Source organism: Streptomyces sp. bgisy100, from assembly GCF_057709105.1.
Genome location: NZ_JBYITE010000027.1, coordinates 1 through 56,913 on the forward strand (window position 1 = coordinate 1; position 56,913 = coordinate 56,913).

Sequence of the window (56,913 nt, forward strand, 5' to 3'; positions counted from 1 at the left end):
CCCCCCCCCCCCCCCCCCCCCCCCCCCCCCCCCCCCCCCCCCCCCCCCACCCCATGCGGTGCGACGCGTCGGCGCTTCAGGGTTCGCGGCGAGGCGGTGCCCCTGCCCTGCCGGGCACGGACACCGCGTCCTCGTCCACGTCCCCGCGCCGGCGGCGCCTCGCGGCTCCCGAACCGGGTCGGGCCGGTGGTGGTGCGGTGGGTGACAGCGGTCTGCTGACCTGCTGCGTGACGCTCCGGGGAACGGCCTGCGGAACGTCGGCGCTGCGGATGACTCGTCGGCGGTGCGGGTGCACCGCGCCTGCGCTGCTTCCTTGTGGGGTGTGCGGTCAGTGGGCCGCCACGCGGGCCATGGTTCCGCGCCGGGACTGCACCGGGACGCCGGTGGGTTCACTCGCGGCGGTCCGGGCCGGTGCGCGCCGGGGCTGTGCCGCGACGCCGTTCTGCACGTCCATCACGGCGTGCGCGACGAGCCCGCCCATCGGGTCGTGCCGGATCAGGTCCCGCAGCCGGGAGCGGGACGACCGCCCCTCGTTGCCGGGGTAGAGGTGCTTGCCCAGTCCGACCGCGTGGGCCAGCGCCGCGAGCGCCGCGGTCCGCGGGTCCGGCGGCACACCGGTGCGGATCGCGTTGTCCAGCCGGGTCCTGATCTCCCGGCTGATGGTCGTCTCCGACGCCTGGTAGCGGGTCGTCGGCAGCACTCCGCACATCTGGCCCTCCACGGCGTGCACCATGCCGCAGCGTTCCAGATGCGTGAGGTAGGTCTGGCGCAGCCCCAGCCGGGGCCCGCCGATCCAGTGGACCGCCCGGACCGGGCTGCCGCGACGGCGCAACAGCTCCAGTGCGGAGTCCAGTGTCGGATCTCCTGTCGGCCGTGGCATCACCACGGCGATACGATCCCCGTCCGGGGCTATCCGTCCTGCCAGAGCCAGCTCCACTAGCTGGGCCCCGGCCAGGCCGAGGTCGAGCGACTGCGGCTGCGCCGTGGTACCCGTGGTCGGGTCCAGGGCCAGCAGCAGAAGCTCCTCCGGAATTGTTCTGCGGCTCCTGCCCATCCATGCCTCCCCGCGTGGATGTCTGACAGGGTGACCCCTCTCACACTTGTCTGTCGAGAGTGCCTGGGTGTTTCGTACGGGAACCAGTAGGTATGTCGTTCTCGTCTAGCAGGTGGGCGAGGTCCTTCGGGGGGTGTCGGACCCGGTCGGAACAGCGTGGCTGCGAGGGGCACTCGTATCCGGGCTGGAAACTGGTAAGTGCGGTTCAGCAGCGGGACGTGACGCCGGCGCGGCGTCGGGCGTCCCGCACGTGTGTGGAGGAGGCATCGGTGGCGGGCGAGTCCCCCGAGAAGTCGGAGCAGCAGAAGTCGTCGGGGGAGACGACTCGGGGCGAGGGCGATCCGCGTCTCTCGGTCATCCAGGACTCCCCCGACCGGCCCGCCGAGGCCGCGGACGACACGTCCGAAACCGCGGAACCCCCTGCCGGGAAGGCCGTTGGGAGCACCGACGGTGCCGCGGAGGCGGACGGCGAGCCGGACGCGGGTCCGGCCGCGGACAGCGATGCCGGGGCGGACGCCGATGCCGCCGCCGGGTCGGCCGCGGGCAACCACGCGGATGCGAACGCGGGAACGGGCAAGGACGGCGGCTCGGACGAGGGCGCCGACGCGGACGAGCCGGCGGGAGCGGACGCGCCCACGGGCAACGACAAGGGCGACGCCCGGCTCCGTGCCGCGGTCGCCGCCTGGGTGGCCGGTACCGACGCGGACGCGGAAGCAGCCGTGGGCTCGGACGCCGAGGACGCCGCGGACTCCGCGGGTTCGGAGGGCTCCGGGGGCTCCAACGGCTCCGAGGGCTCGAACGATTCCGAGGGCTCGAACGATTCCGGGGAGAGCGCCCCGTCCGGTGCCGACGCCGCGAAGGCGGAGGACGGCGCCGACAGCGACCTGCCGAAGCGGCCGACGGCCGCGCGCGGTGCGCAGAGCGGGACGGACGGCGACGCGGACGGCGAGGCCGACGCGTCCGGCGCGGCGGCGGCCGGACAGGCCGGCAAGACCGGGACCGGCAAGAGCGGGACCCGGGGCAAGTCCGGCAGGAACAAGGCTGAGACGGGCAAGGGCGGCGTGACGTCGGGCGACGGCGCCGCGTCGGACGCGTCCGGGAAGTCCGGCGGCGCCGACGACTCCGGCGGCGCCGGGAAGCCCGAGGATTCAGGAAAGTCCGAGGACACCGGGAAGTCCGAGGACACCGGGAAGTCGGGTGGCGGCGACGGCGCGGCGGCGGTGGACCAGCCCACGACGATGTTCAAGGCGCCCCGTGCGGTGACCGGCGACCGGGCCTCCGGTGCCGACGGTTCGGCGGCGGACCGGAAGACCACCGGAGGCAAGCCGCGGAAGGCGGCCGGGAAGAAGCGTTCCGTGGCGGGCGACAAGCCCGCCGGCGGCGCGGCAGACACCGGCGCGGCCGGTACCGGTGCGGACGGTTCCTCGGACGAGAAGCCCAAGGGCGGTCCGAAGGCGGCGCAGGACGATGCCACCGAGGACCGGGCGACGGCCACCTTCGGCACCCTGAGCAAGGACCGGAAGAAGCCGGCCCGGGGCGCCTCGGCGTCCGGCGCGGCCGCTTCCGAGGCGGCGGACCGGGCCGAGGGCGGCGACAAGCCGTCCGGCAAGGACGAGGGCGCGGCCGCCGGCAAGGGCGGAACCGCGCCGTCCGGCAAGAGCGAGGCGAAGGCCGGGGGCAAGGGCGGCGACGCCTCCTCCGCCAAGGCCGACGGCCGGGACCGGAAGCCGAGCTGGGCCAAGGGCGACGACGGGGACGACGCGTCCGGCGGCGCGGCCGCGGGCGGTTCCCCGGACGACGCTCCGGCCGGGAAGGGCAAGGCCGGAGACAAGGCTGGAGACAAGGCCGGGGAGAAGACCGGGGAGAAGGCGGACGCGGACGGCACGGCCGTCGACCAGCCCACCGCGGCCTTCACGGTCACGCGTCCCGCGGGCCGCAAGGCCGGCGCCGGGAGCAAGTCCGGTGCCGGGCAGAAGTCCGGTGCCGAGGCGGGGACCGAGGCCGACGCGAAGGGCAAGCCCGGAACCGAGGGCAAGCCCGGCAGCGACGCCGAGCCCGCCGACGGGAAGAAGCCCGGCGACGGAGAGAAGTCCGCCGACGGGAAGAAGCCCGGGGCCGACGGCAAGGCCGCCACGCAGGCCGAGACCGGTGCGAAGCCGGACGGGAAGCCCGGTGCGAAGGCGGACGGCAAGGCCGGTGCGAAGCCGGACGCGGAGCCCGCGGAGAAGAAGGGCGTCGATCAGCCGACGACGGCGTTCAAGGCGCTGAAGCCGGGCGCCAAGCCCGAGTCGGACTCGGAGCGGACCAGCCGCTTCGTCCCCCTCAAGGACTCCGACACGGCCCCGCGCAAGCCGAAGTCGGCGGTGAAGACCGCCGACGAGCCCGCCGTGCCCGCGCAGTCCGCCGCGTCGCCCTCGCTGTCCGAGGCCGAGCGGACCAAGCAGCAGCCGCTGCCGCCCGAGCCGGCGCCGGGCGAGCCCGCGCCGATAGACCTGCTCGCGCAGCTGACGAACACCCCGCCGCCGCCGGAGACCCCGGTGCGCACCATCGTCCGGCGGTTCAAGATCTGGACGCCGCTGGCCATCCTGCTCGCGGTCGTCTTCGCCACCGTGCAGGCGCTGCGGCCGCTGCCGGAGCCGACGCTCGACCTCACCGCGCAGGAGAGCTACGCCTTCGACGGCAAGAAGCCGACGATGCCCTGGCCCGCCAAGGGCCAGGCGGCCGTGGGGATCGACGGGCTGGGCAGCTTCGGCACGTTCGGCGAGCAGAAGCCGGTGCCGATCGCGAGCGTGGCCAAGACGATGACGGCCTACGTCATCCTCAAGGAGCACCCGCTCAAGCCGGGCAAGCAGGGAGCCCGTATCCCGGTCGACCAGAAGGCCGAGGACGACGCGGGGCTCAGCGCCCAGAACGAGTCCGTGGTGGACACCAAGAAGGGCGAGAAGCTCACCGAGTACGAGGCGCTCAACGCCATCATGATCGCGTCCGCGAACAACGTGGCGCGGCTGCTGGCCCGCTGGGACGCCGGTTCCGAGCAGGCGTTCGTCAAGAAGATGAACGCGGCCGCCAAGGACCTCGGCATGAAGAACACCACGTACACCGACCCGAGCGGTCTCCAGGCCACCACCGTCAGCACCGCCGAGGACCAGGTCAAGCTGGGCCGGAAGGCGATGCAGGACCCGGTCTTCCGGGAGGTCGTCGGCAAGCCGTCCTACGTGGACCGCAACGGCAAGAAGCAGGACAACTGGAACCGGCTGGTCCCGTTCAGCGGTGTCGGTATCAAGACGGGCACCAGCACCGCCGCACAGGGCAACCTGCTGTTCGCGGCGCGGAAGCAGGTCGGCGGCACCAACCAGCTGATCATCGGCGCCGTGCTGAACCAGCCCCCGTCCCCGACGGACAACTCCATCCTGACCGGCGCCGTCGACGCGAGTAAGGCCCTGATCACCGCCGCGGGCGACACCCTGACGACCCGCAAGGTGGTCAAGAAGGGCGATGTCGTCGGCCAGGTCGACGACGGTCTCGGGGGCACCACCCCCGTCGTCGCGACCAAGGACGTCACGGCCGTCGGCTGGGCCGGGCTGACCGTGGACATCGAACTCACGGACAACGGCAAGGTCGTTCCGCACACCGCGAAGGCCGGTACCGAGGTCGGCACGATGACCGTGGGCAGCGGGCTCGGCCAGGTGAAGGTGCCGATCGCGCTCCAGGACGACCTGGCGGAGCCGGGCTTCGGGAGCAAGCTGACCCGCATCACCTGAATCCGTACCGGCTGATCCATATCAGCCGATCCGTCCCACCCCGCCGGGGCCGGCGCCGTGCAAGGCGCCGGCCCCGGCGGCCGTTCCGGGCCCCGGTGACCGTTCGGGCCCCGGCGGCCGTTCCCCGCGAGCGGGCGCCGGGGCGTTGTGACGTTTCTGCGACACGGTCCACCGCAACCGGCGGGCGCCCTGCGTTGTCCAACTCAGCAGTCAGGACTTCACCCGGGGAGGGTCGACATGAGATCAGCAGTGGGAGCGGTGCGGCGTCGTGTGGGGGCGGCGCTCGGTGTGGCGGGCATGGTCGTGCCGCTGGCGGTGGGCCTCGGCAGTGCGCCGGCGCAGGCGGCGGCGTGTTCGACGCAGGCCGGTCCGCACCAGAAGCAGGTGGAGAAGTTCCTCGGGCGCCCGGTGGACGGCCGGCAGTCGTCCGCGGACTGCGCCGCGATACGGAGCTTCCAGACGAAGCACGGCATCTACCCGAACATCGGCTACGCCGGGCCCGTGACCTGGGGCGTGATGGACCTGATGAACAAGCAGAAGGCCGCGGGCAGCAACCCGAACGCCGCCGGGAAGTGCCCCACCGACAAGGGCCGCATCGCCTGTGTCGACCTGACCCGGCAGCTCAGCTGGATCCAGGACGGCCGGAAGCTGAAGTACGGCCCGGTGCCGGTGCGCACCGGGCGCAACGGGTACGAGACCCGGACCGGCGCGAAGAAGATCTACCACCGCAACATCAACCACTGGTCGACGCTCTACAACGTGGCCATGCCGTACAGCCAGTTCTTCGACGGCGGCCAGGCGTTCCACTCGATCAGCGGCAGCGTCTGGTCCCCGCCGGGCTCCCACGGCTGCGTGAACATGCGCAAGGGCGAGGCCAAGAAGTACTGGAGCCTGCTGAAGAAGGGCGACGACGTCTTCGTCTACGGCCGGAAGCCCGGGACCTGAGAGCAACCTCCCCGTCCCTGACGGCGTCCCTCGGAGCGTCGGGCGCCCGCTGCCGAGCGCGCGCCTGACGCCGTGCCGTCCCCGGCACGGCGGGTGCCGCGTGTTAGCGTCACGATCGCCGATCCGTGTGTGGTCCCCGCCCGACCAGCCGGGAGCACCGCGCCCGAGCCGGGTGGCGTGATCGCGGGGGCGGGACGCCGGGAAGACGGGGAGAGTCTCAGTGACGACCGCGCAGCCCTCACGGGCCGAGGACGACGGCTCCGTGAAGGGGCGGATAGCCGTGCCCGGCATGCGCCGGGGGGAGGACGCCGCACCGGGCGCCGACCGCACCGAGGGCGCACACCACGACGGGAGCCCGGCCGCCGGGCCGGCCGCGGACGGACCTCGGACCGACAACGGATCCAGAACCGTGGACGGCTCCCCGACCGAGGACGGCCCCCGGACCGAGGACGCACCGGGCGGACGGGAGTTGCCGCGCGGCCACGACGAGCCGTCGGTCCGGGGGAGCCGCCCCGGACCGGACGGCGCACCGGAGCCCGCCGGACGGCCGGCCGGAACACCGCGCCCAGCACCCCGCGGCGCCCTGCTGCGCCGCCTCTTCCCGCGCACCGTCGTCCTCACCCTGCTCGCCGGCACGCTCCTGCACATCGCCTGGCTGCTGCTGTTCGCCAACAGCGGCGGCGACCTCGCCGCCCAGGACGCCTGGGCGGAGTTCGCCGGACGGCACCCCGACTCGGCCTACAACCTGGCCTGGTACGGCGGGATGCACCCGGTCTCGTACAGCGTGATCTCGCCGTACCTGATGCATGTGCTCGGCGTGCGCACCACGATGATGATCGCCGGGACCCTCTCCTGCGGGCTGCTGGCGCTGATCCTCACCCGCTGCGGCGCGGTGAAGCACCCCCTGCCCACCGCCCTCGCCGGCGCGTTCGCCCTGGTGTGCAACGCCATATCGGGCCGGGTGACGTTCGGCCTCGGTCTGATGTTCGCCCTGGGCGCGGTCGCCGTGGTCTTCTCCTGGCCGCGGACCTGGCGCTCCCGTGCGCAGCTGTACACCCGGGCCGGTGCGGCCGCCGTGCTGGCGGCGCTGGCGACCGCGGCCAGTCCGGTGGCGGGGCTCTTCCTCGGGATGGTGGCCGCCGCCCTGTTCCTGGACCGGCGCCGCGCCGCCGCCTACGCGCTCGGCGTGACCCCGACGCTGGTCGTCGGCGTGTCCGCGCTGCTGTTCCCGTTCTCCGGGACCCAGCCGATGACCTTCGGCAGCGTGGTGCTGCCGCTAGCCTTCGCCGTCCTCGGGGTGCTGCTGGTCCCCGCGGGCTGGCGGACGGTGCGGCTCTGTTCGGCCGTGTACGCGCTGGGGATACTGCTCAGCTGGATCGTCGACTCGCAGATCGGCAGCAATGTCACCCGCCTCGCGCTGATCTTCGCGGGGGTGGTGTTCCTGGCGGCGATGCCCCGGACCCCGCACCGCTCCCGCCGCTGGATCGCGCTCTGCGTCGCCGTCGTCGGGGTGACGGTCTGGCAGACCGTCAAGACCGTCAGCGACGTCGTCAACACCAGGCCGGCCGCGTCCTGGGCGCGGGAGGTCGCACCGCTGATCGACCGGCTGGACCGGTCCGACGCCGACCGCGGCCGGGTCGAGGTGGTCCCCGCCCGCAGCCACCGCGAGGCGTCCGCGCTCGCCCCGTACGTCAACCTGGCCCGCGGCTGGAACCGGCAGGCGGACCGGGAGCGCAACCCGCTCTTCTACGAGGAGGGCACGCTCACCCGGGACAGCTACCGGGCCTGGCTGAAGCGCTGGGCCGTGCGGTACGTGGTGCTGTCGCACGACGAGCCGGACTTCGCGGGACAGGACGAGGCGAAGCTCGTCGGGGCCGGCCTGCCCTATCTGACCGAGGTCTGGTCGGACCGCAACTGGAAGCTCTACCGGGTGGCGGACCCGACACCGCTGGCCGACCCGCCCGCCGTGGTCCGGCACTCCGACGCCGGAGAGCTGACCGTCACCGTCCGCTCCGCGGGCCCGGTCCTCATCCGGATCCCGTACTCGCCCTGGCTGGGGCTGGTCGACCGGGAGGGAAACCGGGTCGAGCCGCCGGAACCGGACGCGGACGGCCGGGGCTTCGCGAACCTGCACGGCTGCCTCACCAGCACGGTCCGGCCGGCCCCGGGCGGGGCGCCGGAGGACGAGTGGACCGAGCTCCACGCGCCGCGCGCCGGCACCTACCGGATCGCCTCGCCCTACCAGTTGCCGCGCGGGACGCCCTGCCCGGACGTGGGCTGAAGCCTCCGCCCGCACGCCCGCACGCCCGCACGCCCGCACGCCCGCACGCCCGCACGCCCGCACGCCCGCGCGGCTGAGCGGTCCGTGCTCCGGCCGACCGGTCCGTAGGGAGCGCGGCCCGGCGCCTCGCCCCGTCGTACGCGGGTGCCGCCCGTACACGGCCCCGCGCCGTCCCCGCCCCGGGCGCCTCTCCCCGCCCCCGTACGCCCCGTCGCCCGGCCGCGCACTCCCGGTTCCGTGGCTTCTGCCTGCGGCACTGGCCATCCGGTCCCGGAACCAACAGACTTGGCGGAGCGTCAGGCAGTGGCAACGGACAGTGTGCGTCCGGTGGGGCGCGGGGGAGACGGGGCGGCGGAGTGGACATCCGGATCAGTGTCGAGGGCAGTGCGGACCCGGGCAGAGAGCTGCAGGGCATCGCCGGCTGGCTGAAGGACGACGAGTCCTTCGCCCAGCACTGGAGATTCAAGTCGGAGTCGGCGCCCGGCCGGGCGGGCGCGCTGGAGGACCTGATGGTCGCGCTGGCGGCGCATGCCGCGGTGTCGACCCTGGACGAGCCGGTGCGGGCGATGGTCGGCGCCCTGATGGGCTGGCTGCGCAGCCGGGTGCGGCTGAGCCACGGCAACCGGACCGTGGTGACGGTACGGGTGGCGGGCCGCCCGCCGGTGCGGATCACCGAGGACGACCTCACCGCCGACCGGATCCCCGAGGTCGTGGCGCGGGTCGGCGCGGAGCTGGAGTCCGGTACGACCGGTGGTGCGTGAGCCGTGACCGCGCACGTCCCCGACCGTAAGGGCTCGCGGGCATTCCTCGTCGGGGTGCCCCACGTGGCGGACGGTGGATTCGAGCCGCTGGACTACGTCCACCGCAATCTGCGGGACCTGGCGTCCGCGCTGGCCGAGACGGAGCTGCCGGACGGGACCCGCGGGATCCTGCCGGAGGACGCGATCACGGTCCTCACCTCACCCAGCCAGGGCAAGTGGCTGCGGGAGCTGAAGCGGGTCGCGGAGGACACCACCGATCTGCTCTTCGTCTACTTCGCCGGGCACGGCTACCGCGACCCGTTCGACAACCAGCTCTATCTGATGACGAAGGACGCCGACCTCGACGTCAACCTGGTGGGCACCGCGGTGGCCTGGTCCCACGTGCTCAAGACGCTGGACCGGATGCACTTCCGGCACGCGGTGTTCATCCTCGACTGCTGCAACTCCGGGGTGGCCATCGACGGCCGGGCGGTCGGGCAGAGCGGGCACTACACCCTGGCCTCCTCGCTGCCCACCAGGACTCAGCCCTCGGAGGGGGTGGACGCGGGGGACGGCGATCCGCGCAGCCGCTTCACCGACGCCGTCATCCGGGCGATGGAGGAGACCGGGCGGGACAGCCGCGCACTGACGATGCAGGGGCTGTACGACCGGCTGTACCGCGCGACCAAGGACTGGCCGGTGAACTTCGGCGACGGCTGGGGGCCCAAGGGCGGCAGCAGCGGTGTCGGCCCCGACATCGTCATCTCCCGCTTCGTCCCGCACCTTGCGCCGCCCGGCAGGCTGCCCCCGGAGCTGCCCACGCCACCGCCGTGGCCTCCCGCTCCCGCTACGGAGCCCCACGGCGGGGACGAGCCCGGCCGGCCGCGGCTGCTCCGGTGGCTGGGTGAAGGGCGGCGGGCCGCGGTCGCGGGGGCGCTGGCCCTGCTGCTGACCGTCGGGACCGGGGTGTACCTGGCCTGGCCGGGGTCGGGGCCGGGGCACGGCGCCGCAGGCTGCCTGCCGCCCCTGGAACTGCGGCTGATGGCCGGTCCGGAGACCCGCGCCGCGGTGGGGCACGCCGTCGCCGCCTATCTGCGCAGCCCCGCCAACCGGGTGCCGCTCGGCCCGGACGACGGCGCCCGGGGTGACTGCCGCCGGACGAACATCACCGTCTACGAGGCCGGGACGGGCGAGACCGTCGACGCCTTCGGGGCGACCGGCGCCTGGGCCGGGAAGCGCGGGGACGCGGAAACCGGGGCACCGGCCCCGGCCGTCTCCGGCGGACCCTGCCCGTCCGCCTCCCCGGCACCGCAGAGCGCCGGCGCGGACGAAGCCGAGGGGAACGCGGAGGCCGCCCTGTGCGCCGACCCGTTGCAGGACGTCGGCCCGCAGCCGGACCTCGTCGTCTCCGGGTCGAGCACCGAACTCGCCCGCATCCAGCGGCAGATCGCCCGGAACCACGGCCCCGCGCGGGTGGTGCCGCTGGGCCCGGCCGGGTACTCCCCGCTGGTCCTCGCGGTACCGGCGGCGCTGGAGAAGAAGCTGACGGAAGCGGGTGTGCACCGGACGGGCAGCAGCTGGGACGACCTGCTCGACGCCATGGCCGAGGTCGCCCCCGGTATGCCGCTGCTCCGCCCCGACCCGGACACCTCCGGCACCGCCCTCCAGCACACCGTCGGCCTGTACGAGGCGCGCGACGGGCGGCTCACCGGCGGCGCGGACCGCGACGCCGAGGGCGTGGAGCGGCGGCTGCGGCAGCGGACGGCCCCCGCGTCGGACGCCGACGGCCTGTTGTGCGACCTCGACGATCCGGGGCCCGGCGAACCCCGGCTGGGCAAGGCCGCCGCCCTGGTCTCGGAGAAGGCGGTCGCCGACTTCAACCTCGGCAGCCGCCCGGGTTCGGCGTGCGACAACAGCCGGCCCGCCGACGAGCAGTCCCGGCTGGTCGCCTACTACCCGGCGGGGGTGCCCGCCCTCGACCTGCCGGTGGCCGAGGTCCGCTGGAAGGGCGCCCGGGACGCGGACCGGCGCACGGCCGCCGTCCGGAACTTCCGCACCTGGCTCACGGGCACGGGCAGCGGCCGGTTCCTGCGCGGACTGGTCCGCGGCACCCGCGCCGACGGCCGCCCCGCCCCGCCGCGCGGCGACGCCTGGAAGGACCCGGAGATCAGCGGGGTACTGGCCGACGTGCCGGTGGTCACCGGCACCGCCGACGGGCGCACCGCGGACACCGTCGTCGAGGAGTACACCCAGACCCGCGAACCGGGCCAGGTCCTCTTCCTCGTCGACGTCTCGTGGTCGATGGCCGAGGGCGACAAGCTGGCGATGGCCGACGCCGCACTGCGCGGCTCCCTGCAACGTCTGGGCCCGCGCGACAGTTACGGGATCCGGACCTATCCGGGGTCGGCGCGGCATCCGGACCGGGCCCGTACCGAGGTCCCGCGCGGCACCCCGGGGGACTCCCGGGCAAAGGCCCTGGCCTGGCTCGCGTCGTCGCCGAGGAAACGGCTGGTCACCAAGGGGGCGGCGGTCCACGAAGTGCTGGAGCGGGCGTTGCGGGACACCCGCGGGGACCGGCGGCCGCTGATCGTGCTCATCACCGACGGGGACGACCGGCCGCTGGGCGACAGCGGCGGGGCGGCGGCCCAGGCCCTGGGCCGGGAGCAGGGGCGCGACGGCAGCACGGGCGTGCTGGTGCTGTCGGTCCGGCTGGACGGCTGCACCGCCGGGATCCGCCGGTTCGAGAACCCGGCCTCGGCGGGCTGTTACGCCGGCCGGCCGGAGAAGGCCGCCGAGGCACTGGCCGAGCAGGTGGCCAACCAGGTGCAGGGAGGGGCGAGCGACGATGGGCCGTAGCCGTAGCCGTAGCCGTAGCCGTAGCCGTGGCGCCGCGCTGGCGGGGGCGGTGCTGCTGGCGCTGTGCGCCGGCTGCGACGGCGGGGACCGGGCGGCACCGGACCCGAAACCGTCGCCGGGGGAGGAGCGGGTGCTGCGGGTGGCGACCGCCTCCGACGTCTCGCAGGGCCCCGTGCGGCAGCGGCTGATCGAGGCCTGGGACCGGTCCCAGCCGGACGTCCGGGTGGAGATCGTCCGGCTGCCGGCCGCGGCGGACGACGCCCGCAGCCAGCTGGTGGCCGCCCTCCAGTCCGGCGGCGCGGACTACGACGTGGTCAACCTGGACGTGCCCTGGACCGCCGAGTTCGCCGCGGGCGACCTGATCCGCCCGCTCGACGGCGACCCGCTGCACGGCATGTGGGGGCAGGTGGCGGACACCGCCCGCTTCCGGGACCGGGTCTGGGCGGTGCCGTTCAACACCGACGCCGCGCTGCTCTACTACCGCAAGGACATCTGGAAGGACCCGACCTGGCGGCCGCCCGCCACCTGGGGCGAGCTGGACACCGCCGCGGGCAACGCCAAGGACCCCCGGCAGGTGAAGCAGACCTTCCCGTACGGCTACGCGACCCAGCTCGACTCCTACGAGGGGCTGACCGTGAACGCCCAGGAGGCCGTCTGGGCCACCGACGGCGAACTCGTCGACACCACGGGCAAGGTGGTGGCGGCCAGCCTGGACACCCAGGCGGGGCTGACCGATCTCTTCCAGCGGTTCCACGGCCTGATGCCGCCGGAGACCAGTACCGCCGACGAGCGCGACAGCCTGGAGATGTTCCGCGACGAGAAGGTCCCCTTCATGCGCAACTGGCCGTACGTGTACAACGTGCTGGCGGCGAAGGGGTCGAAGGTCGCGGGGAAGTTCGGCGTCGTGCCGCTGCCGGGCCGGGGAGCCAACGGGGCGTCGGTGCTCGGCGGTCAGAACCTCGCCGTCACCCGGGACAGTGCCCACCCGGAGGACGCCCGCCGGCTGCTGGACTTCCTGGTGCGGCCGGCGCAGCAGCGCTGCCTGCTGGAGGCCGGTTTCGCCCCGGTGCTGAAGGCGACCTACGAGGCGGCCGGCCCGCGCTGTTCGCTGTCCGGGGGCGGCGGGGCGAGCGGCGGCGAGGCGACGTCCGGGGAGGAGGCCACGTCCGGGGAGGAGGCGAGGTCCGGGGAGGAGGGGTCGGCCTCCGGTGCGGACGGGGGTGCCGGGAGCAGTGGGGACCGTACCGGTGGCGCCGACGGGGAGGCGAGCGCGGGCCCGGAGGCCGGCGGTGAGGAGGCCGGGAGCCGGAAACTCCCGCCCTGGACCGAAGCGTTGCGGAAGGCACTCGGCCGCGCCCGGCCGCGGCCGGTGACCCCGTACTACGCGGCCTTCACCGAGCTGGTGCAGACCCTGGTGCACGGCCGGCTGGAGAACGGCGGGGACGAGAAGGACCTGGCCAAAGAACTGGACAAAGACCTGAGGACCGTGATGGAAGGGGGCTGACCGGACGATCGGAATTCGATGCGCCGCACCCCTGTCTCCGGGCACATGCCTCATGCATAGTGGGTCCGCATTAACGACCAGTAGCATCCCGGGGACCTGAAACGATGGCGTGTGAGCAATGCGGCGGACATGAGGACACGTTGTCGGGAAAGCCCTGTGCGTGCCGCTATGTGCGGCCGCGGCGCCATGCGGCGGGCGGGTGGCGGAATCCGGACCCCTGGATCGTCCGCGAGACGCTCCGCGGACGGTGGACAACGCTGTCAGCGGGGCGCCGGGCGGGCCTCGGGGCGGGTGCCGTGCTCACGTTCGCCGGGGTCGTCGGACTGACCGCGCTGGTGGTGTCCTCGACGCTCTTCGCCGGTTCCGCCGAGCCGCGCACCGCCTCGGCCGCCGATCCGGATCTGCGCGAACCGCCGAAGCCGACGCTGATCCTGCCGTCCTCCGGTCCCTCGGACGAGCCGCCGGGCGAACCGGGGGACGGGGCGGGGGACGAGTCGGGGGACGAGGAGCCGTCGGACACGGAGGAGTCCGGGCCCTCGGCGACGGACGCCGGCCATGAGTCACCGGGGGAGCCGGGGGAGAAGGACCCGGTCACCTACTCCGCCTGGGCCGGCCACGGCTGCACCGCGCCCGAGGGCGGCGGCTACGCCGAGTACGGCCGGCACGTCGACGGCATTGAGGGCTGGTACACCGTCAGCTCGGGTGGCTACGAGGGCGGGGCGTGCGACGGCTCGTTCTCCGCGGTTCCCATGTCGGGCAGTTCGACCGAGGACAGCGGCAGCCGGGCACTGTGGTGGTGGACGGTGGGCGAGGACTCCGACGCCTGCGCGATCGAGGTGTACATCCCCACCAGCGCCGACGGCCGCGATGTGGCGGGCGACCCCACGCTGTACAACGTGCTCGCCGACCCAGGCGAACCGGACTCCGCGTACGACAGCTTCCTGATCGACCAGACCCTCAACCGCGGACACCACGTCGATGCCGGCACCTACGAGGTGAAGGACGGCCGGCTGGGCGTCGAACTGGTCGACCGCGGCCAGAACTGGAACGACTACGGCACCACCTATGCCCATCACGCGGCGGCCCAGATGAAGGTCACCTGCCGGGAGTAGTCACGGGCGCCCGGTGCCGGTCCTCACCCCTCCCCGCCCGGTGTGCCGTCCGGTGCCCCGGGCAGGGTGTCCGGGTCCGGTCCGGCGCCCACCGGGGCCTCGCCCCCGTCGCCGGCCAGGGCGTCGAGGACCTGCTGCCCGTACTTGGCCAGCTTGTTGTCGCCGACACCGCTGATCCCCCCGAGCTCCGCGAGCGTCGTGGGCAGCGCGGTCGCGATCTCGCGCAGCGTGGCGTCGTGGAAGATCACATACGCCGGAACGCCCTGCTCCTTCGCGGTCGCCGCCCGCCAGGCGCGCAGCAGCTCGAAGACCGGCACGGCCTCCTCCGGCAGATCGACCGGCGCCGCCCGCCGGGAGGAGGACGTACCGGACTTGGCCGCCCGCGGGGCCCGTTCCGGGTCGCGCCGCATCGGCACCTCCCGCCGGCCGCCCAGCACCTCGGCGCTGGCCTCGGTGAGCACCAGGGTGTTGTACTCGCCCTCCACCGTGAGCAGCCCCTGGGCCAGCAACTGGCGCACCACCGCGCGCCATTCCGCGGTGCCGAGGTCGGCGCCGATGCCGAAGGTCTTCAGCGAGTCGTGGTCGTGCTGGATGACCTTGGCGGTCTTCTTGCCCAGCAGGATGTCGATGATCTGGCCCGAGCCGAACTTCTGCCCCCGCCGCTCGCGGTCCAGCCGGACCACCGTGGACAGCAGCTTCTGCGCCGGGACCGTGCCGTCCCAGGTCGTCGGCGGGGTCAGACAGGTGTCGCAGTTGCCGCAGGCCTGGCTCTTCTCGCCGAAGTAGTCGAGCAGCCGGATCCGGCGGCACTCGACGGTCTCGCAGAGCGCCAGCATGGCGTCCAGGTGGTCCGCGAGCCGGCGGCGGTGGGCCGCGTCGCCCTCGGAGGTGTCGATCATCCTCCGCTGCTGCACCACGTCCTGCAGGCCGTACGCCAGCCAGGCCGTGGACGGCAGGCCGTCCCGCCCGGCCCGGCCGGTCTCCTGGTAGTAGCCCTCGACGGACTTGGGCAGGTCGAGGTGGGCGACGAACCGCACGTCCGGCTTGTCGATGCCCATGCCGAACGCGATGGTCGCGACCACGACCACACCGTCCTCCCGCAGGAAGCGCGCCTGGTTCTCGGCGCGGGTCCGCGCGTCGAGCCCGGCGTGGTATGGCAGGGCCTCGATGCCGTTCTTCACCAGGAACTCCGCGGTCTTCTCCACCGAGGACCGGGACAGGCAGTAGACGATGCCGGCGTCGCCCGGGTGCTCGGTGCGCAGCAGCGCCAGCAGCTGCCGCTTCGGCTCGTCCTTGGGCACGATGCGGTACTGGATGTTGGGCCGGTCGAAGCTCGCCACGAAGTGCCGGGCGTCCTGGAGGCCGAGCCGGGAGGTGATCTCCGTGTGGGTGGCCTCGGTGGCGGTCGCCGTCAGTGCGATCCGGGGCACCGTGGGCCAGCGCTCGTGCAGCGCGGACAGGGCCAGGTAGTCGGGCCGGAAGTCGTGCCCCCACTGCGCCACGCAGTGCGCCTCGTCGATCGCGAACAGCGAGATCCGGCCGCGGTCGAGCAGCCGCAGGGTGGACTCCACCCGCAGCCGCTCCGGCGCGAGATAGAGCAGGTCCAGCTCGCCGGCGAGGAACTCGGCCTCGACCAGCCGCCGTTCCTCCAGGTCCTGCGTGGAGTTGAGGAACCCCGCCCGCACGCCGAGTGCCCGCAGCGCGTCGACCTGGTCCTGCATGAGCGCGATCAGCGGGGAGACGACCACGCCCACGCCGTCCCGGACGAGGGCGGGGATCTGGTAGCAGAGCGACTTGCCGCCGCCGGTCGGCATGAGCACGAGGGCGTCGCCGCCGGCGGCGACATGCTCGATGATCTCCTGCTGCCCTCCCCGGAACGAGTCGTAGCCGAAGACGCGCTGCAGTACCTGGGTCGCGTCGCTCATCTCGGGACGGTGCTCGGGGCTGGTCATCGGTTCAGTCTAGGAGGGCGGCCCGGGTGCTCCGGCGCCCTGTGGACAACGGGCCGCGGGGCCGGTACGGCGGAGGCCGCGGGCCCGGCGGCAGGCCCCGGAACAGCGCCCGGGGCCCGGCGGGCGGCCGTCAGGCGGCCCGCTCGATCTCGCGCCGCACCGCGGCGTTCCACTCGGCGCGCAGCCGCTCGTACCGCTCGCGCTCCTCGGGCCACAGCGGACGGCCCGAGCGCTGAGCGAGGAACGCGCGGATCGCGGCGTTCGCCTCGGCGGCAGAAGGCAGCACGGAACCAGGGCTCGGTGAGTCGGACATGTATCCAGAGTAGGGGCACGGTCGGACAATCGTGCGCATCGTGCACTGTGATATGCGCCCCGTGGCCGCCGGTCGGGCCACCGCGCGGGCGCCCGTGCGCCGCCGGGCCGCTCGCCCGAACGGGCGGTGTCGGGTCCGCTCCGGGTTGCCACCGGGCACCGGCGGTGACGACTACATGGACCCCCGCTTCTCGCCTCCGGTTGGCCCTGTACCGATGGGACCCGTTCATGACCACGTTCCACGCGGCCGTCGTCCACGCGGACCGGACCGTCACCTACTGCGGCACCGTCGACGCGGACCACGTCGACGCGGTCCGCGCCCACGCCGAGCTCGCGGGCGCCCCGCGGCACGTCCGGGACCACCCCGAGCAGCCCGGCGTGATGTTCGTGCTGCGCGACGACGGCAACCTCGACTGGTACGTCCCGGTCGACCCGCCCGCCGCCTCCCGGGGCTCCGGGGCAGGGCGGCAGGCGGGGGCCGAGCGGACCACCCACCGGGAGCGCACGGATGCGGAAGAGGGCGCGTACCCGGCGCCCCGCGCGGCCACCGGGCCCGACTACGTGGAGGGCGCGGTCCGGTTCGGCGGCCAGGCCATCGGCGGCGCCATGGACCACCCGGAGAACCCGCCCCGCGCGGTCTGGCACACCACCGAGTCGCCGGCCGGCGCCAACTTCTTCACCTCGATGGCCAACTTCCTGATCAGCGTGGCCTCCGAGCCGCAGGTCATCTACGACCCGATGACGGACAAGGTCGGCCAGTTCGGCCCGATGAGTCTGAGCGCGCGGGCGCTGCGGAACGACGGCACGCGCCGTACCAACCGCGAAGGGCTGGTGTGCGTCCAGGTCGAGGTGCTCGGCCACGCCGCGGAGCCCTTCACCGACAACTTCGACCCGGCCTCGAAGCCGAACTTCCGGAAGCTGCTCGCCGCGATGCGGGCGCACGGCATCCCGGACAGCTGGCCCGCCGGTGAACCGGTGCCCACCGAGACCTCCCCGATGCCCCGCCCGCGTGCCGTCTGGCAGGGGCAGGGCGGGCACTTCGGCCACTGCCACGTCCCCGGGAACACCCACTGGGACCCGGGGGCCATCAGCACCGGCATCGTCCCGGGGACGCCCTGACCTGCCCCGCTCCTCGTGGGGGTGCGGGCCGGACCGTCCTTCGCGGGCACCGCCGGGCAGCCTCTGCCGTTCCTGGTGGCGGGCCCGGCGGTCCGCTGCCGTACGGTCCGCCTGCGAAGCCGCGCCGTACCGGGCGGGCGGGGACCGGCGCGGGACCGCATCCCGGCCGCGGCGGCGGAACGGCCGGTCAGCCCGCGTCCGCCGGCTCCACGGTCTCCACCGGGACGCCGAACTCCCGGAGCGCCGCGACCTCCTGGTCCGGGGTGCCGGTGTCGGTGATGACCGCCCGGTACGCGGCGGCGGTGCCGTACTCGTGGGTCGCCGTCTTGCCGAACTTCGAGTGGTCGACCAGGAGCAGCGCCCCGTCCGCGGAGGCCAGCATCGCCTCCTTGACCTCGACGTACTCCCGCAGCGGGTGGAAGAGCCGGCCCTCCCGCACGGCCGTGGCCGACATCAGGGCCACATCGGCGCGGATGCGGGAGAGGGCGCGGGTGACGTCCGGCCCGGTGCAGGAGTTGAACTCGCCGTTGTAGCGGCCGCCGAGCAGGGTGACCTCGATGCCCGGCGCGGACCCCACCCGCTGGGCCACCCCGACCGAGTTGGTGATCACGGTGAGCCGGTCGAGCCGGGCCAGGGTGTCGGCCAGCGGATAGAGCGTGGTGGAGTCGTCCATCAGCACCGTGCTGCCCGGCGCGATGCGGCCGGCCGCGGCGGCGCACAGCGCGTTCTTGGCGGCCAGGCCCGCGCCCTCCCGGAACCGGGTGGCGGTCTCCATGGTGAGTGCGGGGAACGCGACGGCCCGGCCGCGCTCCTTGCGGAGCAGATCCCGTCCGGCCAGATCGTCGAGGTCGCGGTGCATCGTCATCAGGCTGACGTCGAAGCGTCCGGCGAGGTCGTCGATGCGGGCCTCGCCCTCGTCGACCACATGGCGCAGGACGGCCTGCCGCCGCTCCTCGACGGCGGCCTGCGACAGCCGTGCCTTGGCGGGCAACGGGCCCCTCCCCTCCTCGTGACTCCTGGCGGTCAGCCCGGCTGCGGACAGACCAGGGCCTTGATCGCGGTGCGGTCGCGGGCGCCGGCGGTGAGTGCCCGCTCGGCCTCCTCCAGGCCGTACCGGTGGGTCGCCAGCCGGTCGAGCCGCACCTCGCCGGAGGCGGCCAGCGCGATCGCCGTCGGCCAGGTGTTGGCGTACCGGAAGGTGCCCGTGACCTCGATCTCGAAGTTTTGCACATGGGCCAGCGGCAGCGGGATCGCGTCACCGCCCATGCCGACCAGCACCGCCCGCCCGGCCCGGCCGACGGCGCGGATGCCCTCGTCGGCGACGGCGGGCACTCCGGAGCACTCCAGCAGCACGTCCGGTTCGTAGCCGGTGTCGGCGAGCCGGGTGCCCCGGACGTCCACGGTGCCGGTGGCCCCCAACTCCCGTGCCAGATCCAGCCGGTGCGGTGCGATGTCGGTGACCACCACCTCGGTGGCGCCGAAGGCGCGCGCCGTCTGGGCCGCGACCAGGCCGATCGGCCCGGCGCCGGTGACCAGTACCCGCGATCCGGCGGTGACCCGGCCCTTGCGGCAGGCCCACACCCCGACGGACAGCGGCTCCAGCAGCGCGGCCGCGTCGGCGCCGAGCCCGGCGGGGACGGGGTGGGCGAAGTCCTCGTCGACGGCGACGTACTCGCACAGCGCCCCGTCGACCGGCGGCGTCGCGTAGAAGGACACCTCGGGGCAGAGGTTGTAGCGGCCGTGGCGGCACTGCCGGCAGCCCCCGCACGGCACGCCGGGCTCGATCGACACCAGCTGTCCGGGCCGGTGGCGGGCGGCGCCGGGGCCGAGCGCGACCACCGTCCCGCTCGGCTCGTGGCCCAGCACCAGCGGGGCGCGGACCACGAAGTCCCCGATCCGGCCCTGCTCGTAGTAGTGCACGTCGGAGCCGCAGATGCCGACCGCCTCCACCCGCACCAGGACCTGGCCCGGTCCGGGGCGCGGCACCGGGCGCTCCTCCACCACCAGCTCGCGCGGCGCCCGGAGGACCGCGGCCCGCATGCCGTCGGGGAGGTCCGGGGGCGGGGCGTTCTTCGGTCGGGTGCTCATTCTCCGGTCACAGCTCCCATGGTCAGGCCGGTGACGAGCCACCGGCGTACGGCGAGGCCGACGAGCATCATCGGGACCACCACGACGGTTCCGATGGCGGTCAGCTGCCCCCAGTCGATGCCGGTCTGGGTGACCAGCTGTCCGGCGGCGAGGGGCAGCGTCTGGGTGTGCGGTCCGCTGAGCACCAGCGCGAAGGCGTAGTCGTTCCAGGAGAAGACCAGGCACAGCACGAACGTGGTGACCAGTCCGGGCCGGGTCAGCGGCAGGATCACATGCCGGAACGCCTGCCACGGGGTGCAGCCCGCGACCTGCGCGGACTCCTCCAGCGCGGGCGGGACCTGGGCGAAGAACGCGTGCAACAGCCAGATGGCGAAGGGCAGATCGAAGCTCAGATACGCCAGCACCAGGCCGGGCAGGGTGTCGATCAGCCCGGCGTACCGGAAGATCAGGAAGAGCGGCAGCACCACGACCGCGGCCGGTGCCATCCGGGTCGAGATGATCCAGAACGACAGATGGTGCTTGCCGCGCATCCGGGTGCGGGACAGCCCGTAGCCGCCGAGCGCCCCGAGGGCGGTGGCCAGCAGTGCGGACGTACCGGCCGCGACCAGGCTGTTGTTCAGGTACGGCCAGAGGTTGTTGGCGCCGCTGAACAACTGCCGGTAGTTGTCCAGGGTCGGGGCGAACCACACGTCCGGGGTGGCGGAGGTGACGGCGGCCGTCGGCTTGACCGAGGACAGGAACATCCAGCCCAGCGGGACCAGCGTCCACACCAGGGCGACGGCGACGACGATCCGGACGGTGGTGCGTGAGGTGCGGGTGCCGCGCTCCAGCGGTCCCGTGGCGGAGGCGGTCATGCCGGCCCCTTCCGGTCGAGGAGACGGACGAACCAGCGGGCGGCCACGGTGGTCACGGCCAGCATCAGCAGCCCCGCCACGGCCGCGTAGCCGAAGTCGAAGAAGCGGAACGCGGTCTGGTAGAGCTGCACGGACGCGGTCCGGGTGGCGTCGGCGGGCCCGCCGCCGGTGGTGTTCCAGATGATGTCGAAGTAGCGCAGCGCGTCCATGGACCGGATGAGCAGCGCGACCAGCAGGACCGGGGCGATGGCGGGCAGCACGATGTGGCGCAGCGTGCGCAGCAGGCCCGCGCCGTCGAGCGCCGCCGCCTCCAGCACCGCGGCGGGCACCGAGGTGAGCCCGGCCAGGGCGATCATCGCCACCAGCGGGGTCCACTCCCAGATGTCCAGCAGGGTCACGGCGGCGAACGCGGTTGCCCGGTCGGCCATCACATCGCCCTGGTAGCCGACGAGCCGCAGCAGCCAGGTGACCAGCCCGAACGTGGAGTCGGTCAGGAACCGGCCGAGCAGTCCGACGATGACGGGTGCCACGAACATGGGGAGCAGCAGCAGGCCGAGCACCCCGTTCCGGCCGCGTCGCAGCCGCCAGAGGCAGATGGCGAGCGCGGTGCCGAGCACCATCTCGCCGCCCACCGTGAGGGTGAAGTAGCCGAGGGCGCGGCCCCACGCCCAGGCGGTGTCCGGATCGGTGAACAGCCGCGCCCAGTTGGCCGCGCCGACCCCCTCCAGCCGCAGCCCGCCGAGGATGTGCACCCGGGAGAAGCTCATCGCCACCACGGCCACGAACGGCAGGATCGACACGGCGGCGAGTACCAGCAGCCCGGGCGTCATCATCCGTCCGGCGAACCCGGGGAGCCGCAGGCGGCGGGTGCCGGTGGGACGGGTTCCGCCGGTGCGGGCGGGGGAGTTCAGGGAGAGACCCATGTCAGCCCACCCACCCTCGGGAGACGATCCGGTCGATCCGGTCGGCGGCCGAGCGCATCGCCGCGGCCGGTGAGGCGTCCCCGGCGAGCATCCGGGAGACCTCGGTGTAGAGGGCGGTGTCGCACTCGCCCCACATGGGGATCTTGGGGCGCAGCCCGATGTTCTCCGGCCGCCAGGTGGTGCGCACCGCTCGGGAGGAGAGCATGTTGGGCATCGCGGAGGGCCGGTGCTCGGCGGCGGCGACCCGCGGGTGGCCGTAGACCGAGGTACGGGTCGGGGTGCCGCCGCCGGCCTCGCTGGCCAGGCCCGCCCGCTGGGTGCGGGGCGCCGTGGCCCAGGTGAGGAACAGCCAGGCCGCCCGGCGCCGTTGTGCCGGGACGATGTTCGAGACCGCGATCCCGGTGCCGCCGTACATCCCGGCGGAGCGGGCCGGTCCCTTCGGCAGCCGCGCGTAGCCCACCTTGCCGGGCATGGCGGCCTCGTTGGCGGCCGCGTACTCGTGCCAGTTGGGGCACATCGCGAAGCGGCCCGCGCGGAATCCGGCCCCGACGCCGTCCCAGTCCCAGGTGCGGGACGCGGGGTCGGCGATCCGCAGCAGCCGCTCGTAGAACTCCGCGCCGGCGACGGCCGCGTCCGACCGCAGCCGGCAGGGCCCGGGGTCGGTGGTGCCGAGCCGGCCCACCCGCTCCCCGTCGTCGAAGTAGTCACCGCCCCAGGCCCAGAGGAGGTTGGAGAAGTCGCACATCAGGGCGTCGTGCTGCTTGGCCTGGTGGCCGGTGCCGTAGCGCACGTCGTCGGTGCGGTCGTTGAACCACTCGGCGATCGCGTAGTACTGCTCCCACGTCGTGTCGTCGGACGGCATGGGGTCGAACCCGAGGTCGTCCGCCATCCGGTCGCGGTGCTCGGCGAACAGGTCGGCCCGGTACTGCCAGACCATCGTCGGGCAGTCGTACGGCAGCGCGAGCACCTTCCCGGGGTCCTCGAAGCGCCCGGCCGCCTCCAGATGGCTGGGGACGAAGTCCCCGAAGCCCCCGGCCAGGCGCGGGAGCGCCGGATCCTCCTGGAACTCCCGCAGGTCGGCGAAGGCGGGCGCGTACGGGGCCAGCACCAGGTACGGGTCCGCGTACACCACGTCGTACTCGCCGTTGCCGGAGGCGAAGTCCAGCGCGACCTTCTGGGCGAGTGCGGACAGCTCCAGCGTGACGATGTTGACGCGGATCCCGGTGAGCTCGGTGAACGGCCGCAGCCCGGCCACGATCGCCGCGGTGGGGGCGGTGTTCTCGGAGACGAAGTTCAGGGTGGTGCCGGCGTACCGCCGCCAGGCACCGGCGTCGGCGTGGACGACCGCGTCACGCCGGCCGCCGCAGGCGGACAGCAGCCCGGCCGCCCCGGCGGCGGCGCCGCCGCGGAGCAGGGCACGACGGCTGGGCGCCGCCGCCGGAGGGCGGAATGGAGGGGAGGGAGGGGGAGAGACCATGTGGTGCGTCCCGGGGGAGTCGGCGGGGGCGAACTCTGACGGGCGACATTGTTAGCAGAAAATCTCGCCGCTGTTAACACATCTTGCGAGAAGTTTTGAGTGTGTCTATCGTTCCGGGGCAGCGGTGCAGCTTCTGGGTGGGGGTAGTCCCATCCGTCCGGGCACCCTGGCTCGGGCGCCGTCCGTTTCCCCGGCGGCGCCCGGGGCCGGGGGTGCGGGTCGGGGTGCTCGCCGGACGTGCTCGTAGGGCGTGCTCGTCGGGGTGGCGGGGTTCCCTGGGACGGGGACATCCGCCAGGGTGCGATGGGGCGGCCGGAGCGCTTTCCGGCCGGGGCCCGCGCCGCACCGGCCCCGCCCCGGGGCCGTGCTCCACGACCACGGCGGCTCGGCGCCACACTGGCCACCGCTTCAGGCGTCACAACAGCCACAGGGCACTGCTCGCAGCCGCCCACTTCCCGAGCCACGGAGACCAGATGATCACTGTCATCGGCGAGAGCCTCGTCGACCGGGTGTACGCCGCCGCCCCGCTGCCGGAGACGTTCTCACCGGCCGTCGGGGACAGGGGTGCGGCTGGTGACCGGGCCGCGGTCGGTGACCCGGTGGCCGAAAGCGGTCCGGCCGCTGCCGATGACCCCGCCACCGGGGGTCGGGGAGCCGCCGTCGACCACCCCGGAGGCTCCCCGGCCAACGTCGCCGTCGGCCTCGCCCGCCTCGGCGCTCCCGTCACCCTGATCACCCAGCTGGGCGAGGACGCGAACGGCCGGCTGCTCCGCGACCACCTGGCGGCCTCCGCGGTCCCGGTGACGGTCGCGCCGGGACCGGCCACCGCCACCAGCACGGCCACCGCCTTCCTCGACGCACAGGGCGCGGCGCGCTACGACTTCCGCGTCACCTGGGACCTCCCCGTCCCACCGGAACTCCCCGCCGGTACCCGCTGTCTGCACACCGGCTCGCTCGCCACCGCCCTCGACCCCGGGGCCGAGGCGATCGAGGAACTCCTCACCCGCACCCGCGCGGAGGCCCGCGGCATCACCATCAGCCTCGACCCCAACGTCCGCCCGGCACTGCTGCCCGCCCGCGACACGGCCCGCGCGCGCATCGAACGCCAGGTGGCGCTCGCCGACATCGTCAAGGTCAGCGAGGAGGACGTGGCCTGGCTGTACCCGGAACAGGACGTCGCAGCCGTCGCCCGCCGCTGGCAGCACACCGGCCCGGCACTCGTCGTGGTCACCCTGGGCGGCGCGGGCAGCATGGCGGTCACCGCAACCCACACGATCCGCCGCCCGGCCCCGTCGATCACGGTCGCGGACACCGTGGGGGCGGGCGACGCCTTCACGGCCGGCATGCTGCACTGGCTCGACGGGGCGGGGCTGCTGGGCGGGACGGGCGAGGGCGGTCAGGCCGCAGACCCGTCGGCCGGGTTGCGCGCCCTGGGCCCGGACGAACTCGCCGACCTCCTGGACCTGGCCGCCACCACGGCCGCCCTCACCTGCACCCGCCCGGGCGCGAACCCGCCGACGCGGGGGGAGCTGGAGGACTTCCGGCAGCTGCACGCGAGGTAGTGAGCGGCAATCGTCCGGGCTGGTCCGAAGGCCGCACCCAGCAGTCGGCATGCCTGCCCGAGGGCTGCGGCGAGCGTCACGACGAGTGCGGGGCATATGCACAACTTGCCTTATTCCATGGGCAGTTGAGCCATGATCTGTACGCTGTGGAACGGCATTGTCAGTCGAGCGGCGGACTCCGCGAGCGGGCGCAGGGGGCCTCGCAGCGCAACGCAGTGTGCGACGGGGGCGGCGGAAGTGCGCCCGAGGGGGAGTCACGCCGAGGCACTCATGGCGCGTAGGGGGAAACCGGACAGTGGGCGAGAACACGAGGATCGACGATCTGAATGTGATCCGCGAGATGGGTGTGGGACTCGGCAGAATCAAGAGTGCGTTCGACGGCCTGTCCAAGCTGAAGGGGCAGTACGAGGACGACTTCGGCGAGCACGATCTCGCCTGGCAGTTCGGTGACTTCGTGGGGAACTGGGAACACCATCGCGAAGAGCTCGCTGATGAGATCAAGGGATTGGCCGACATCGCCAAGGGTGCTGCCAAGGCCTATGACGGCGTGGACAGCGCCTTAGCCAAAGCCCTTCGCGACTCCGACAAGCGGAAGAAGTCCTGATGGGCTCGGCGCGACCACGTGACTGGCAGCCCCTGGCGGACACCGACCCGATCCCCGGTGACCCGGACCGGCTGGAGGAGCTCGGGCGCAAATTACGCAGGACGGCCGACGAGCTGGAACGGCAGGTCCGTCACCTCAAGGCGGCGGCCGAGGTGGATTCCTGGGACAGCGACGCGGGCAAGGAGTTCCGCGAAAAGGCCAAGAAGTGCCGGGGCAGGCTCGAAGACGCACACAAGCGGTACGAGACGGCGGCTGACGCCATCGGCGACCGCATCGTGGATCACGGCAACGACTACGAGGCGAACGCGACCGCGCCTGCCGGGGCGTACGTCACCGAACTCCGGCGGGCACAGCGGATCGCCGAGATCGCCCGCCGTGACGCCCAGGACGCCGAAGCGGACAAGAAGTCCGCGACCAAGGGGCTGGACGGGCTCTCCGGCAAGGACGACAAGGACCGGAAGTCCGCTCTGGAGGAGCGGGAGAAGAGCGCCGGAAAGTTCCTGGAGGCGGCTGAGGAAAAGCTTCGCAAGGCGAAGGAGATCCGCGACGCCGCCGCCAAGAAGGCCCGCGACGCCATTGACGACGCCATCTCGGACGACTCCCTGAAGGACGGCTTCTGGGATGACTTCGCGGCCTTCGTCGACGGGTTGGCGGACTGGACCGAGGCCATCTCCAAGTGGGCCGGAATCGCTGCCCTCGCAGTCGGTTGGATTCCCGTCATCGGCCAGGGCTTGGCGGGGCTGCTGGGGGCGATCTCCATGATTGCCACGCTGGTGAACATCGCCTGCACGGCGATCCAGGTCGGCATGGGTGACGAATCGTGGACGGAGCTGGCGTGGTCGGCCGTCGGGTTGCTGGCGATGGGGGCCGGTAAGGCGTTCTCCAAGGTGGCGGGGCGGTATGTCTCTTCCACTCTCCGCAGGATGCGTCTGGCCAAGAATGGCCGGTCCACTCCACGCCAGTGGAAGCGAAATCGTAAGGCTTTCAACCGGCAGCTCACTCGGTCCAATCGCTTCGAGAAGGGGGACATCAGCAAGTCTCTGCGAGAGCCCATCACTGACCCCTTCAAAGGCTCCACTTGGAAGGATGGCTTCAAGGGCGGATACGGCCATGCGTGGCGTGAGTTGAAGAACCGTGGAGGTGGGAGTGGGGTCAAGGGCATGTTCAAGTCCGCCTCGCTCGCCGATGCCTCGGTTGCCTCGGACCTCAAGGAAGTGAAGCATCTGGGAAAGTCCCTGGGGGAGTACGACGCCGTGAATAAATTGACGCGCAGAGCTGCGGGGATGACTGCGGTGGGGTCAGGTATCACGGCGGGCGGGTTGTTTATCGATGAGGTCCATTGAGAAACGAGGGTGGAGACCAGTGGAAGCGGTGGCCGGTCGGATGTCCGATCCAAAGGGCGAATATGTTGTGGACTTCGACTTTGACGGGAACTGGCTGGGGCTGACCCTGCACGAGGGAACCAGGGAAGAAGCGGAACGGATCGCCGCTGATCTTGTCGATCAGTTCAATCCGTTGGAGTTGCTGGTGGGGAAAGCTCACCTGCATCAGGAACTCGCAGATCTGGCCATGAACCTCAACAAGGAGGACCCCGCCATGGCCTGTGCCGTCTACAGCATGGGTGGTGAACTCCTCGCTGAGATGGTGGGCAACTGCTACGGGGAGGATGGTGTGCAGCGGCCGTCACCCGAGGAGTGGCGCTCTCAACTATTGGACTGGGGCGACGCGAAGCCGAAGAGCACGCCGGAGGTGGCCGAACTCCAGCTGCCTGTTGGACATGCGGTGCGCGTGCAGGCAGTCCTAGAGGAGAAGCGTCGCTTCGGTTTCGGCCGTCGGCTCTCCGAGACAGTGCGCTACGCGGTCTGGCCGACGGATCAGGAGGAGGTCATTGTCATCGATGTCGACTGGTTGGCCTTGCATCGCTCCGACGAGCTGACTGCTCTCGTCGACGAGCTGATGCCCACCATGCACCTGGTGCCCGTCCCGCCAGGAGCTGATGACAGCGCCGGTGTCAATCAGGAAAAGCCCTGACATGGCATTGAAGACAGAGTGGACCACGCCGCCCAGTGACTACACGATTTTCGTTCCCGCTGGGTGGTTCCAACTCCCTCTGGACCCCAAGGAGCGGGACCGGGGCATCATCGCCCTGGCCGACCGGCAGTTCACCGGTATCGACCATGCGCCGGTGCTCAAGGAACGCTTGATGCGGGACCTCCAGAAGCAGGCGAAGGCGGCGCATCGAGCAGGCGGTGTCGAGCTGTACATCTCGCTGCTGACGGTCCGCGGACTGCCGCTGGCCTCCTCGCTGCTGGTCAGCCTGCTGCCGGAGGGCTGGCCCGGATGCCGTACCGCGCACGACCTCGTGCGCCGGTTCGGGGAGATCGGCCGGCGGGCGGAAGTGTCCCGGCTGGAGGCCGCAGGTGACGCCGTTCGTGAGCAGCACACCGAAGCTGCCGATCCTGAACGACAGATGGGGAACACCCTCGCCACGACAACCGTGATCTACAACGTCCCGGTACCGGCGAGCCGGAAGTGGCTGACGCTCACCTTCTCCACCCCCATGGAGTCCCTGGCGCCGAAAATGGTCGAACTCTTCGACACCGTGGCCGGGACGCTGCACTGGGAATGAGACGTCGGTCGGCACTGCGACCGCTGCACCTTTGACTGCGTGGCCTGAGGTGCAGTGTGCGCTGGATCCGTGGTCGGGAAGGGGCGGGCAGTTGTCCCACTCGTGCATCCATTGTCGCCAGGGGAAAGTGGGTTCGATCGGGACCTTTTGCCCCTGGTCGGCCGGGTACCGTTCCGAGTGTCGAGGTCGGAACGGAGCTCAGCATGGGACAGAGCCACGACGAACACACCGGCACGCGGATCGCGGACTACCGGAAGCTGCGCCAGCTCACGCAGACCGCCCTCGCTCAGAGGGCGTTCCTCGCACGCAGCACGATCGCCAAGGTCGAACGGGGGCTGGCCCCCGCCACGCCGTCCGTCGTCGCCGCGATTGCCCGCGTGCTGCAAGTCGACGTCGCCGTACTCAACGGACAGCCGTACCTGTCCGAACTGCGGCAGGATCATCTCGACCGCCTCATCTCGCCGTTGTCCGAGGCCCTCGACCTGTACGACCTCGGACCGGACCCGCACATCGTGCCCAGGCCCATCGCCCTGGTGGAACGGGACGTCAGGACGCTCTGCTCCGGAGCGGCGGCAACGGAGTACAAGGACATCGGCTCGCGTCTCCCCGGGCTGCTGGGAGAACTCACTACGGCCATAAACCTCCTGTCGTCCGGCCCGGAATTCCGGCGAGCGGCAACGTCGCTGAGCTGGTGCTACTGGGTGGCCTATGAGTTCGCCTATCGGGTCGGCTATCACGACCTGGCGTCCATCGCGCTCGAACGCATGGGGTGGATGGCCGAGCAGGCACAGGATCCGCTGCTCCTGGCCATCCGGCTGAACAAGCGGTCGAGCATGCTGCTCCGGAAGGGGAACAACAGGTTGTCCCTGCAGGTCATCGACCGAGGCCACAACCTGATCGAGCAGGTCGAGGACGCCGAATCCGTCGCGGCCGTAGCCGTCAGCGGGAGCCTCCACCTCGCATCGGCCATTGCGGCCGCCCAGGCGAAGGACGCTGACGCGGTCACTGGATACATGGGCTTGGCACGCGAAATGGCCACGAAAATCGGCCGGGACGTTCCGGAGGTGTACTGGTCCTCGTTCGGCATCACCAACGTGCTGCACTTCGACGTCGCGACCAACGTCGAACTGGGCGAGCTCGGTGAAGCGGTCAAGCTGTCCAAGGAACTGCACTTCCCGGACAGTCATCCGCGTATGAGGGTCGGCCGGTACTACATCGAGATGGCCCGCGCCTATGCGCAGATGGGCAAGTCGGAAGCTGCCGAGCGATCTCTGGTGCGGGCCCGCCGGGTCGCTCCGCAGCAGGCCCGGTACCACCCCTTGGTGCGGGAGACCATCGGCGCCCTGGTCCGGAGGCAGCGGCGCGCGCCCGAGTCGTTGTCCTCGTTGGCTGCCTGGGTCGGCATGTAGCAGCTCCGCGAGGCGCCGTTGTTCCCCGTACGGCACAGGCTTGCGTCGTGAACTGTGCCTTCGGCAGCGTCACCGTCTCGTAAGGCCGTTCCCCGTAGCCCAGTTGCGAGTCAGGGGTACATTCCCCGTGACGCTAGGAATGGAGCCACTATGCCCCACTACAGCGACACTCAGGCGGCCGGGGAGAGCAACGGCCAGAGGCTGGCCCGGCTGCGGATGCGGCGCCGTTGGACACAGCAGCGGCTCGCCACCGAATCCGGCTACTCCCTCGCCGCAGTCCGCGCTTTTGAGCAGGGCCGCCGGTCCCTCGACCGGCCCGCCGTCGTCCTCGCGATGTGCCGGGCCCTCGACTGCCATCCCATGGAGATCACCGGAGGTCCGGTCGTCCCGCAGGGGTCCGATCGGGACGGGCAAGCCGCAGTCGCCGCGGTCGCAGCCGTGCGCCGCGCCCTGCTGCGGCATGGTCGCCCGGCCCGGCCCACCGAGCAGGAGGTCAGCGAGGTCGACCTCGCTGAGCTGAGGAAACGCATCGTCGTGGCCAACCGTCACCGTCACGCCGCGGCGTTCGCCCACTCCGGATGCGAACTACCTTCCCTGCTTCGTGATTTGCAGGTGGCGGCCGAAGTGCGCGAGGGCGACGACCGGCGCACGGTGTACGGCCTGCTGGCATCGGCGTACGAATGCGCGATGCAGTACCTGTACAAGCTGGGCCACGTCTCGGATGCCACACTCGCGACCGAGCGGGTGGTGTGGTCCGCCCGGGAGACCGGCGACGCCTTGAGGGTGCTGGCCTCCCACTGGTATGACGCCGGCGAGTTCCTGAGCATCGGCGAGCACGACGAAGCCGGTGCCATCATCGACGATGCGCTGTCCCGGCTCGGGACCGTTCGGGAGCCGGGACCCGAGGCTGTGTCCTTGAAGGGAGCCTTCGAACTGAAGGCCTCGCTGAACCACGCCCGCGCGGGGGACGGCCGGGCGGCGGAGGGGCACTGGACCCGGGCGCGAGGCGTCGCCGAGAAGCTGGGCGCGGACCGGAACGACTGGCAACTGCAGTTCGGCCCGACGAACGTGGCCATCTGGGGAGTCAGCCTGCCCGTCGAGCTGGGCCGGGGCAGGGAGGCCGTGGACCGTGCCTCCCGTGTGAAGCTGCCGGCCGATTACAGCCCGGAGCGCCGCAGCCATCACCACATCGATGTAGGCCGTGCCCACTTCTACAACGGCAACCGCGAACGCGCTCTGGAGGCATTCCTGACAGCGGAGCGGCTGGCCCCACAGGCAACACGGATGCACGCCGGTGTGCGAGAGACCGTCGGCACCATGGTTCGCACCCAGAGGAAAGGCCCCTGTGTCGAGTTGGGCATCCGACTCGGCGTCGTCTGACCACTACGTGCTACAGCCTGTAGCACTTCCGTCACCGCTCGACCCCTAGCGTCCTTGTACAGCGCGACGACGCAGGGATCGAGCGGGAGGACATCGTGTTGGGAACCGGCGAGGGCAGCATTCACCAGGGCCCCGGCCCTATTGACGAAGCAACCATCCAGGACACCATCGTCCGCTCCTTACGCACCGCCTCCGGTCGCATCGACATGGCCGAGTTGATGCGCCTCGATGAGCTGTTGCGCGGGCACATCGCGCTGCTGTTCCCCGAGGTGGAGGCGTCGACGGATCGTCTCTGGCGCGGCAGTGTCGCCTGGTACCAGCGGCGCGCCGGCCTGGACCGGATCCGGCGGCAGGTCACGGAGGGGCTGGGCGAGGGTCCGCTCTCCGCGCACATTCAGGTCGCGACCCTGGCGCGGGACTGCCAGTGGCTGCTCACTCAGCACCGGGAGGAGCGTTCGTGACGCTCCGGCTGTGCAACTGGCACCAGGACTACACCGACCGCCCCACTCTGATCGCCCTCATCGAGACCGGCAGCGGCCCTGGCGCGATCCTCTACGCCTGCCCCGACTGCATGCACATCTACCGGCTCCGGCCCTTCGACCCGGCCACGAGCGGCGGCCCCGTCTACCAGCGGCGCCGCACCTGAGACAGGGCCGCCGACGGTGCGCCCCCGACGCCGGCGGCCCGCAACAACACGCACACCCGCGGCGGGTCCGGCAGGCGCCGCTCGTCTCGACGGTTGCTGCCGAAGCCCGCCCCCATGGATGCAAAGCCGGGTCCGGGGGACGGCCTTTCTCGCCATCCCCGGACCATGCCTGTGCGCCAGAGAAATCCATGACAGCAACAGCAAGGGGCGTGCAAGAGTGGACAGATGAAGACCATTGGGTTGATCGGCGGCATGAGCTGGGAATCCACGGCCGAGTACTACCGGCTGTTGAATGAGCAGGTCAGGGAGCAGCTGGGTGGCTTCCACTCGGCCAAGTGCGTGCTGTACTCGGTCGACTTCGCCGAGATCGAGCGGCTGCAGGTCGCCGGGCGCTGGGACGAGGCGGGGGACGTGCTGGCCGACGCCGCCCGCTCCCTCCGGAACGCCGGGGCGGACATGCTGCTGATCTGCACCAACACCATGCACAAGGTCGCCGACCAGGTGGCCGCGGCGGTGGACATTCCGCTCCTGCATCTGGCCGACGCGACAGCGGCTGCGGTACAAGCCGCCGGCCTGAGCCGAGTGGGACTGCTGGGCACCGCGTTCACCATGGAGCAGGACTTCTACCGCGACCGACTGGCCGGCCACGACTTGAAGGTCCTGGTCCCCGACGCGGACGACCGGGCCGTCGTCCATCGGGTGATCTACGAGGAGCTGGTCCTCGGCATCGTCCGCGAGGAGTCCCGAGCGGCCTACGGCGAGGTCATCGGCAGGCTGGTGGCCTCCGGCGCGGAGGGCATCATCCTCGGCTGCACGGAAATCGAGCTCCTCATCGGCCCGGAGCACAGCCCTGTCCCCGTCTTCGCCACCACCCGTCTCCATGCCGAGGCTGCCGTCGTTGCGGCACTGGCGACGGGACGGTAGCCCGGGGCCGGTATGGCACATGTGCTCTGGCCTGCACGTGCACTGAACCGACAGCCGATGACGTTGCGGCGCTCGCCCCTACGCGCTGGGAGCCCGGAAGGGGACTTGCCGACGGGTGGCCTCGTCGATCTCCTCGACGGTGAGGAGGGGAGTGGCCCGGGTGTGCAGGGCCCCGCTGGCCTTGACGGTGAGGCTGATGGCGGCCATGGAGACCGGGTCGGGGAGGTCGATGATGAGCACGACGTCGTGTTCCCCGAAGGCGAAGTACACGGACTCGACCGTCCCGCCGAGGGCCGTGACGACCTGGTCGATTGCGGCGCGGCGCCCACTCGCGCCTTCCTTGAGCAGCCCCTTGGTGCCCTCGGACGTATAGGTGGCCTGGATCAGAAAATTCGGCATCAGGACGCTCCCTGCCCATCGCATGTCCGGTGTGCAGATGGCCTTCCCGCTGTCACACCGACCGCCACGCACCCCATGACCCGATTCACCCGTTGGATGCCAATGCGGTGGGGTACCTGCCGGCGGCAGCCGACTCCGCGTCGACGTAGCGGACGTCGCGGCAGGCGCAGGGCAGGCCCTGAAACGACCAAGGGCCGACCCGGGAGGAAACCCTCCTGGACCGGCTCCTTCTTCTGTGCCCCGGTTCTTCTGTGCCCCCGGCAGGATTCGAACCTGCGACACCCGCTTTAGGAGTTTTCCCTGGGTGGGGCTGCGGCCTGCGGAAACGTTGGCTTTGGGGTGTCTGGCCTGGGGAAACACCCCTCCGTAGTTCTCACGTGTTCATGGGGTTTCCCGTCACCATGTGTGCTGAATCCGTTTCGGCGAAACGAGGTGTAGCCGGTATGGCAGAGCTCCGCCATGCCGCCTTCGGTGGAGTACGGGCCGGTGTGGTGGATCATCATGCCGTGGACCGGGCCCAGGCGCCTTGTGGTTGCGGTGGCGGGTACGCCGGTTGCAGTGCTCGACGACGCGGACGCCGGACCTTTTCAGGACGGCGAGGAACTGGTCGGCGGACAGTGGCTGGGCCACGTTGGGGCGCTTTCTCCCCCACGCCTCCATGGGCTTCAACTACGTAAAGAGCCACTGGCGGTCCCTCTTGCTGAGTAGATTCCGAATGTCCGTCCAGCGCCGATGGCCGGTGGAGGATCACCTGGGGCGGGGGACCTACCGCATGTGGAGCTGGCAATCTGGTGGTGTCGTACTGCTTGGTGTACGAGGATCACACAGGGACCCAAGACCGTGGTCTGCGCTTGGGTGCGTCCAGGTATCTGACCGATGCTATGCCGAGAGGCTCGGATGGCGAGGGGGAGAGAGATGAAACCGGCGGAAGAGCTTCTGGAGGAGATTTCCAGAAAGAGGTCCGCACTGCGGCTACACCGTGCATGGAGCGCAGGAGAGGGACGCATCTACGCGCTACTGCGGAAGGCGGCCGAGTTCAGGGCCAGGGAGATAGACGCCGGGATACAGACTGATGTTCCCTGGGAAACCCTCTTCGAGTTCGTGATTGAGTGGCATCACCAGTTTCCGCTTGGTGATGGTGACTGTGATGAGGAGGCGGCTTTCGAAGTGCTCACCTCCGCCATCGAGTTCTCGCGGTGGGAGCAGATAGAACACAGTATCCGCATGGGAGGTTACTCGGTTAGGCGCAGAGGCGGGGATCTTCGAGTTCGCCACGCCTGGGATGTGGCCCTTGAGGCAGCCGACATGTATCTGGAGTCACGAGCGCGTCCGAGAGAACTACCACCGTTCTCCGAGGTGGAACGGGGGTGGGCCCGGGCTCGCCCCGTCGAGTCGCGCGAGGGGCCGCCGTTCGAGGTTTTGAAGGCGTCCGCAGACCGGGCAACGGTGTCTCTTGATGCCTGGAGGAAGTCTGCGCCGGAAGGATACTTGCCCGATTCCTTCGCCCTCGGCAACGGACTCACTATGAGGGAAGCCACGGTTCTCCTGGCCGGCATCATGGGGCTTGCCGACCTCTGTGAACTTGCGGCACGCTCTGCCGCGAGACTGGAGAGCACGCTTGCTCATCTGGATCGGCAAGTGATGGTCGATGCCTTGAGCCAGCTGTGCCCAGAAGTTCCGACCGCGCATATCCACGACCTGCTGGAGCGATTGACCTATCGGGTGGGCCGTTCGGCCCGGACCGCGCCCCTCGTCGAGAGTGGAGAAAAGATCATTCTTTGTCCTCCTCTCATCACTTCGAGGGCGGTTGATGTCATTGCGCTGAGAACGGCGGCTCAAGATGCGAGTCGGTTCGGTCGGGTGGGTCACACCCTGGGGAAACGGGCAAAAGAGTGGGAGGACTGGTTTGCCGCGATTCCGGGGGTAGTAGCACGGAGCGGTGTGAAGGTGCTGCGTGCTGACGGAAAACGCGCGGGTGACCTGGACGTCATAGCTGTCGACGCCGAGAACAAGCTGGGAATCTGCCTCGAAATCAAGTGGCCCATCGACGCTGTCACGCGGCGGGAAGTAGGTAAAGTGGAGAGCTGGGTCACCTCTGCCGCAGACCAGTTGGGAAGGGTGCGTGGCGAACTGGAGTCAGGGACTGCCGTGGCCGAGCTGCCGGACGGATGGCCCCAGCTAAGTGAGATTGAGATGACCTGGGGCGTGGGCACACCCCAGCAGCTCTGTCTGCGGCCGATTTCCGTGCAGGGCATCTACCCGACCTCGTTGCGCTATCTAATCGAGGCCGGAGACCCGCCGTCGCTTCGCAGCGTTGTGGAGATGCTCAAGCGTCCGGATCTGCCGAAGCGGGGCCTGCACTATTCCGAGGAGGCGTTCACCTTGAGGATGGGGCACCATGCCGTCGTCGTTGACAGAGTCGGACTCAGGCAGTTCGGATGGCGCCCGAGATTTCCTAACCTCGTATGACGCATACGTCATCCGAGTGCCTTTCCTTTCACAGAGTGGTCACTTGGTGCACGTGACTCGCAGCTTCGGCGGGTAAGTCTGCCCGACCCTCTGCGCTCGCCCGTATCCTAGAGGGGATCATGGGAGCCGTCTCCGAGTGCTTGGAACAGGTGAAGAGGGCCGTTCCGCGTCCGACCTTGAGGGCAGTCGGAGTGGGGTCGAATCCTTGCCAGGCGGTGCTACACCCTGCCGCAGGGCGCTGTTCTGCCTGATCAGCGCCCTACGGCGTCGTACCCCATCCAGCTCGCGACGCTGTGCCGGATCGTCCGGTCACGCATCGAGCACGCATGTGAGGCCGGTCAAGAGTCCAGGCTCTTGCGACAACAGGCGCAGCCCCCTATCGGTCTGAGGCCGTCAGATTGATTGTCCGCTGCGCGTTCTCGATTAGGCGGCCGTATGTAGTGACGCTCAAGCGCGTCAGGTACGAGTTGAAGGTACGAATGGTTTCGTCGATCTCTTGGGGCGATGCACCTGTGGTCACGAATCTGCTGTGCCCGATCACGACCGTCATCGACGCGCGTCGGCAATCGATACCCAAGTCCACTAGGATCTGTGGGCGCTTCTCGTCCAGCTCGCGTAGGTAGTTCATTGCCTGCCCGACCGCTTTGTTGACCTCTGTGCCAACAATCAGGTGGTTCCGCTGGCCGGTGACCAGCCGCGTGATGTTGGCCTTCTTGAGTTCGACGCCGTGCAGGGTCCCGTCTGGCCGGAGCAGAGCCAGGTCCAGCTGGTCTCGCAGGGTGATGTTGCGGCGGACCGTGCCTGGCAGGAACTCGCCCCCGAAGATCCAGGTCATCCGCTCGACGAGTCTCTGCAGGTCGCCTTCGCTGCTTTCGGGGTCCTCGACTGCGGCGCGCAGCTCATCCAGATCAGCCTGCCGTCTTGCGCGCTGAACCAGAGTCGCGAGCAGCTGAGCCTCGTTGAGCTCAACGAGGGACGTGGCGGTTGCTGGCTCGCTTTCCAGAACGGTAAGCAGCTTGCGGATGGTGGTCGCGGCTGGCTGGTTACCGACAGGTTGCAGCCGAAGGCTGATGCGAGAGGCGTTCCGGAACGGGTCCACCTCGTCCGTTGGCAGCGAGATGCCGTTCAGCTGGCGAAGCCGGAAAAGCGGTGCTCGAGTGTCCACTATGTGTGGCCGGCGAGCGTAGGAGGGCCGGATATCCCGTTTGCCGGTATCCACCCAGCGCTCCACCGGTGATTCGGGTTCAATCGCGAACTCCCCGAGATAGAGACGCTCGCTGCGGTGCGCGACGAAGACCCTCAGCGGTACCCCGCGCCGCCTGTGCGCGAGCGCGGCCAGGTTGTCGTCCGAGATGGTGTCTGTCCACTGTGACTGTCCGGAGGCAAGCAGCACAGGGCCATCCCACCGAGGGGCAAGTTCGCCTTTGGCGGAGCGATCGATGAAGAGGAATGCGTTGGGAGTCCTTCCACTGGCACCGACAGTGAGTCGTGGACTGCCTCCGTAGACATCGTGCAGTTCGCTCCGTTTGACGACCGCCCCGGGTGGGATGCTCCAACCTGTGGGCATGTCATCCGGTTCCTCTACCTCCTCCACGAGTTGAATCAAATCTCTCCATCGCTTGGCGGCCAGTTTGAGCGCTACCAGCTGGCGCCCTTTAGTCGCTGACCGGGCCCGCTTCACTACGTGATCAAGGCCGGAAGTCCGGAGTACCGAGGCCGAGACAGGGGCGGCGAACGAGAGCTTGCCGAAGGACAGACGCACTCTCACATGTGGGGGAGTCGATCCCTCGTCGTCTCTCTATGAGCCGTGCGTGCGGCCAATCAAGCGTGTCGGAGTCCACAGGGGTCGTGCTGGTGATCTCCCCCAGCGCCACTACGCCGCCGCCTCGGCCCCTCCGCCACAGTAGGACTGCGTCGCCTTCCTCAACCTCGAGGCGGGTGACGGTTGAAAGCGACGAATCCCAGCCCCCGGCCGACTGGGAAGATCCGCGGGTCATCTCGTACGCGGACGTCTTGTTCTCGGCGGCTAACAGCCAGTACTTCACGTCTTCCCTCCCACGCCTGGAATACCGCGAACGTACAGCGACTCGTTCGCTTGTAGAGGGAGATCGGCACTGGCTGTCGTCGTGGGCTATCCCTTCGAGCGGCTGCCCCGTTCGAAGGCGGCGGGTCACCTTGGGCGCCGGTCAGCGGGTGTCGCGGATCTCACCCTGAGGACCGGACCGTGAAGGTCTTAGTTCGGCGGCCGACGCTGTGGTCATGTGGCCATCCTCCAGGTGGCGGTGTGTTCGGTCCAGGTCTGCACGGTGGTGCTGCCCGGTGCGGTGGCGCGCAATGCGGCCCTGAACCGCTGCAGCGTGCGTGTGACCCGGGCGTGCTGGGTGGCGGCTTCGGCGGGGACCTTCATCGCGGTGGCCGTGGCGGCGTCGGGGGCACTCTAGTACTACAGGGCTAGATCTTGATCATCTGGAGTCGCAGCCGTCTCCGAAAGTGATGGCGCCGGGCTTCGGCTTGATGCGCGCGGCGCCAGACCGACCAGCAAAGCCCGAGGTCAACCGCGTCACGAGCAGAACCGATCAGGTTGAACAACCGTCGAGCCTCGGCAACGGTCAAGGCCGCGAGCCGCTGTGTGCGTGCTCGCGGCAGCCGGGCGCTGCCCGGTCCCGCGGAGCCCCTTTTTGCGGGCTCCGGGCCATCGCGGCCAAGAAGGCCAGTGCCAGCATGGACAGGGTGATGTGGCGATACCAGGCGTCGTACTTGCGCACCTGGTAGTCGTCCAGCCCGGCCTGTTGTTTCGCAGCCTCGAAGCATTCCTCGACCGGCCAGCGCAATCCGATGACCGCGACCAGTTCCGACAGCGACTCCCCTCGCGGGTTGTAGCAGTGGAAGTAGGAGATCTCCCCGTCCTCGATGTTGCGCCGGATCACGTACAGGTGCGCCTCGGGACCATGGATCACGGCCCAGTCGTAGACGCGAAACCCCTTCGTCCCGATTCCACAGGCGCGACGCGTGAAATTCCGCGTCCGCAAGCCGGCTGCCACGACGTCCAATCGGGTCGGGCAATCGGGGTTGGTGGTGATGCCCCCGGTATTCGTGTCGGTCGATTTCGGGGATCGCCATGCAGTACGCGGTGCCACCTTCGTCCAAGAACCTGCGCAGGCCGCGATTTTGGCCGAACTCCTCGTCCGCCGTGAACCACGAGAACGGCACCCCGGCTGTCACCGCGCGCTCGATGGTCATGTAGAGACGGCAGGGAGGGCCGTCCTGATCGCAGCGCGGGTGGTGGTCAGAAACGCAGACACGGCGGATGTGCCGGCCGAACGAATTGCGCCTTGCCTCACGACCTGTCTGGCGGTGGGGCAGAGCTAACAGCCAGGTTCTTCCCGCGGAAGGGGGTGCAGGTACGGCTCGGTCTCAAGCGGGATGGGTTCACCCTCAAGGTGAGCCCTTCCGTTAGCGAGAAAGATGCCTCGCGACTTAGAGACAGCATTCCATGCGTCTTCGACCTCTTGTCGAACCTCTTCTGCTCTTGATCGCGTTGTCACTGCGTACTCTGAGAGGCGCCGTTCTGCCCGCTGGGAGTATGCGTAGATTTCCCAAGCCAGATCGACAATTTCTGCTGGCCCGTGCAGCTGGACAATCATCGCTCTGTGGGCAACGTCGTCTAGCGCAGAGTCCAACGCGGCGTAGAGAGAGGGGTCTATCTGCTCCCACGTGGGGTTTGACCCGAAGAAACGGCTGTTGATTACGCCCTGCACTTCGACGAGCTTCCTTGAGAAGCGGAAGGCTGCTGTTCCCAGATCAGCGTAAGCGCTGCGCCGTGCCGCCATGCGGGAGAGCTCGTGACTGGTCGCGCCAGCCACTGCTGCAGCCTCAACCGCAGAACGTCCCCCAACTCGCGCCCCCAAGAGAGCCCCTAACGCCCCGACAAGTCCTGCCGCTACTGCGGCCCATCCAGCGTCCACGCCCTTCCGGACGTCGGCCGCGGCACGGTGGTTCCACTGCCGTGGTGCGTACCGGTTCCCGCGGCTAGTTCTTCGGGTGCAGCCATGGTGCGTCCAGTGTGGCCGATCGTTTATGGACGCCCAGGTGGGAGCGGTGAGGCGACCGTCACCCGCTGTGGTTTCGTGTCGCCGCGCCGGCGGCTCCTGTCCGGCCTCCGCCACACGGGCAACACCCTGGCCTCGACGGCTGGGGCCAGCACCCGTGAGCTGATGACCCGCATGGGCCACAGCAGCTCACGCGCCGCGCTGATCTATCAGCACATGACCAGCGACCGGGCCGGGCCCTCGCTGATCGGCTCGGAGCCATGATCCGCGAGGGCGGGGGAGAGGCCACCAGCTAGGGGATGTGGACTCCGCGTGGACTCTAGTGGCACGCGTATGGCACGCCTCGAACACGACAAAGGGCCAGCCTGGGAGGAAACTCCTCCTGAGCTGGCCCTTTTCCGGTGCCCCCGGCAGGATTCGAACCTGCGACACCCGCTTTAGGAGAGCGGTGCTCTATCCCCTGAGCTACGGAGGCGGGGATCTTCGGTGCCTCAGTGTAGCGGGTGGGGTCGGCCGGGTGGCTGGGGACCGGAGCATCGTCCTGGGCGGCCGGCCGGCGGGGCCGACGCGGCGCCGGGCCGCCGGATCCTCCTCGGGGGAGGCCGGCGGCCCGGCGCGCGGTGGGTGCTGGTCAGGCGGGGAAGCCGCCGTAGTAGCCGCCCACCTGGCGGTGGTATTCCGGGTCGGTGGAGTGCTGGTCCCTGTCGAACTCCGGGGCATTTTTGATCTCGTCCTTCGTGCGGGCGACGAAGAGCGTCCTCAGTTCGTGGTCGACGCTGGAGATGGTGCCCGCAGGCAGCAGGACGTGCTTTCCGAAGATCCAGATTCCGGTGTCGACGATGACAAAGGCCGAACCTGCCTCGTCGAAGTGCTTGTCGACCTTTCCCACGCTGCCGTCCGTGGCCTCCACCGTGTATCCCGCGAGGTCGGTGCCGGTCAGGTAACCGGCCGTCGGCGTGTAGGCCCAGATGTTCTCGGTCACAGGTGAATGCCTTTCTGTTCCTGCGGGGGATCGAGTCCTGTCCGCTGCCGCGGATCAGGTCCTGCTGATCATCGTTGTGCTGCCGTCGTTCCCGGTGGGGTCTACCAGCGGTACCAGCGGCCCCGGCGGCCGCCCGAGGCGGCGGGGCGGACCACGAAGCCCAGCAGCCAGACGACCAGGACGATCGCCGCTATCCACCACAGGGCCTTGAGGGCGAAGCCGGCGCCGAAAAGCAGGGCGGCGAGCAGAAGTACGAGAAGAAGGGGAACCATGTCTATCAACCTCCGGTCACTCGAATTCCCGTGCTTTTGCTGGTCATTCCTGTCGGATGATTGGTTTGCCGGGCGCGGGGGCGGGTACTCGGGGGCACTTGTGTTCGTCTGTGACGGTAATTTCGCGCGATGTTCGAGAACTGACGTGATCTCAGAGGTTGGTGTTCTTCGTGCGGGCCGGGCGGTATCCCGATGGGTTTGCTGCGATGCCGAGCGGTTAGGCGAAGGTCATGACTGAGAAAAAGAATGTGCGTACTGCTGCCCGTCGTACCACCGCGAACGCCAACGCCAAGGCCGCCGAGGCCAAGGCCAAGGACACCGCCGACAAGGCCAAGGAGACGGCCGGTGAGGCGGGGTCGACCGTAGGGAGCGCGGCGACGACCGCGACGCGGGCCGCGCAGGCCGCAGCGGGGAAGGCACAGGTGGCTGCCGACAAGGCGGTTGCCACCGGTCGGACCGTGGCTGCCGAGGCCCCCAAGAAGGCCGTTGCCGCGGCGGGCACCGCCTGGATGGTGATCAAGGCACGGAAGGTGGCGACCGTCGCCGCCGGTGCCGGAGCCGCCGTGGCCGGTGCCACCGTAGTGGTGCTCCGTCGGCGCGCCGCGCGTCGCCGTCGCCCGCTGGCGCGGCTGACCGGTGGCCGGCTGGGCGTCTGAGGGTGGACGTCGGGAGGTGCGGGTGTTCCGTACCTGTTCGGCGGGGCTCCGATACGGCGGGCTCCCGTGTCCGTCCGGCAGCCTGCCGGTACCACTGCCGCGCGCGTTCCGCGTGCGGATCCGCCCGTGAGTCCGGGACCGGACCCACGGCCGCAGGACATCCCTGCGATGTCACCCGGCTCGGGTGACCCGGCCTGTTCGCCCGCCACGGAGGGGCGGCCGGAGCGGATCCGCACGCGGAAGCATGTGCGGGGGCGGGTGTGAGCCGTGGCGCCGTGCGAGTGCGCGTCGCACTGCTCGGTGGGGGGCGCGGGGTTGTGCGTCGCGTCGACTGTTCCCGTACGGGTCTGCTCTCGGACTGGCTACCGCCGACCCGACGTGAGGACCGGACGAGTGGTTGCCGTATGGGCGGCGGGGCTCCTCCCCTGCCGGACCGTCCTGCGACACTCTGCGGTTGTCTCCTCCAGATGCTCGGCTCAAAGTGCCTGGCTCAGGCGCTCGGCCCAGGTGTTCGGCTCAAGTGCTCGGCCCCAGGTACTGGCCCGGGTGCTCGGCCCCAGGTACTCGCCCAGGTGCTCAGCGAGGTGTGCAGCCGGCTGCTCGCCGCACCGCGTTCGGGCGCGAGGCGTCCGGACGGTAGGCGTCCGGACAGCCCGCCGCGCCGGAACCGAGAGTCCCAGTCCCGGCGCGGACCAGCTGCCGCGCGGTGCGCGGCTCAGCGGCGGCGGCGCTTCATCGGGACCAGTTTCGCCAGCGCGAGGCCCGCGAAGATGAGAGTCAGCGCCGCCACGGTGAGGGTCAGTGCGGTCAGTCCGGTGGCGGCGAGCATCCCGGCGCTGCCTGCGGCGGGGGCGCTTGCCGCGCCTGTTGCGTACGTCATCAGGTGGCCTCCTTCTGGCCGGCGTGGTGCCACTGAGCCGTGCGCCGGGTGGCGATGTCGATCAGTGACCGGACGAATACGGCCTGGACGAACAGGTCGTAGGCGAGCTCGATGACCAGCGGGGAGGCCAGCGCACGGGCGCGGCCTCCTCCCCTCCATACCGTGGTCACCCGCTCGACGAGGAAGATCAGTCCCACCGCGATCCACAGCGGTTCGACGGCCCAGCCGCCCATGACCGCGGTGATCACCATGAGCAGCAGATAGAGGGAGAGGGCGACGGCGCCCACGCCCATGCCGATCTGCTGGAGCCAGTACCGGGCGGTGACCCGGTTCAGGCCGTACTGGCGCAGGTTCTCCAGGGCGCCGCGCTGCCAGCGCATGCGCTGCCGCCAGAGGTCCCGCCAGGTGGGCATGATCTCGGTGAGGACCCGGCACTCGGGTGGCGAGACCAGCCGCCGGCCCAGCATCTTCAGGGCCAGCGTCAGCTCGTTGTCCTCGGTCAGGGCGAGCGTGTCGTACACCCGTCCCTCCGTGCCGGGCAGGGTGTGGCCCCGGGCCGCCGCGATCTCGCGGAGGGCGCCGACCCGGATCACGGACGCGGTGCCGGTGAGCACCATGACGCGTCCCTGGTGGCGGGCGATGTCCCGGCCGTAGCGCAGGTACTCGTTGCGCTGCAGCTGGCCGAGGAGCCCTTCGCCCGGCAGGCCGTGGAAGATGCCGCCGACCGCCCCCAGGCCGGGGTCCGCGGACAGCCGGAGCTCAGCGGTGGCCAGGAAGTCCGGCGCGATGACCGAGTCGGCGTCCAGGACGAGGATGCCGTCCTCGTCGTTCAGGGTGGGCAGCAGCCGGGCGAGCGCCTGGTTGAGCGCCCCGGCCTTCTTGGCGGTGTTGCCGACGGACTCCATGACCCGGGCGCCCTCGGCGCGGGCCACGGCGACGGTGTCGTCGGTGCTGTTGTCGCTGACCACCGTGGTCCGGTCGGGACGACGGGACTGTTCCGTCAGGGAGCGCAGCGTGGCCGCGATGTTCGGTCCTTCGTTGTGTGCGGGGATGAGGGTCACGATCTGCAAGGCGGTGTCCTGTCGCGGCCGGAGCCGTTCGGGGGCGGGGTGCGGAGAAGCGGATGGCACCCGGTGCCGCCCGCAGAACCTCTACCGTGCGGGAACGACGGGGCCCGGGGCGTCCGGCCCGAGCAGACAGTCGGCGTACACCTCCAGCAGTACGGCGCCCCGCGCCCTTCTCCCGGGGGTGCATGCGGGAGCAGGGACCGGTGCGGGAGCACGGGCGGACCGGGAGCTCCCCACCCCCGCACCGCCGCGGGCCCCGCCGACCGCACCGCGCGATCGGGCGGCACCGGGTGCCGTCACCGCCGCCGTCACCCGGCCCGTCCCCGCGGGCGGGGCGGGTGAAGATGATCTAGCGTCGGAGGTATGCATCGGCGCTCGGACGACTGGCTGCTGGCCGGTGCCGTGTTCGCGCTGGTCCTGGCCTTTCCGGTGCTGGTCGAGGGGGAGTCCCCGGAGCCCGGCCCCGCGCTGGTCGCGGCCGCGGCCTGTGCCGCGCTGCTGGTCAGGCGGTCGTATCCGGTGGCCGTGCTGGCGGTCACGGTGGTGGCGACGCTCGTCCACGCGACGCTGACCGGCGCGGTCTTCCCGCTGGGCATCTGCATGATCATCGCGCTGTACACCGTGGGGCTGCTGCGGCCGCTGCGCTGGGCTGTGGTGCTGGGCACGGTGTCCACGGTCGTCGTCTACTTCACCGCGGAGCTGGTGGACCGGATCCCGCGGTTCCAGCTGCACAACGGCATCCAGCTGGGCTGGTTCGTGGCGGCGGTCGCCGCCGGGATCGCGCTGAGCAGCCAGCGTCGCTACGCGCGGCTCGTCGAGGAGCGGGCGATCCGCGCGGAGCAGTCCCGCGAGGCCGAGGCGCGGCGCCGGGTCGACGAGGAGCGGCTGCGGATCGCGCAGGAGCTGCACGACGTGGTCGGGCACAGCATCGCCATGATCAATGTGCAGTCGGGCGCGGCGGCCCACATGTTCGACGCCGACCCCGGAGCGGGCAGGGAGGCCCTGCGGGAGATCAACCGCGCCAGCGCGACCGCCCTGGAGGAGATCCGCACCACGCTCGGCCTGCTACGGCACGGCGGGCGGCAGCGGGCCCCGGTGGTCGCCGAACGCGGCCTCGCCGACCTGCCCGGACTCACCGAGTCCGTGCGCCGGGGCGGCCTGCCGGTCGGCTTCGAGGTGCGCGGGGAGCACCGGGAGGTGCCGTCGGTGGTCGGCTTCAGCGTCTACCGGCTCGTCCAGGAGAGCCTCACCAACGTCGCCAAGCACGGCGAGGCGGTGGGCCGGGTCCGGGTCAGCCTCGCGTACGAGCCGCACCTGCTGCGGGTCGAGGTGCGCGACGACGGGGTGCAGCGGCCCGCGCCACCGCCCGGGCCCCGGCCCGCGCGGCCCGGGGGCATGGGGCTGACCGGCATGCGGGAACGGATCGAGGCGGTGGGCGGCTGCCTGGAGGCGGGCCCGGCGGCGGACGGCGGGTTCCGGGTCCGGGCGGAGATTCCCACGGAGGCGTCATGACGGGGACGGTGCGGGTGCTGCTCGCCGACGACCAGGAGCTGATCCGGGCCGGCTTCCGGCTGCTCGTCGACGGCGACCCGGAGCTGGCCGTGGTCGGGGAGGCGGAGGACGGCCGGGGCGCGGTGTCGCTGGCCCGCAGCGTCCGCCCGGACCTCGTCCTCATGGACATCCGGATGCCCGGGCTCGACGGGATCTCCGCCACGCGGGAGATCACCCGGGACCCGGAGCTGTCGGCGGTGAAGGTCCTGGTCCTGACCACCTTCGGGGAGGACGAGCAGGTCTTCGCCGCGCTGCGGGCCGGGGCCAGCGGCTTCCTCCTCAAGGACACCGCGCCCACCGACCTCCTGGCGGCGGTGAAGGTGGTCGCCGCGGGCGAGGGCCTGCTGTCCCCGCGGGTGACCCGGCACCTCATCGAGGCGTTCGTGGCGCATCCGCACCGGTCGTACGACGTGCCCGAACTCGCCGAGCTGACCGGCCGGGAGAAGGAGGTGCTGGCGCTGGTCGGGCAGGGGCTGAGCAACGACGAGATCGCCGAGGAACTGGTCCTCTCCCCGCTGACGTCCAAGACTCATGTGAGCCGCATCCTGGCGAAGCTGGGAGCGCGGGACCGGGCCCAACTGGTCGTGATCGCCTACGAGTCCGGGCTGCTCACCCCCGGCGCGTGAGGGCGAGCGGGGCCGGCTTCCGCATCCGTGCGGCGTGTCACCGCCCGCGGGCCGGTACCGGCGCCGGGTCGTGCGGGCCGACCGCGTGCGTCAGGAAGGCCGTCGCAAGGAAGGCCGCCGTCAGAAAGGCCGGGACAGGAGGACCGGGGGAGTCACGAGGGCCGGGTGATCCGTACCCGGTGGTTGCCGGACGCGTCGGAGCCGATGACCTCCACGGTGATGCCGGTGGTGCCGTCCGCCATCCGCTCCCCGGGGGCGAACGGGGCGTCGGTCAGCTCCGCGTTCACGTTGGGCCGGGTCGTGCAGCCGTCGCTGTGCGGCTTGCTGTCCTTGACGGTGACCGGCCCCTCGCCGCTGCTCACCCCGGTGTCGATCCAGTAGACGAGGACTCCCGGTTTGCAGACGGCGGCGTCGTTCCCCTCCTGGGTGCGGACCTCGACCGCGTACCCCGTCCGTCCGGAGACCGGCACGTACACCAGCTTGGTGCCGTCCGGGCGGGCGAGCGGGCTGATGGTGTGTTCGCTGCTCCCGGTCCCGTCGGCGCAGACCACCTGCTTGCCGCCGAGCCAGCCGAGCTTGCGCTTGTGCCAGGCGAGGAAGTCGTTGTTGGCCCCCCAGTCCTCGGACATGATGTCCCAGTGGCCGGCCCGGGTGCCGCCCTGCGCGGTGTAGAGGTCGGGCAGTCCGAGGGCATGGGCGTTCTCGTGCGGCAGCACCCGGTAGGCGTTCAGCCCCGCGGTCGCCGAGCCGTCGTCCTGGCGGCTGTAGACGAACGACATGTGACCGAGGGTCACCCCGTCCGCCTGCGGGGCGTCGCGTATGCCGGCGAAGGTCACGGAGAGCACGGTGTCGAGCGCGGACGGGCCGGCGTTCGGCGTCACCAGCACGTTGACCACGTCGTACGCGCCGAAGTCGACCCGGGCGTCGGCGGCTTCCGCGATGTCCTTCGCCAGCTGCCGGTAGCCCGGCTCGTAGCTGACGCCGCGGTCCACCCCGTACTCGACGAACGAGCGGGGCATCCGCAGCCACTCCATGACCGGTGCCTCGGCCCTGTAGTCCAGCGCCCCGTAGGAGCTGGTCCGGTACCAGTCGGCGGTCGCCGGGAAGAACTCGTCGAACCGCGCCCGCGGGCTGCCCTCGCCGTGCGCGTCGGGGAAGTCGATCATGAGGTTCAGGGACCGGAGGACTCCGGTGCTCGGGCTGTGGCCCGGCGGGGTCGGCAGGCCTTCCGACATCTGCACCCCGGGGACGGTGGCGGGCGTGCAGGGGGCGTCGGGTTCGGCCCGGGTGGCCGGGGAGGGGCCCGGGGTGCCGAGGGTGACGGTGGCGGTCGCGGTGGTGGGGGCGGTGAGCCCGAGGGCGGCGACGGCGAGGAGCGCGGTGCAGCGGCGGGGCTTGCGGGGGCGGGCCCTGTGCGCGAGGGCCTCGCCTATTCGGGGGCGGTGTGGCGTCATGCTGCCGCCTTCCGGTCGGGGGCAGTCGTCCACGGCCGACCGCGCTCTGTGACCACCGTGCTGCTGCGCCCCGGCAGGTGGCGCGCCGGATGCGGCCGTCCGGGCGGAAGCCCTGCGCCGTCCGGGCGACGTTCCACCTCGGAGTGTTACGGCTCGGCGACAGTCGGTGTCCGTGGTGTGGCGCGGGTGGGGTGTGACGCGGGTCACGGCGGCAGGGTGAAATATCCGGGGACTCAATCCCCGTTAAGACGGTGTCCGGATCAAACGGGGACTTGCTCTCCGCATCCCGCGCCCACCGCGCGGCCGGACCGTCCAGCAGAGCGGGAACCCGGCGACGGGTCCGACACGACCAGGAGAGGGGTGCCGGAGTTGGCCACCACCACCGAGCAGCACCACCGGCCCCGGCTGCGGGCCGACGCGCTGCGCAACCGAAAGCTGATCATCGCCGCTGCCCGGGAGCTGCTGGTCGAGCAGGGCCCCGACATCCCGCTGGACGAGGTCGCTCGTCGCGCGGGCGTCGGCAACGCGACGCTCTACCGTCACTTCCCGGACCGCGGCGAGCTGATCCACCGCGTCACGCTGGACGTCATGTCCCGGATCGCCGACCAGGCCGAGGCCGCGCTCGCCGAGGAGACCGACAGCTTCGAGGCGCTGCGGCGCTTCGTCCACGCGGCGGCCGACGAGCGGATCGGGGCGCTCTGCCCGCTGCTGGCCGAGGGCGTCGACCGCGACCATCCGGAGCACGCGGCGGCCCGCGACCGGCTCGATCGCGCCATCGAAGCGCTGATGGACCGGGCGCGGCGGGACGGCCGGCTGCGGGGGGACATCGCCGTCGGCGACCTGATGGTGGCGATCACTCAGCTGACCCGGCCGCTGCCCGGCAACGCCTGCGGCGGCTTCGACCAGTTCATCCACCGCCATCTGCAGCTGTTCCTGGACGGCCTGCACACCCCGGCCCGCTCCGAACTCCCCGGCTCCGCGGCCACGCTGGAGGACCTCCGACAGCAGCCCTGAGCACGCACCGCCCTGCCCGGCCGGTACCGGGCGACGTCCTGCACGCACCGACCTTCCCGCGACAGGCGACCCACGTCCCCGCCCGCTTCCGCCGACCCGCCCGCTTCCGCCGTTCCTCCATTCTCCGTCCTCGCTTCCGAACGTCCCGTTCTTCCCACTCCGCACCCTGAGGTAGGCACAGCCATGCCCGATTCCGTTCCGGCACTCGATCCACGGCGCTGGAAAGCGCTCATCTTCATCGCCCTCGCCCAGCTGATGGTGGTCCTCGACGCGACCATCGTGAACATCGCGCTGCCCTCCGCCCAGGCCGACCTCGGCATATCCGACGGCAACCGGCAGTGGGTCATCACCGCCTACGCCCTGGCCTTCGGCGGGCTGCTGCTCTTCGGCGGGCGGATCGCCGATCTGTGGGGCCGCAAGCGCACCTTCCTCGTCGGGCTGGTCGGCTTCGCCGGCGCGTCGGCCCTGGGCGGCGCCGCGGTGAACACCGGGGTGCTCCTCGGCTCCCGCGCGCTGCAGGGGGCGTTCGGCGCGCTGCTCGCGCCGGCCGCGCTGTCCCTGCTCGCGGTGATGTTCACCGACGCCAAGGAGCGGGCGAAGGCGTTCGGCATCTACGGCGCCATCGCGGGCGGCGGCGGTGCCGTCGGTCTGATCCTCGGCGGCTTCCTCACCGAATACCTGGACTGGCGCTGGACGTTCTTCGTGAACATCCCGTTCGCCGTGATCGCCGCCGCCGGCGCGTACTTCGTGATCCGGGAGCCCGAGGGCAGCCGGAACCGCTCCACCCTCGACATCCCGGGTGTGGTGCTCTCCACGCTCGGCCTGGTCGCCCTGGTGTACGGCTTCACCCGCGCCGAGTCCGACGGCTGGACCTCCTCGGTCACTCTCGGCCTGTTCGTCGCCGCCGGCGTGCTGCTGGCCGCGTTCGCCCTGGTCGAGTCCCGGGTCAAGGCGCCGCTGCTGCCGCTGCGCGTGGTCACCGAGCGGAACCGCGGCGGGGTCTACGCCTCGCTGGGGCTCGCCGTGATCGCGATGTTCGGCCTGTTCCTCTTCCTCACCTACTACCTGCAGATCGTGAAGGGGTACTCGCCGGTCCGGACCGGCTTCGCCTTCCTCCCGATGATCGCGGGCATGATCACCGGCTCGACGCAGATCGGCGCCCGGCTGATGAACCGCGTTCCGCCGCGGCTGCTGATGGCACCGGGCTTCCTGGTCGCCGCCACCGGCATGCTGCTCCTGACCCGGCTGGAGGTCGGCAGCGACTACACCACGCTGATCCTGCCGGCGCAGCTGCTGCTCGGCCTCGGCATGGGCACGGCGTTCATGCCGGCCATGAGCATGGCCACGTACGGGGTGCAGCCGCGGGACGCCGGGGTGGCCTCCGCGATGGTCAACACCTCGCAGCAGGTCGGCGGCGCCATCGGAACCGCGCTGCTCAACACCATCGCGGCGAGCGCCACCACGGCCTACGCGACCTCGCACGCGGCCGGGGCGACGTCGCCGACGGCCCTGAAGCTCGCGGCGATGGTGCACGGGTACACCAGCGCGATCTGGTGGGCGGTCGGCATCCTGCTGGTGTCCTCGGCCATCGCCTTCACCTTCATCACCACCCGCGGCCAGGGCGGGCAGAAGGTCGCGGGCTCGGACGACGAGGCGCACCCGGTGGAGGACGAGGTGACGGTGCCGGTCCTCGCGCACTGACGCACGGAACGGTCGTCGCGTACGGGCCGGTCTGCGCATACGGACTGGTCTGCGCATACGGACCGGTCGTGGCATACGGACCGGTCTTCGCGTACGGATCTGTCCTCGCGTACCGGCCGGTCAGGGCCCCGCTTGCGCCGAGCGGGGCCCTTCGGCTGTGCGGGGACGGCGGCTGTGCGGGGACGGGGGGGTGCGGGGGGCGGTGGCCGGTGTGATGGCGGGCGGGGCGTGCGGTCCGGCCCGTTCCCCGTCGGTCCGGCCCGTTCCCCGTGGAGGTGCCGGTGCGGGCTCAGCGGATCCCCGGTTCAGCTGAGCCCCGGCTCAGGGGATCCCCGGTTCAGCGGATCCTCACCTCAGCGGATTCCCGGCTCCGTGGATCCCCGGGTCAGCGGAGCCAGGGAAGGTCCGCGCCCTGCTCCGGCTGGAGCCCCTCGGCCATGATCCGGCAGATCTCGCCCAGTTGCTCCACCTGGTGGGGATCGAGCCGGTCGAAGATCGCGGCGCGGACGGCGGCCACATGTCCCGGGGCCGACTTCTCCAGGACCGCGTACCCCTCCTCGGTGAGGACGGCGAGCTGCCCGCGCTTGTCGGACGGGCAGTCCTCGCGACGCACCCAGCCCTGCTTCTCCAGGCGCGCCACGGCGTGCGAGAGGCGGGAGCGGGTGATCTTGGCGTTCTGGGCCAGCTCCGTCATCCGCATCCGGCGGCGCGGGGCGCGCGCCAGGGCCACCAGCAGGCCGTAATAGACATGCGGCATGCCCGCGTCGCGCTGCAACTGGCGGTCGAGATGATCCTCCAGGAGCGCGGTCGCGTGCAGATAGGCCTGCCAGGTGCGCTGTTCGTCATCGGTGAGCCAGCGGGGCTCGTCCGCGGTTCCGCTTGTCATGGGACCACTGTACGAGGGCAGTTCTTGAAAGTTGAACAAAATGCGGGTCCCTTGAGGTGACAAGGGGCCTGTTGCGGAGTTCGCTGAGAGGGGTGGGGCGCCTGGGGTGAGTGGGATCACCTTGCGCCGCGGGGGCGTCCCTGCGGCGACCGGTCCCGGCGCCTCCCGTGCCGCGGCCGGCCCCGGCGCGTCCCGCGCCACGGAGGTTCCGGATTCCGGGCAGGGGCCGGATCCGTGATCACCCCGTCGTGCCGCGGTGCGCGTCGGCGGGCTTCCCGTCGAGGTGCTTCTCGTAGTGGGCCACGTCCAGGTACCGGCCGAACTTCCGCCCCACCTCCCGGTACGTCCCGACGTGGGAGAAGCCGAAGCGGTGGTGCAGCCGGACCGACGCCTCGTTGGGCAGGGCTATGGCCGCGTAGGCGCGGTGCAGGTCCTCGCCCGCCAGGGCCTCGAACAGGGCGGTGTAGAGGAGGCTTCCGATCCCGCGTCCGGAGGCGTCCGGTGCGCAGTAGGCGGTGACCTCGACCGAGGTTGCGTAGGCCGGTTTCGGCCGGAACGGGCTGCTCGTGGCGTAGCCGACCACACACCCGCCGCGATCCTGCGCAACCAGGAGGCGATGTGGGCCGTCTTTCGGGTAGGAGAGCAGCCACGGGCGACGTTGCCCGGCAGTGAAGGGCTCGGTGTCGAAGGTGATCACCGTCTCGCGGACGTAGTGGTTGTAGATGTCCGTCAGGGCCGCGAGGTCGCCTTCCGTTCCCGGCCTGACCTGCACGTCGGCTGTCTCGATCCGCATGGTGCCCCCCTATGTGGCCGGACAGGGTACTGCATGATCACAAAAATCGTCGGACGGCTTGGGAATTCTGTCCGGATTCCAGTCGTTGTTTCCATCGGAACGGGCATCCGATCCGGGGTGTACGTCCGTTTGACCCGCGACCGACTCATCGCAAGGGAGCACGCATGGCAACCCGTGCCGTCGCCCGTCGTCAGTCCGCCTCCACCGAGACCGACCGGGCCAACAGTGTTCGCGCTGCAGGCGGGGAGATCGCCGACCGCGACCTGGTCGGCATGTACCTCGACGAGATAGCGCGCACACCCCTGCTCGATGCCGCGAAGGAAGTCGAGCTGTCCCAGACCATCGAGGCGGGTGTCTACGCCCGGCAGATCCTCGACGGCGTGGAGGCGTCCCCCGTCGCCGAGGGGGAGGGCTCCGGGAAGGGCGAGAGCTCCGGGAAGGGTGAGGGCTCCGGGGAGAGCGCGAGCCGCGAGGAGCTGGAGGCCGTGGCTGCCGAGGGCGAGCGTGCCAAGGACGTCTTCATCCGTTCCAATCTGCGGCTGGTCGTCGCCGTGGCCCGCCGCTACCCGCGCAGCGGGCTGCCGCTGCTGGACCTGATCCAGGAGGGCAACGCGGGCCTGGTGCGCGCGGTCGAGAAGTTCGACTACACCAAGGGCTTCAAGTTCTCGACGTACGCGACCTGGTGGATCCGGCAGGCCATCACCCGTTCCATCGCCGACCAGTCCCGGACGATCCGGCTGCCCGTGCACCTGGTCGAGGAGCTCGGCCGGATCCGGCGTGTGCAGCGCGAGTTCAACCGCGAGAACGGCCGGGAGCCGGAGCACACCGAGATCGCCGCCGAGTTGGGCTCCACGCCCGAGCGTGTGGGCGACGTCCTCGACTGGGCGCGCGACCCGGTGAGCCTCAACATGTCGGTGGACGACGAGGGCGAGACCCAGTTCGGCGACCTGCTGGAGGACACGTCGGCGGCCACGCCCGAGCAGTCCGTGCTGGTGATGCTCCGCCGCGAAGGCCTCGACGAGCTGATCGGCAAGCTCGACCACCGCACCGCGTCGATCATCAAGATGCGGTACGGCATCGAGGACGGCCGGGAGCGGACCCTGACGGAGGTCGGCAAGCGGCACGGCCTGACACGTGAGCGGATCCGGCAGATCGAGAAGCACGCGCTGCTGGAGCTGAAGAAGATGGCGCGCGACACGGGCTTCGACGCCGCCGCGTAAGCCCCCTGAGCCGGCGCGCAAAGCCCCGAGCTGCCGCGTCGGCCCCCTGAACCGAACCCCGGTGCCCTCCCCCCCCGGCACCGGGGTTCGTGCTGGTGACCCGACCGGCCTGGCCCCGCCTGTGCCCGTATGGGACATCTCCTGTCCTAGAGGCGCTCTAGTGTTCGGTGCGCTCCAGGAAGTGCCCGGGAAACGCCCCGGAACCACAGTCCCGGAACCACAGTCCCGGAACCCAGCCCTGGAGCCACCGCCCTGGAGTCACCGTCCCGGAGCCACCGCCCCGGAACCGCCTGACCGGAAGTGCCAGAAAGGCCGCGCCTCATGACCACCGCCCCCGTCCCCGCCGCCGTCACGGACACGGCGTCCGCGCCACCCGACCCCCGCCGCTGGCTCGCGCTCGCCGTGGTGATGACCGCGAGCTTCATGGACCTGGTGGACGTCACCATCGTGAACATCGCGATCCCCGAACTGCGGCGCGACATCGGTGCCTCGTTCACCGCGATCCAGTGGATCACCGCGGGCTACGCCCTGGCCTTCGCGGCGGGGCTGATCACCGGCGGCCGGCTCGGCGACATCTACGGTCGCCGGCGCATCTTCCTGCTCGGCATGGGCGGGTTCACGCTGGCGTCGATGCTGTGCGGTATCGCCGCCGATCCGGAGATGCTGGTGGCGGCCCGGCTGCTGCAGGGCGCCGGCGGGGCCTTGATGGTGCCTCAGGTGCTGGCCATCATCCACGTCACCTTCCCGGCGCACGAACGGGGCAAGGTCTTCGGGATGTTCGGCGCGGTGATCGGCCTCGCCGCGGTGTCGGGCCCGCTGATCGGCGCCCTGCTCACCCAGTGGAACCTCTTCGGCCTGGAATGGCGGCCGATATTCCTGGTCAACCTGCCGGTCGGCATCGCCGGGCTGTTCCTCGGACGCCGTTTCATCTCCGAGTCCCGGTCCCCGCACGCCCTGCGGCTGGACCTGGTCGGTGTCGCCCTGGCCACGCTCGGCCTGGTGATGCTGCTGTACCCGCTCACCCGGGGCCGCGAGCTCGGCTGGCCGCTGTGGGGGCATCTGTGCATGGCCGGCAGCGTCGTGGTCTTCCTCGGCTTCATCGCGCATGAGCGGGCCAAGACCCGCCGGGACGGATCGCCTTTGGTGGAGCTCTCCCTGTTCCGGGTGAAGAGCTTCGCCGCGGGCATAGGGGTGTCGCTCACCTTCGGCGTGGTGACCGGGATCTTCTTCCTGGTCTGGACGATGTACATGCAGCTCGGCCTCGGTTGGAGCGCGCTGCGGGCGGGTCTGACCGGCGTGCCGTTCTCGCTCGCGGTGTCGGCCGCCGCGGGTGTCTCCGTGCAGAAGCTGGTCCCGAGGTTCGGTCGCAAGGTGCTGCAGGCGGGCGCGCTGGCGATGATCGCCGGACTGCTGCTCTACATCTGGGAGGCCGACCACTTCGGAACCGCCATCTCCTCCTGGCAGATGGCCTTTCCGCTGGTCGTGATGGGGATCGGGATGGGCCTGATCGTGGCTCCGCTGACCGACGCAGTGCTCTCCGACGTGCCGCGGGAGCACTCCGGATCGGCCTCGGGGCTGATCAACACCACCCAGCAGGTGGGCGTGGCGCTGGGGCTCGGGCTGGTCTCCGTGGTGTTCTTCGGAGAGCTCGACGACCTCGCGCCGGGAGCCGGGGGCCGGCCCGTGACCCCGGACGCCGTGGGCCAGGCCTTCGCTCACGCCTTCACCCACGCGCTGGGCTGGGTCGCCGGAATCCTGGGCCTGGTCTTCGTCCTGGTCTACGCGCTGCCGACGAAGGCGCGGACGGTGGGCGAAGCGGCCGGTGCGGGGGCTGCGGCGGAGGTTCGGGACGGTGCGGCGGGGGATGCGGCGGAGGTTCGGGACGGCGCTGCGGGAGATGCGGCAGGCAAGGAAGCCGCTCTGACCGGCTGATCGCTGACGGCTCGGGCCCGTCCGGTCCGAGCCGGGTGCCGCCCCGGCGGTCCGGGTGGCACCCGGAAGGCCGTAGCGGGCCCACACCTGTCCGGCTGCGCCCGTTCCGTCGTCCGGCTGTGTTGAGCGGTGCATCAACCGCCTCACGCAGTGGCGAGGCATCGCCACCCGCTCCGCGAAGACCGCCACCATCCACCGTGCCGGGCTCCACATCGCAGGCATCTTCCTCTGGTCCGCACGGTGACCCGACGTCCACTCAGCAGGACATTTCGAGGGGTGCCGCGGTCGGCCGGGTGGGTGCGGGAGTCGTGTCAGCGAACGACGTCGAACACGTTCTTCTGCAGACCGTTGGCGTACGCCTCGTGCTCGACCAGCTTCAGCTTCTGGGTGTCCTTGTCGGTGGAGCTGAACAGGCGCTTGCCCGCGCCGAGCAGGAGCGGGAAGACGAGCAGGTGGTAGCGGTCGATCAGGCCGGCGTCCGAGAGACTTCGGTTCAGGGCGGCGCTGCCGTGCACGATGATCGGGCCGCCCTCGGTCTCCTTCAGAGCGGCGACCTCGTCGAGTGAGCGCAGGATCGTGGTCTCGCCCCAGTTCGTCACCAAGTCATCCTCAGTGAGGGTGGTGGAGACGACGTACTTCGGCATCGCCTTGTAGTCGGCGAAGTCCGTCATGTCCGGCCACACCGGGCTGAACGCCTGGTAGGTGGTGCGGCCCATCAGCATCGCCGCGGCTTCCTGCTGCTCGCGGCCCTTGATGTCGAACGCCTCGGGGAGGAACTCGATGTCCTTGAAGGTCCAGCCGGAGTTCCGGTAGCCGGGCTCGCCGCCCGGGGCCTCCACGACGCCGTCGAGCGAGATGAAAGCCGTGCTGATCAGGGTACGCATCTGTGGTTCCTCGGTGTCTCGTCCGGTTTTCGGCGGGTCGGGTCGGTGGACGCTTCAGCTCCCTTTCGGCTGCGGCGCACCAGCCATGACCTATGACTGATGAGCATGAAGGTAATCATCGGTGCGCGCCCGCTCTTTCCGCGTACGCCGGAGCGAAATGCCTCCAGCGAATGGCCTCAGCGGAAGTCGTCGGCGTGGTCCTCGGCCCATTCGGCGAAGGCCCGTGCCGGAACCTCCGTGATCTCCTCCACCACCCGGTTGATCGGTTCGGGGCGGCTCATCATCCGGGCGTGGGCGTCGAGCGCACCGTCGGCGACCTCGGGGGGCCAGCCCCGGGCCAGCATCGCTTCACGTGCGGCGGCGGGCGGGATCTCCTCGAAGCCCAGCGGGCGGCCGATGGTCATGGCGATGGCGTCGACCTGCTCCCGCGTCGTCAGGGCACGGGGGCCGGTCAGGACATAGCGCCGACCGGTGTGCCCGTCCTCCACGAGGACGCGGGCGGCCACCGCCGCGATGTCCCGCTCGTGGATCAGTGGCCGCGCGAGTGAGGCGTAGGGCTGCCGTACGACACCGTCGGTACGGATCTGCTCGGCCCAGCCCAGGTCGTTGGAAGCGAATCCGGTGGGTCTGAGGAACGTCCACTCCAGGCCGGAACTTTCGATCAGACGTTCCATGGCCGCGTGGAAGCCGGTGATCGGATCCTCCTGGTCGTCACGGTCGTCCCGCACGCCCTCGGAGGACAGGTAGACGACGCGGCGCGTGTGCTTCCGGATCCGGTCCACCACCGGGGGAGCGCCGTCGGCGTTGAGGAACGGCCAGGTCAGAAAGACCGCGTCCACACCTCTGAGTGCGGCGTCCAGGGACGGTGGATCGGACAGATCGCCGCGCACGACGTCCACTCCCCGCGGCAGCCGGGCCGCGTCGGGATTGCGGGCCAGGGCCCGTACGGCGAAGCCGCCCTCCCGCAGTTCGGACACGACATGGCGGCCGACCGTGCCGGTGGCCCCGATGACAAGGATCATGACGTTCTCCTCGTGGTGGAAGGCGGTGCTTCCACCGTGCTCTCTCGACCGGGGTTGAGATCAAGAGATCGGGGCGGCGGGAGTCGGACACGGGACCGGACCTCGATCCGGGGAGGTCACCGGGCCACCGCCCGCGCCTGCCGGTGGCTCACGGTGAGGCCGACCGCGATGGACATCGCGGAGGCCAGCCCCGCCAGCAGGACGGCGGAACGTCCGGCGAACGTGCAGGCCAGCACCGCGACCGCGGTCGCCGGCAGCACCGCCTGGCCGATGCCGTGCTTGGTGAAGCGGGCGTGGAGCACCCAGACGGTGAGGAAGTAGAGCGCCGCGGGGACGGTCACGGCAGCGGAGGCCGCGGTCACGGAGATGTGTGCCTTGCCGATGGTCTGCTCGACCGCCACCTCGATGCCGGCGCCGATGGCCGCCGCGGAGCCGAAGACCAGATAGTGCCCGTACCCCCAGGGGAAGGCGGCGCGATTCGAGGTCAGCCGCTCATGGGCGGGAACCACGAAGTAGATCCACCACGCGGAGAAGATGATCAGAAGCCCGCCGGCCGCGATGGGGAGCAGATCGATCAGCTTCTCGTGCTCGTCGAGCGCGGACCGGACCGCGGTGGTCGAAGCCGCGATGGTCTCACCGAGCACGATGATGGTGAACAGCCCGTAGCGTTCGGCGATGTGGTGCGGGTGCCAGGTCGTCTGCCAGGCGCGTTCCGCCCAGGCCGGCACGGCCAGCTCGACGCAGGCCATGGCGAGGAACAGCCATGGCTTCGCGTGGTCCGGCAGGAACAGCAGGCCCGCCCAGCCGACCTGGCAGAGCGTCACGCCGATCGCGTAGCGCAGCGCCGTCGCCCGTTCCGCGCCGCGGGTGGACCAGGCGGCGCGAAGCCACTGCGACACCAGGGCGATCCGCATCACCACATAG

At 71.0% G+C, this 56,913-nt stretch carries 48 protein-coding genes, 1 tRNA gene and 2 pseudogenes (1 of these 51 only partly in view); 28 read left to right on the forward strand and 23 right to left on the reverse strand.

Going from position 1 to position 56,913, the window contains the following annotated elements; genetic code table 11:
- Positions 1-328 precede the first annotated feature (328 nt).
- On the reverse strand, positions 329-1,054 hold the full coding sequence (locus tag AC3EQ1_RS18775; protein ID WP_351514206.1) for a GOLPH3/VPS74 family protein: 726 nt from the start codon (positions 1,052-1,054) through the stop codon (positions 329-331).
- Between the two features lie 269 nt (positions 1,055-1,323).
- Here AC3EQ1_RS18775 and AC3EQ1_RS18780 point away from each other — a divergent pair, with 269 nt between their 5' ends.
- The 7 genes from AC3EQ1_RS18780 (at position 1,324) to AC3EQ1_RS18810 (ending at position 14,253) form a co-directional block, all read left to right on the forward strand.
- The gene (locus AC3EQ1_RS18780; RefSeq protein WP_432095472.1) at positions 1,324-4,815 is read left to right on the forward strand and encodes a D-alanyl-D-alanine carboxypeptidase; all 3,492 of its coding nucleotides are present in this window, start codon (positions 1,324-1,326) and stop codon (positions 4,813-4,815) included.
- Between the two features lie 249 nt (positions 4,816-5,064).
- Entirely contained in the window at positions 5,065-5,760 is a 696-nt protein-coding gene (locus tag AC3EQ1_RS18785) for a L,D-transpeptidase family protein (RefSeq protein WP_432095541.1), read from the forward strand.
- A 220-nt stretch (positions 5,761-5,980) separates the two neighbouring features.
- A complete protein-coding gene (locus AC3EQ1_RS18790) occupies positions 5,981-8,041 on the forward strand; it encodes an MFS transporter (RefSeq protein ID WP_432095473.1) in 2,061 nt (686 codons plus the stop codon).
- Positions 8,042-8,397: 356 nt separating this feature from the next.
- Positions 8,398-8,802: an effector-associated constant component EACC1 gene (locus AC3EQ1_RS18795; protein WP_432095474.1), complete on the forward strand. Its 405-nt coding sequence runs from the start codon at positions 8,398-8,400 to the stop codon at positions 8,800-8,802.
- Between the two features lie 3 nt (positions 8,803-8,805).
- Entirely contained in the window at positions 8,806-11,637 is a 2,832-nt protein-coding gene (locus AC3EQ1_RS18800) for a caspase family protein (protein ID WP_432095475.1), read from the forward strand.
- Entirely contained in the window at positions 11,627-13,141 is a 1,515-nt protein-coding gene (locus AC3EQ1_RS18805) for an extracellular solute-binding protein (RefSeq protein ID WP_432095476.1), read from the forward strand. The genes AC3EQ1_RS18800 and AC3EQ1_RS18805 overlap by 11 nt, the downstream gene beginning before the upstream one ends.
- Before the next feature lie 296 nt (positions 13,142-13,437).
- Positions 13,438-14,253, forward strand: coding sequence for an adhesin (locus tag AC3EQ1_RS18810; protein WP_432095477.1), 816 nt, complete (start codon positions 13,438-13,440; stop codon positions 14,251-14,253).
- 23 nt (positions 14,254-14,276) lie between these two features.
- On the opposite strand, the gene recQ is transcribed toward AC3EQ1_RS18810, so the two are convergent.
- Positions 14,277-16,205, reverse strand: coding sequence for a DNA helicase RecQ (recQ, locus tag AC3EQ1_RS18815; protein ID WP_432095478.1), 1,929 nt, complete (start codon positions 16,203-16,205; stop codon positions 14,277-14,279).
- Positions 16,206-16,335: 130 nt separating this feature from the next.
- A complete protein-coding gene (locus AC3EQ1_RS18820; RefSeq protein ID WP_351505891.1) occupies positions 16,336-16,518 on the reverse strand; it encodes a hypothetical protein in 183 nt (60 codons plus the stop codon).
- Positions 16,519-16,745: 227 nt separating this feature from the next.
- On the opposite strand from AC3EQ1_RS18820, the gene AC3EQ1_RS18825 reads away from it, so the two are divergent.
- The gene (locus AC3EQ1_RS18825) at positions 16,746-17,636 is read left to right on the forward strand and encodes a hypothetical protein (RefSeq protein WP_432095479.1); all 891 of its coding nucleotides are present in this window, start codon (positions 16,746-16,748) and stop codon (positions 17,634-17,636) included.
- A 187-nt stretch (positions 17,637-17,823) separates the two neighbouring features.
- Here AC3EQ1_RS18825 and AC3EQ1_RS18830 read toward each other — a convergent pair whose 3' ends face one another.
- The 5 genes from AC3EQ1_RS18830 to AC3EQ1_RS18850 are packed head-to-tail and all read right to left on the reverse strand — an operon-like array spanning position 17,824 to position 22,978.
- Positions 17,824-18,627: a DeoR/GlpR family DNA-binding transcription regulator gene (locus tag AC3EQ1_RS18830; RefSeq protein ID WP_432095480.1), complete on the reverse strand. Its 804-nt coding sequence runs from the start codon at positions 18,625-18,627 to the stop codon at positions 17,824-17,826.
- 32 nt (positions 18,628-18,659) lie between these two features.
- Positions 18,660-19,724: an NAD(P)-dependent alcohol dehydrogenase gene (locus tag AC3EQ1_RS18835; protein WP_432095481.1), complete on the reverse strand. Its 1,065-nt coding sequence runs from the start codon at positions 19,722-19,724 to the stop codon at positions 18,660-18,662.
- Positions 19,721-20,578: a carbohydrate ABC transporter permease gene (locus tag AC3EQ1_RS18840; RefSeq protein ID WP_432095482.1), complete on the reverse strand. Its 858-nt coding sequence runs from the start codon at positions 20,576-20,578 to the stop codon at positions 19,721-19,723. The genes AC3EQ1_RS18835 and AC3EQ1_RS18840 overlap by 4 nt, the downstream gene beginning before the upstream one ends.
- Positions 20,575-21,501 (reverse strand): carbohydrate ABC transporter permease, encoded by a 927-nt coding sequence (locus AC3EQ1_RS18845; RefSeq protein WP_432095483.1) that lies wholly within the window; start codon positions 21,499-21,501, stop codon positions 20,575-20,577. The genes AC3EQ1_RS18840 and AC3EQ1_RS18845 overlap by 4 nt, the downstream gene beginning before the upstream one ends.
- A 1-nt stretch (position 21,502) precedes the next feature.
- Entirely contained in the window at positions 21,503-22,978 is a 1,476-nt protein-coding gene (locus AC3EQ1_RS18850; protein WP_432095484.1) for an extracellular solute-binding protein, read from the reverse strand.
- 473 nt (positions 22,979-23,451) lie between these two features.
- On the opposite strand from AC3EQ1_RS18850, the gene AC3EQ1_RS18855 reads away from it, so the two are divergent.
- From AC3EQ1_RS18855 to AC3EQ1_RS18900, 10 genes are all read left to right on the forward strand, one after another.
- Positions 23,452-24,540 carry a carbohydrate kinase family protein gene (locus AC3EQ1_RS18855; RefSeq protein WP_432095485.1) on the forward strand — a complete coding sequence of 363 codons (1,089 nt, stop codon included), beginning with the start codon at positions 23,452-23,454 and terminating at the stop codon, positions 24,538-24,540.
- 295 nt (positions 24,541-24,835) lie between these two features.
- On the forward strand, positions 24,836-25,144 hold the full coding sequence (locus AC3EQ1_RS18860; RefSeq protein ID WP_432095486.1) for a hypothetical protein: 309 nt from the start codon (positions 24,836-24,838) through the stop codon (positions 25,142-25,144).
- Positions 25,144-26,487 (forward strand): hypothetical protein, encoded by a 1,344-nt coding sequence (locus tag AC3EQ1_RS18865; protein WP_432095487.1) that lies wholly within the window; start codon positions 25,144-25,146, stop codon positions 26,485-26,487. Before AC3EQ1_RS18860 ends, AC3EQ1_RS18865 begins: the two co-directional genes overlap by 1 nt.
- Positions 26,488-26,506: 19 nt before the next feature.
- The gene (locus AC3EQ1_RS18870; RefSeq protein ID WP_432095488.1) at positions 26,507-27,175 is read left to right on the forward strand and encodes a hypothetical protein; all 669 of its coding nucleotides are present in this window, start codon (positions 26,507-26,509) and stop codon (positions 27,173-27,175) included.
- A 1-nt stretch (position 27,176) separates the two neighbouring features.
- Positions 27,177-27,773 (forward strand): hypothetical protein, encoded by a 597-nt coding sequence (locus tag AC3EQ1_RS18875; protein WP_432095489.1) that lies wholly within the window; start codon positions 27,177-27,179, stop codon positions 27,771-27,773.
- Between the two features lie 203 nt (positions 27,774-27,976).
- Positions 27,977-29,182: a helix-turn-helix domain-containing protein gene (locus AC3EQ1_RS18880; RefSeq protein ID WP_432095490.1), complete on the forward strand. Its 1,206-nt coding sequence runs from the start codon at positions 27,977-27,979 to the stop codon at positions 29,180-29,182.
- A gap of 150 nt (positions 29,183-29,332) precedes the next feature.
- Positions 29,333-30,562, forward strand: a complete 1,230-nt coding sequence (locus tag AC3EQ1_RS18885) for a helix-turn-helix domain-containing protein (RefSeq protein ID WP_432095491.1) — start codon at positions 29,333-29,335, stop codon at positions 30,560-30,562.
- Between the two features lie 95 nt (positions 30,563-30,657).
- Positions 30,658-31,023 (forward strand): DUF6415 family natural product biosynthesis protein, encoded by a 366-nt coding sequence (locus tag AC3EQ1_RS18890; protein WP_432095492.1) that lies wholly within the window; start codon positions 30,658-30,660, stop codon positions 31,021-31,023.
- On the forward strand, positions 31,020-31,208 hold the full coding sequence (locus tag AC3EQ1_RS18895; protein ID WP_432095493.1) for a hypothetical protein: 189 nt from the start codon (positions 31,020-31,022) through the stop codon (positions 31,206-31,208). The genes AC3EQ1_RS18890 and AC3EQ1_RS18895 overlap by 4 nt, the downstream gene beginning before the upstream one ends.
- A 225-nt stretch (positions 31,209-31,433) precedes the next feature.
- Positions 31,434-32,132, forward strand: coding sequence for an aspartate/glutamate racemase family protein (locus AC3EQ1_RS18900; protein WP_432095494.1), 699 nt, complete (start codon positions 31,434-31,436; stop codon positions 32,130-32,132).
- A 78-nt stretch (positions 32,133-32,210) separates the two neighbouring features.
- Here the strand turns inward: AC3EQ1_RS18900 and AC3EQ1_RS18905 are convergent, their stop codons facing one another.
- Positions 32,211-32,531, reverse strand: coding sequence for a GYD domain-containing protein (locus AC3EQ1_RS18905; protein ID WP_432095495.1), 321 nt, complete (start codon positions 32,529-32,531; stop codon positions 32,211-32,213).
- A 915-nt stretch (positions 32,532-33,446) separates the two neighbouring features.
- Between AC3EQ1_RS18905 and AC3EQ1_RS18910 the strand changes: the two genes are divergently transcribed.
- Positions 33,447-35,000 carry a hypothetical protein gene (locus tag AC3EQ1_RS18910; RefSeq protein ID WP_432095496.1) on the forward strand — a complete coding sequence of 518 codons (1,554 nt, stop codon included), beginning with the start codon at positions 33,447-33,449 and terminating at the stop codon, positions 34,998-35,000.
- Positions 35,001-35,376: 376 nt separating this feature from the next.
- Here the strand turns inward: AC3EQ1_RS18910 and AC3EQ1_RS18915 are convergent, their stop codons facing one another.
- The 3 genes and pseudogenes from AC3EQ1_RS18915 to AC3EQ1_RS18925 all read right to left on the reverse strand — a co-directional run bounded on the left by AC3EQ1_RS18915 (position 35,377) and on the right by AC3EQ1_RS18925 (position 37,957).
- Positions 35,377-36,393: a Shedu anti-phage system protein SduA domain-containing protein gene (locus tag AC3EQ1_RS18915; protein ID WP_432095497.1), complete on the reverse strand. Its 1,017-nt coding sequence runs from the start codon at positions 36,391-36,393 to the stop codon at positions 35,377-35,379.
- Positions 36,394-37,257: 864 nt separating this feature from the next.
- A pseudogene (locus AC3EQ1_RS18920) lies at positions 37,258-37,434 on the reverse strand (XRE family transcriptional regulator); the annotation flags it as partial.
- Between the two features lie 175 nt (positions 37,435-37,609).
- Positions 37,610-37,957 (reverse strand): hypothetical protein, encoded by a 348-nt coding sequence (locus tag AC3EQ1_RS18925; protein WP_432095500.1) that lies wholly within the window; start codon positions 37,955-37,957, stop codon positions 37,610-37,612.
- A 52-nt stretch (positions 37,958-38,009) separates the two neighbouring features.
- Between AC3EQ1_RS18925 and AC3EQ1_RS18930 the strand changes: the two genes are divergently transcribed.
- Both AC3EQ1_RS18930 and AC3EQ1_RS18935 read left to right on the forward strand, forming a co-directional pair.
- Positions 38,010-38,369, forward strand: coding sequence for a hypothetical protein (locus AC3EQ1_RS18930; protein ID WP_432095501.1), 360 nt, complete (start codon positions 38,010-38,012; stop codon positions 38,367-38,369).
- A gap of 788 nt (positions 38,370-39,157) precedes the next feature.
- Positions 39,158-39,345, forward strand: a pseudogene (locus AC3EQ1_RS18935) (site-specific integrase); the annotation flags it as partial.
- A 106-nt stretch (positions 39,346-39,451) separates the two neighbouring features.
- On the opposite strand, the gene AC3EQ1_RS18940 reads toward AC3EQ1_RS18935, so the two are convergent.
- From AC3EQ1_RS18940 to AC3EQ1_RS18950, 3 genes are all read right to left on the reverse strand, one after another.
- A tRNA-Arg gene (locus AC3EQ1_RS18940) sits at positions 39,452-39,524 on the reverse strand.
- A gap of 156 nt (positions 39,525-39,680) precedes the next feature.
- Positions 39,681-40,031 carry a PRC-barrel domain containing protein gene (locus AC3EQ1_RS18945; RefSeq protein ID WP_351505927.1) on the reverse strand — a complete coding sequence of 117 codons (351 nt, stop codon included), beginning with the start codon at positions 40,029-40,031 and terminating at the stop codon, positions 39,681-39,683.
- 101 nt (positions 40,032-40,132) lie between these two features.
- Positions 40,133-40,303: a hydrophobic protein gene (locus tag AC3EQ1_RS18950; RefSeq protein ID WP_351505930.1), complete on the reverse strand. Its 171-nt coding sequence runs from the start codon at positions 40,301-40,303 to the stop codon at positions 40,133-40,135.
- Between the two features lie 230 nt (positions 40,304-40,533).
- Between AC3EQ1_RS18950 and AC3EQ1_RS18955 the strand changes: the two genes are divergently transcribed.
- Complete coding sequence (locus AC3EQ1_RS18955) at positions 40,534-40,959, forward strand: hypothetical protein (RefSeq protein WP_432095502.1); 426 nt, start codon at positions 40,534-40,536, stop codon at positions 40,957-40,959.
- 715 nt (positions 40,960-41,674) lie between these two features.
- Here the strand turns inward: AC3EQ1_RS18955 and AC3EQ1_RS18960 are convergent.
- Both AC3EQ1_RS18960 and AC3EQ1_RS18965 read right to left on the reverse strand, forming a co-directional pair.
- A complete protein-coding gene (locus AC3EQ1_RS18960; protein ID WP_432095503.1) occupies positions 41,675-41,839 on the reverse strand; it encodes a hypothetical protein in 165 nt (54 codons plus the stop codon).
- On the reverse strand, positions 41,839-42,900 hold the full coding sequence (locus AC3EQ1_RS18965; protein WP_432095542.1) for a glycosyltransferase family 2 protein: 1,062 nt from the start codon (positions 42,898-42,900) through the stop codon (positions 41,839-41,841). Before AC3EQ1_RS18965 ends, AC3EQ1_RS18960 begins: the two co-directional genes overlap by 1 nt.
- A 369-nt stretch (positions 42,901-43,269) precedes the next feature.
- On the opposite strand from AC3EQ1_RS18965, the gene AC3EQ1_RS18970 reads away from it, so the two are divergent.
- The gene (locus AC3EQ1_RS18970; protein WP_432095504.1) at positions 43,270-44,418 is read left to right on the forward strand and encodes a sensor histidine kinase; all 1,149 of its coding nucleotides are present in this window, start codon (positions 43,270-43,272) and stop codon (positions 44,416-44,418) included.
- The gene (locus tag AC3EQ1_RS18975) at positions 44,415-45,083 is read left to right on the forward strand and encodes a response regulator (RefSeq protein WP_432095505.1); all 669 of its coding nucleotides are present in this window, start codon (positions 44,415-44,417) and stop codon (positions 45,081-45,083) included. The genes AC3EQ1_RS18970 and AC3EQ1_RS18975 overlap by 4 nt, the downstream gene beginning before the upstream one ends.
- Positions 45,084-45,235: 152 nt before the next feature.
- On the opposite strand, the gene AC3EQ1_RS18980 is transcribed toward AC3EQ1_RS18975, so the two are convergent.
- Positions 45,236-46,537 carry a M6 family metalloprotease domain-containing protein gene (locus AC3EQ1_RS18980; RefSeq protein ID WP_432095506.1) on the reverse strand — a complete coding sequence of 434 codons (1,302 nt, stop codon included), beginning with the start codon at positions 46,535-46,537 and terminating at the stop codon, positions 45,236-45,238.
- 369 nt (positions 46,538-46,906) lie between these two features.
- Between AC3EQ1_RS18980 and AC3EQ1_RS18985 the strand changes: the two genes are divergently transcribed.
- Both AC3EQ1_RS18985 and AC3EQ1_RS18990 read left to right on the forward strand, forming a co-directional pair.
- Entirely contained in the window at positions 46,907-47,551 is a 645-nt protein-coding gene (locus tag AC3EQ1_RS18985; RefSeq protein WP_432095507.1) for a TetR/AcrR family transcriptional regulator, read from the forward strand.
- 183 nt (positions 47,552-47,734) lie between these two features.
- Positions 47,735-49,252, forward strand: coding sequence for an MFS transporter (locus AC3EQ1_RS18990; protein ID WP_432095508.1), 1,518 nt, complete (start codon positions 47,735-47,737; stop codon positions 49,250-49,252).
- A gap of 385 nt (positions 49,253-49,637) precedes the next feature.
- On the opposite strand, the gene AC3EQ1_RS18995 is transcribed toward AC3EQ1_RS18990, so the two are convergent.
- Together AC3EQ1_RS18995 and AC3EQ1_RS19000 are read right to left on the reverse strand one after the other, a co-directional pair.
- Positions 49,638-50,138, reverse strand: coding sequence for a MarR family winged helix-turn-helix transcriptional regulator (locus tag AC3EQ1_RS18995; RefSeq protein ID WP_432095509.1), 501 nt, complete (start codon positions 50,136-50,138; stop codon positions 49,638-49,640).
- A gap of 238 nt (positions 50,139-50,376) precedes the next feature.
- Entirely contained in the window at positions 50,377-50,931 is a 555-nt protein-coding gene (locus AC3EQ1_RS19000) for a GNAT family N-acetyltransferase (RefSeq protein ID WP_432095510.1), read from the reverse strand.
- A gap of 164 nt (positions 50,932-51,095) precedes the next feature.
- Between AC3EQ1_RS19000 and AC3EQ1_RS19005 the strand changes: the two genes are divergently transcribed.
- Both AC3EQ1_RS19005 and AC3EQ1_RS19010 read left to right on the forward strand, forming a co-directional pair.
- On the forward strand, positions 51,096-52,151 hold the full coding sequence (locus AC3EQ1_RS19005) for a sigma-70 family RNA polymerase sigma factor (RefSeq protein ID WP_432095511.1): 1,056 nt from the start codon (positions 51,096-51,098) through the stop codon (positions 52,149-52,151).
- 321 nt (positions 52,152-52,472) lie between these two features.
- Positions 52,473-54,083, forward strand: coding sequence for an MFS transporter (locus tag AC3EQ1_RS19010; protein WP_432095512.1), 1,611 nt, complete (start codon positions 52,473-52,475; stop codon positions 54,081-54,083).
- Positions 54,084-54,394: 311 nt separating this feature from the next.
- Here the strand turns inward: AC3EQ1_RS19010 and AC3EQ1_RS19015 are convergent, their stop codons facing one another.
- From AC3EQ1_RS19015 to AC3EQ1_RS19025, 3 genes are all read right to left on the reverse strand, one after another.
- Positions 54,395-54,967 (reverse strand): dihydrofolate reductase family protein, encoded by a 573-nt coding sequence (locus tag AC3EQ1_RS19015; protein ID WP_432095513.1) that lies wholly within the window; start codon positions 54,965-54,967, stop codon positions 54,395-54,397.
- A 176-nt stretch (positions 54,968-55,143) separates the two neighbouring features.
- Positions 55,144-55,989: an SDR family oxidoreductase gene (locus tag AC3EQ1_RS19020; protein WP_432095514.1), complete on the reverse strand. Its 846-nt coding sequence runs from the start codon at positions 55,987-55,989 to the stop codon at positions 55,144-55,146.
- Positions 55,990-56,105: 116 nt separating this feature from the next.
- On the reverse strand, positions 56,106-56,913 hold the 3' portion of the coding sequence (locus tag AC3EQ1_RS19025) for a low temperature requirement protein A (protein ID WP_432095515.1). 335 nt of this gene lie beyond the right edge of the window; only the last 808 of its 1,143 coding nucleotides appear in the window; its start codon lies beyond the right edge, outside the window — the gene reads right to left on this strand; it ends in the stop codon at positions 56,106-56,108.

Excerpts from the sequence above, each read along its gene's own strand:
- AC3EQ1_RS18955 (WP_432095502.1), top strand. The coding sequence starts at position 40,534 with ATGACTGAGAAAAAGAATGTGCGTACTGCTGCCCGTCGTACCACCGCG.
- AC3EQ1_RS18995 (WP_432095509.1), bottom strand. The coding sequence starts at position 50,138 with ATGACAAGCGGAACCGCGGACGAGCCCCGCTGGCTCACCGATGACGAA.
- AC3EQ1_RS19010 (WP_432095512.1), top strand. The coding sequence starts at position 52,473 with ATGACCACCGCCCCCGTCCCCGCCGCCGTCACGGACACGGCGTCCGCG.
- AC3EQ1_RS18820 (WP_351505891.1), bottom strand. The coding sequence starts at position 16,518 with ATGTCCGACTCACCGAGCCCTGGTTCCGTGCTGCCTTCTGCCGCCGAG.
- AC3EQ1_RS18850 (WP_432095484.1), bottom strand. The coding sequence starts at position 22,978 with ATGGTCTCTCCCCCTCCCTCCCCTCCATTCCGCCCTCCGGCGGCGGCG.
- AC3EQ1_RS18855 (WP_432095485.1), top strand. The coding sequence starts at position 23,452 with ATGATCACTGTCATCGGCGAGAGCCTCGTCGACCGGGTGTACGCCGCC.
- AC3EQ1_RS18990 (WP_432095508.1), top strand. The coding sequence starts at position 47,735 with ATGCCCGATTCCGTTCCGGCACTCGATCCACGGCGCTGGAAAGCGCTC.
- AC3EQ1_RS18905 (WP_432095495.1), bottom strand. The coding sequence starts at position 32,531 with ATGCCGAATTTTCTGATCCAGGCCACCTATACGTCCGAGGGCACCAAG.
- AC3EQ1_RS19015 (WP_432095513.1), bottom strand. The coding sequence starts at position 54,967 with ATGCGTACCCTGATCAGCACGGCTTTCATCTCGCTCGACGGCGTCGTG.
- AC3EQ1_RS18865 (WP_432095487.1), top strand. The coding sequence starts at position 25,144 with ATGGGCTCGGCGCGACCACGTGACTGGCAGCCCCTGGCGGACACCGAC.
- AC3EQ1_RS18775 (WP_351514206.1), bottom strand. The coding sequence starts at position 1,054 with ATGGGCAGGAGCCGCAGAACAATTCCGGAGGAGCTTCTGCTGCTGGCC.
- AC3EQ1_RS18805 (WP_432095476.1), top strand. The coding sequence starts at position 11,627 with ATGGGCCGTAGCCGTAGCCGTAGCCGTAGCCGTAGCCGTGGCGCCGCG.
- AC3EQ1_RS18825 (WP_432095479.1), top strand. The coding sequence starts at position 16,746 with ATGACCACGTTCCACGCGGCCGTCGTCCACGCGGACCGGACCGTCACC.
- AC3EQ1_RS18835 (WP_432095481.1), bottom strand. The coding sequence starts at position 19,724 with ATGAGCACCCGACCGAAGAACGCCCCGCCCCCGGACCTCCCCGACGGC.
- AC3EQ1_RS18880 (WP_432095490.1), top strand. The coding sequence starts at position 27,977 with ATGGGACAGAGCCACGACGAACACACCGGCACGCGGATCGCGGACTAC.
- recQ (WP_432095478.1), bottom strand. The coding sequence starts at position 16,205 with ATGACCAGCCCCGAGCACCGTCCCGAGATGAGCGACGCGACCCAGGTA.
- AC3EQ1_RS18845 (WP_432095483.1), bottom strand. The coding sequence starts at position 21,501 with ATGGGTCTCTCCCTGAACTCCCCCGCCCGCACCGGCGGAACCCGTCCC.
- AC3EQ1_RS19000 (WP_432095510.1), bottom strand. The coding sequence starts at position 50,931 with ATGCGGATCGAGACAGCCGACGTGCAGGTCAGGCCGGGAACGGAAGGC.
- AC3EQ1_RS18875 (WP_432095489.1), top strand. The coding sequence starts at position 27,177 with ATGGCATTGAAGACAGAGTGGACCACGCCGCCCAGTGACTACACGATT.
- AC3EQ1_RS18980 (WP_432095506.1), bottom strand. The coding sequence starts at position 46,537 with ATGACGCCACACCGCCCCCGAATAGGCGAGGCCCTCGCGCACAGGGCC.
- AC3EQ1_RS18900 (WP_432095494.1), top strand. The coding sequence starts at position 31,434 with ATGAAGACCATTGGGTTGATCGGCGGCATGAGCTGGGAATCCACGGCC.
- AC3EQ1_RS18960 (WP_432095503.1), bottom strand. The coding sequence starts at position 41,839 with ATGACGTACGCAACAGGCGCGGCAAGCGCCCCCGCCGCAGGCAGCGCC.
- AC3EQ1_RS18840 (WP_432095482.1), bottom strand. The coding sequence starts at position 20,578 with ATGACCGCCTCCGCCACGGGACCGCTGGAGCGCGGCACCCGCACCTCA.
- AC3EQ1_RS19020 (WP_432095514.1), bottom strand. The coding sequence starts at position 55,989 with ATGATCCTTGTCATCGGGGCCACCGGCACGGTCGGCCGCCATGTCGTG.
- AC3EQ1_RS18885 (WP_432095491.1), top strand. The coding sequence starts at position 29,333 with ATGCCCCACTACAGCGACACTCAGGCGGCCGGGGAGAGCAACGGCCAG.
- AC3EQ1_RS18910 (WP_432095496.1), top strand. The coding sequence starts at position 33,447 with ATGAAACCGGCGGAAGAGCTTCTGGAGGAGATTTCCAGAAAGAGGTCC.
- AC3EQ1_RS18950 (WP_351505930.1), bottom strand. The coding sequence starts at position 40,303 with ATGGTTCCCCTTCTTCTCGTACTTCTGCTCGCCGCCCTGCTTTTCGGC.
- AC3EQ1_RS19005 (WP_432095511.1), top strand. The coding sequence starts at position 51,096 with ATGGCAACCCGTGCCGTCGCCCGTCGTCAGTCCGCCTCCACCGAGACC.
- AC3EQ1_RS18975 (WP_432095505.1), top strand. The coding sequence starts at position 44,415 with ATGACGGGGACGGTGCGGGTGCTGCTCGCCGACGACCAGGAGCTGATC.
- AC3EQ1_RS18970 (WP_432095504.1), top strand. The coding sequence starts at position 43,270 with ATGCATCGGCGCTCGGACGACTGGCTGCTGGCCGGTGCCGTGTTCGCG.